The 53,595-nt window shown below is 67.6% G+C and carries 57 protein-coding genes and 2 tRNA genes (2 of these 59 cut by a window edge); 31 read left to right on the top strand and 28 right to left on the bottom strand.

From position 1 onward, the window contains the following. A protein-coding gene (gene acnA / locus GU927_RS16710) for an aconitate hydratase AcnA (protein WP_161763590.1) crosses the window boundary here: on the bottom strand, nt 1–441 show its 5' portion. Its footprint begins 2,247 nt before the window's first position; only the first 441 of its 2,688 coding nucleotides appear in the window; it begins with the start codon at nt 439–441; its stop codon lies beyond the left edge, outside the window. A gap of 266 nt (nt 442–707) precedes the next feature. Here acnA and GU927_RS16705 point away from each other — a divergent pair, with 266 nt between their 5' ends. Beyond that, entirely contained in the window at nt 708–1,439 is a 732-nt protein-coding gene (locus GU927_RS16705) for a DUF1223 domain-containing protein (RefSeq protein ID WP_232489250.1), read from the top strand. On the opposite strand, the gene GU927_RS16700 is transcribed toward GU927_RS16705, so the two are convergent. Further along, nucleotides 1,440–2,312, bottom strand: a complete 873-nt coding sequence (locus GU927_RS16700; RefSeq protein WP_161763588.1) for a DMT family transporter — start codon at nt 2,310–2,312, stop codon at nt 1,440–1,442. Nucleotides 2,313–2,632: 320 nt separating this feature from the next. Here GU927_RS16700 and dddP point away from each other — a divergent pair, with 320 nt between their 5' ends. From dddP to GU927_RS16675, 5 genes are all read left to right on the top strand, one after another. Then, nucleotides 2,633–3,970 carry a dimethylsulfonioproprionate lyase DddP gene (dddP, locus tag GU927_RS16695; RefSeq protein WP_161763587.1) on the top strand — a complete coding sequence of 446 codons (1,338 nt, stop codon included), beginning with the start codon at nt 2,633–2,635 and terminating at the stop codon, nt 3,968–3,970. Nucleotides 3,971–4,152: 182 nt separating this feature from the next. Beyond that, on the top strand, nt 4,153–5,454 hold the full coding sequence (gene purB, locus GU927_RS16690; RefSeq protein ID WP_161763586.1) for an adenylosuccinate lyase: 1,302 nt from the start codon (nt 4,153–4,155) through the stop codon (nt 5,452–5,454). 174 nt (nt 5,455–5,628) lie between these two features. Next, a complete protein-coding gene (locus GU927_RS16685; RefSeq protein WP_161763585.1) occupies nt 5,629–5,799 on the top strand; it encodes an adenylosuccinate lyase in 171 nt (56 codons plus the stop codon). A gap of 65 nt (nt 5,800–5,864) precedes the next feature. Continuing rightward, complete coding sequence (locus GU927_RS16680) at nt 5,865–6,923, top strand: FliG C-terminal domain-containing protein (protein ID WP_232489249.1); 1,059 nt, start codon at nt 5,865–5,867, stop codon at nt 6,921–6,923. 169 nt (nt 6,924–7,092) lie between these two features. Then, the gene (locus tag GU927_RS16675; RefSeq protein WP_232489248.1) at nt 7,093–7,875 is read left to right on the top strand and encodes a heme-dependent oxidative N-demethylase family protein; all 783 of its coding nucleotides are present in this window, start codon (nt 7,093–7,095) and stop codon (nt 7,873–7,875) included. 4 nt (nt 7,876–7,879) lie between these two features. On the opposite strand, the gene GU927_RS16670 is transcribed toward GU927_RS16675, so the two are convergent. The 4 genes from GU927_RS16670 to GU927_RS16655 all read right to left on the bottom strand — a co-directional run bounded on the left by GU927_RS16670 (nt 7,880) and on the right by GU927_RS16655 (nt 11,769). Next, complete coding sequence (locus GU927_RS16670) at nt 7,880–8,782, bottom strand: hypothetical protein (protein WP_161763584.1); 903 nt, start codon at nt 8,780–8,782, stop codon at nt 7,880–7,882. A gap of 182 nt (nt 8,783–8,964) precedes the next feature. Beyond that, nucleotides 8,965–9,747 carry a hypothetical protein gene (locus GU927_RS16665; RefSeq protein WP_161763583.1) on the bottom strand — a complete coding sequence of 261 codons (783 nt, stop codon included), beginning with the start codon at nt 9,745–9,747 and terminating at the stop codon, nt 8,965–8,967. 210 nt (nt 9,748–9,957) lie between these two features. Then, nucleotides 9,958–11,367 carry a type I glutamate--ammonia ligase gene (glnA, locus tag GU927_RS16660; protein ID WP_161763582.1) on the bottom strand — a complete coding sequence of 470 codons (1,410 nt, stop codon included), beginning with the start codon at nt 11,365–11,367 and terminating at the stop codon, nt 9,958–9,960. 63 nt (nt 11,368–11,430) lie between these two features. Next, nucleotides 11,431–11,769 carry a P-II family nitrogen regulator gene (locus GU927_RS16655; RefSeq protein WP_161763581.1) on the bottom strand — a complete coding sequence of 113 codons (339 nt, stop codon included), beginning with the start codon at nt 11,767–11,769 and terminating at the stop codon, nt 11,431–11,433. Between the two features lie 173 nt (nt 11,770–11,942). On the opposite strand from GU927_RS16655, the gene GU927_RS16650 reads away from it, so the two are divergent. From GU927_RS16650 to GU927_RS16635, 4 genes are all read left to right on the top strand, one after another. Further along, complete coding sequence (locus GU927_RS16650; protein WP_161763580.1) at nt 11,943–13,523, top strand: NAD(P)H-hydrate epimerase; 1,581 nt, start codon at nt 11,943–11,945, stop codon at nt 13,521–13,523. A gap of 229 nt (nt 13,524–13,752) precedes the next feature. Beyond that, a tRNA-Leu gene (locus GU927_RS16645) sits at nt 13,753–13,837 on the top strand. A gap of 25 nt (nt 13,838–13,862) precedes the next feature. Continuing rightward, nucleotides 13,863–15,197, top strand: coding sequence for a trigger factor (gene tig / locus GU927_RS16640; RefSeq protein WP_161763579.1), 1,335 nt, complete (start codon nt 13,863–13,865; stop codon nt 15,195–15,197). A 131-nt stretch (nt 15,198–15,328) separates the two neighbouring features. After that, nucleotides 15,329–16,204, top strand: coding sequence for a sulfotransferase family protein (locus GU927_RS16635; protein ID WP_161763578.1), 876 nt, complete (start codon nt 15,329–15,331; stop codon nt 16,202–16,204). Here GU927_RS16635 and GU927_RS16630 read toward each other — a convergent pair. The 7 genes from GU927_RS16630 to GU927_RS16600 all read right to left on the bottom strand — a co-directional run bounded on the left by GU927_RS16630 (nt 16,195) and on the right by GU927_RS16600 (nt 21,802). Beyond that, nucleotides 16,195–17,139 carry a DMT family transporter gene (locus GU927_RS16630; RefSeq protein WP_161763577.1) on the bottom strand — a complete coding sequence of 315 codons (945 nt, stop codon included), beginning with the start codon at nt 17,137–17,139 and terminating at the stop codon, nt 16,195–16,197. The two genes, GU927_RS16635 and GU927_RS16630, sit on opposite strands and share 10 nt — an antisense overlap. A gap of 83 nt (nt 17,140–17,222) precedes the next feature. Next, entirely contained in the window at nt 17,223–18,236 is a 1,014-nt protein-coding gene (locus tag GU927_RS16625) for a nucleotidyltransferase family protein (protein ID WP_161763576.1), read from the bottom strand. 177 nt (nt 18,237–18,413) lie between these two features. Then, nucleotides 18,414–18,986 (bottom strand): 50S ribosomal protein L9, encoded by a 573-nt coding sequence (gene rplI / locus GU927_RS16620; protein WP_161763575.1) that lies wholly within the window; start codon nt 18,984–18,986, stop codon nt 18,414–18,416. Nucleotides 18,987–18,998: 12 nt separating this feature from the next. Beyond that, nucleotides 18,999–19,226: a 30S ribosomal protein S18 gene (gene rpsR / locus GU927_RS16615; protein WP_023666208.1), complete on the bottom strand. Its 228-nt coding sequence runs from the start codon at nt 19,224–19,226 to the stop codon at nt 18,999–19,001. Between the two features lie 26 nt (nt 19,227–19,252). After that, nucleotides 19,253–19,711 (bottom strand): 30S ribosomal protein S6, encoded by a 459-nt coding sequence (gene rpsF / locus GU927_RS16610; protein ID WP_161763574.1) that lies wholly within the window; start codon nt 19,709–19,711, stop codon nt 19,253–19,255. A gap of 193 nt (nt 19,712–19,904) precedes the next feature. Continuing rightward, on the bottom strand, nt 19,905–20,336 hold the full coding sequence (locus GU927_RS16605) for a PACE efflux transporter (protein ID WP_161763573.1): 432 nt from the start codon (nt 20,334–20,336) through the stop codon (nt 19,905–19,907). A gap of 41 nt (nt 20,337–20,377) precedes the next feature. Beyond that, nucleotides 20,378–21,802, bottom strand: a complete 1,425-nt coding sequence (locus GU927_RS16600) for a methyl-accepting chemotaxis protein (RefSeq protein ID WP_161763572.1) — start codon at nt 21,800–21,802, stop codon at nt 20,378–20,380. A gap of 166 nt (nt 21,803–21,968) precedes the next feature. Between GU927_RS16600 and fabD the strand changes: the two genes are divergently transcribed. The 8 genes from fabD (at nt 21,969) to pgi (ending at nt 29,649) form a co-directional block, all read left to right on the top strand. Next, nucleotides 21,969–22,904 (top strand): ACP S-malonyltransferase, encoded by a 936-nt coding sequence (gene fabD / locus GU927_RS16595; RefSeq protein ID WP_161763571.1) that lies wholly within the window; start codon nt 21,969–21,971, stop codon nt 22,902–22,904. Nucleotides 22,905–23,039: 135 nt separating this feature from the next. Further along, nucleotides 23,040–23,513 (top strand): ASCH domain-containing protein, encoded by a 474-nt coding sequence (locus GU927_RS16590; protein WP_161763570.1) that lies wholly within the window; start codon nt 23,040–23,042, stop codon nt 23,511–23,513. A gap of 64 nt (nt 23,514–23,577) precedes the next feature. Continuing rightward, a complete protein-coding gene (fabG, locus tag GU927_RS16585) occupies nt 23,578–24,315 on the top strand; it encodes a 3-oxoacyl-[acyl-carrier-protein] reductase (RefSeq protein WP_161763569.1) in 738 nt (245 codons plus the stop codon). Between the two features lie 179 nt (nt 24,316–24,494). Then, nucleotides 24,495–24,728, top strand: a complete 234-nt coding sequence (locus GU927_RS16580; protein ID WP_023666215.1) for an acyl carrier protein — start codon at nt 24,495–24,497, stop codon at nt 24,726–24,728. Nucleotides 24,729–24,869: 141 nt separating this feature from the next. Then, the gene (locus GU927_RS16575) at nt 24,870–25,808 is read left to right on the top strand and encodes an arginase family protein (protein WP_161763568.1); all 939 of its coding nucleotides are present in this window, start codon (nt 24,870–24,872) and stop codon (nt 25,806–25,808) included. 112 nt (nt 25,809–25,920) lie between these two features. After that, the gene (zwf, locus tag GU927_RS16570; protein ID WP_161763567.1) at nt 25,921–27,375 is read left to right on the top strand and encodes a glucose-6-phosphate dehydrogenase; all 1,455 of its coding nucleotides are present in this window, start codon (nt 25,921–25,923) and stop codon (nt 27,373–27,375) included. Further along, nucleotides 27,372–28,043, top strand: a complete 672-nt coding sequence (gene pgl / locus GU927_RS16565; protein ID WP_161763566.1) for a 6-phosphogluconolactonase — start codon at nt 27,372–27,374, stop codon at nt 28,041–28,043. Before zwf ends, pgl begins: the two co-directional genes overlap by 4 nt. Nucleotides 28,044–28,047: 4 nt before the next feature. Then, a complete protein-coding gene (gene pgi, locus GU927_RS16560) occupies nt 28,048–29,649 on the top strand; it encodes a glucose-6-phosphate isomerase (protein WP_161763565.1) in 1,602 nt (533 codons plus the stop codon). 72 nt (nt 29,650–29,721) lie between these two features. Here the strand turns inward: pgi and GU927_RS16555 are convergent, their stop codons facing one another. Further along, complete coding sequence (locus GU927_RS16555; protein WP_161763564.1) at nt 29,722–30,072, bottom strand: RidA family protein; 351 nt, start codon at nt 30,070–30,072, stop codon at nt 29,722–29,724. Nucleotides 30,073–30,280: 208 nt separating this feature from the next. On the opposite strand from GU927_RS16555, the gene GU927_RS16550 reads away from it, so the two are divergent. Further along, nucleotides 30,281–30,853 carry a CHAP domain-containing protein gene (locus GU927_RS16550; RefSeq protein WP_217765711.1) on the top strand — a complete coding sequence of 191 codons (573 nt, stop codon included), beginning with the start codon at nt 30,281–30,283 and terminating at the stop codon, nt 30,851–30,853. 25 nt (nt 30,854–30,878) lie between these two features. Here the strand turns inward: GU927_RS16550 and GU927_RS16545 are convergent, their stop codons facing one another. The 6 genes from GU927_RS16545 to GU927_RS16520 all read right to left on the bottom strand — a co-directional run bounded on the left by GU927_RS16545 (nt 30,879) and on the right by GU927_RS16520 (nt 34,868). Further along, nucleotides 30,879–31,088, bottom strand: coding sequence for a hypothetical protein (locus GU927_RS16545; protein ID WP_161763563.1), 210 nt, complete (start codon nt 31,086–31,088; stop codon nt 30,879–30,881). Nucleotides 31,089–31,106: 18 nt separating this feature from the next. After that, nucleotides 31,107–31,310 carry a hypothetical protein gene (locus tag GU927_RS16540; RefSeq protein ID WP_161763562.1) on the bottom strand — a complete coding sequence of 68 codons (204 nt, stop codon included), beginning with the start codon at nt 31,308–31,310 and terminating at the stop codon, nt 31,107–31,109. Nucleotides 31,311–31,427: 117 nt separating this feature from the next. Next, a tRNA-Gly gene (locus tag GU927_RS16535) sits at nt 31,428–31,501 on the bottom strand. Between the two features lie 67 nt (nt 31,502–31,568). After that, complete coding sequence (locus GU927_RS16530) at nt 31,569–32,144, bottom strand: retropepsin-like aspartic protease family protein (RefSeq protein WP_161763639.1); 576 nt, start codon at nt 32,142–32,144, stop codon at nt 31,569–31,571. Between the two features lie 63 nt (nt 32,145–32,207). Further along, a complete protein-coding gene (locus GU927_RS16525; RefSeq protein WP_161763561.1) occupies nt 32,208–32,825 on the bottom strand; it encodes a MarC family protein in 618 nt (205 codons plus the stop codon). A gap of 189 nt (nt 32,826–33,014) precedes the next feature. After that, on the bottom strand, nt 33,015–34,868 hold the full coding sequence (locus GU927_RS16520; RefSeq protein WP_161763560.1) for an ABC-F family ATP-binding cassette domain-containing protein: 1,854 nt from the start codon (nt 34,866–34,868) through the stop codon (nt 33,015–33,017). 238 nt (nt 34,869–35,106) lie between these two features. Here GU927_RS16520 and ndk point away from each other — a divergent pair, with 238 nt between their 5' ends. Next, a complete protein-coding gene (ndk, locus tag GU927_RS16515; RefSeq protein ID WP_161763559.1) occupies nt 35,107–35,529 on the top strand; it encodes a nucleoside-diphosphate kinase in 423 nt (140 codons plus the stop codon). A 52-nt stretch (nt 35,530–35,581) separates the two neighbouring features. On the opposite strand, the gene GU927_RS16510 is transcribed toward ndk, so the two are convergent. Continuing rightward, entirely contained in the window at nt 35,582–35,911 is a 330-nt protein-coding gene (locus tag GU927_RS16510; protein WP_161763558.1) for a TfoX/Sxy family protein, read from the bottom strand. Nucleotides 35,912–36,057: 146 nt separating this feature from the next. Here GU927_RS16510 and GU927_RS16505 point away from each other — a divergent pair, with 146 nt between their 5' ends. Next, nucleotides 36,058–36,216 (top strand): hypothetical protein, encoded by a 159-nt coding sequence (locus tag GU927_RS16505; protein WP_161763557.1) that lies wholly within the window; start codon nt 36,058–36,060, stop codon nt 36,214–36,216. A 68-nt stretch (nt 36,217–36,284) separates the two neighbouring features. Here the strand turns inward: GU927_RS16505 and GU927_RS16500 are convergent, their stop codons facing one another. Next, nucleotides 36,285–36,485, bottom strand: coding sequence for a heavy-metal-associated domain-containing protein (locus tag GU927_RS16500; protein WP_161763556.1), 201 nt, complete (start codon nt 36,483–36,485; stop codon nt 36,285–36,287). Nucleotides 36,486–36,725: 240 nt separating this feature from the next. On the opposite strand from GU927_RS16500, the gene GU927_RS16495 reads away from it, so the two are divergent. Genes GU927_RS16495 through GU927_RS16485 form a run of 3 tightly spaced genes read left to right on the top strand, consistent with a single transcriptional unit; the run spans nt 36,726 to nt 40,673 of the window. Further along, the gene (locus tag GU927_RS16495) at nt 36,726–39,155 is read left to right on the top strand and encodes a heavy metal translocating P-type ATPase (protein WP_161763555.1); all 2,430 of its coding nucleotides are present in this window, start codon (nt 36,726–36,728) and stop codon (nt 39,153–39,155) included. After that, nucleotides 39,152–39,547, top strand: a complete 396-nt coding sequence (gene cueR / locus GU927_RS16490) for a Cu(I)-responsive transcriptional regulator (protein WP_161763554.1) — start codon at nt 39,152–39,154, stop codon at nt 39,545–39,547. The genes GU927_RS16495 and cueR overlap by 4 nt, the downstream gene beginning before the upstream one ends. A gap of 58 nt (nt 39,548–39,605) precedes the next feature. Further along, entirely contained in the window at nt 39,606–40,673 is a 1,068-nt protein-coding gene (locus GU927_RS16485) for a dipeptidase (RefSeq protein WP_161763553.1), read from the top strand. A 200-nt stretch (nt 40,674–40,873) separates the two neighbouring features. On the opposite strand, the gene GU927_RS16480 is transcribed toward GU927_RS16485, so the two are convergent. From GU927_RS16480 to GU927_RS16465, 4 genes are read right to left on the bottom strand one after another with little or no spacing between them, the layout of a single operon-like run. Next, nucleotides 40,874–41,101 carry an N-(5'-phosphoribosyl)anthranilate isomerase gene (locus tag GU927_RS16480; protein ID WP_161763552.1) on the bottom strand — a complete coding sequence of 76 codons (228 nt, stop codon included), beginning with the start codon at nt 41,099–41,101 and terminating at the stop codon, nt 40,874–40,876. A 41-nt stretch (nt 41,102–41,142) separates the two neighbouring features. Beyond that, the gene (locus GU927_RS16475; RefSeq protein ID WP_161763551.1) at nt 41,143–42,123 is read right to left on the bottom strand and encodes a methyltetrahydrofolate cobalamin methyltransferase; all 981 of its coding nucleotides are present in this window, start codon (nt 42,121–42,123) and stop codon (nt 41,143–41,145) included. Nucleotides 42,124–42,138: 15 nt separating this feature from the next. Next, the gene (locus GU927_RS16470; protein WP_161763638.1) at nt 42,139–43,062 is read right to left on the bottom strand and encodes a methylenetetrahydrofolate reductase; all 924 of its coding nucleotides are present in this window, start codon (nt 43,060–43,062) and stop codon (nt 42,139–42,141) included. Between the two features lie 25 nt (nt 43,063–43,087). Beyond that, on the bottom strand, nt 43,088–43,390 hold the full coding sequence (locus GU927_RS16465; RefSeq protein WP_161763550.1) for a virulence factor: 303 nt from the start codon (nt 43,388–43,390) through the stop codon (nt 43,088–43,090). A gap of 291 nt (nt 43,391–43,681) precedes the next feature. Here GU927_RS16465 and GU927_RS16460 point away from each other — a divergent pair, with 291 nt between their 5' ends. Then, on the top strand, nt 43,682–44,821 hold the full coding sequence (locus GU927_RS16460; RefSeq protein ID WP_161763549.1) for a Ppx/GppA phosphatase family protein: 1,140 nt from the start codon (nt 43,682–43,684) through the stop codon (nt 44,819–44,821). Further along, on the top strand, nt 44,818–45,558 hold the full coding sequence (locus GU927_RS16455) for an RlmE family RNA methyltransferase (RefSeq protein ID WP_161763548.1): 741 nt from the start codon (nt 44,818–44,820) through the stop codon (nt 45,556–45,558). Before GU927_RS16460 ends, GU927_RS16455 begins: the two co-directional genes overlap by 4 nt. A gap of 144 nt (nt 45,559–45,702) precedes the next feature. Here the strand turns inward: GU927_RS16455 and GU927_RS16450 are convergent, their stop codons facing one another. Then, nucleotides 45,703–46,272 (bottom strand): YcbK family protein, encoded by a 570-nt coding sequence (locus tag GU927_RS16450; RefSeq protein WP_161763547.1) that lies wholly within the window; start codon nt 46,270–46,272, stop codon nt 45,703–45,705. Nucleotides 46,273–46,646: 374 nt separating this feature from the next. Between GU927_RS16450 and GU927_RS16445 the strand changes: the two genes are divergently transcribed. The 4 genes from GU927_RS16445 to GU927_RS16430 are packed head-to-tail and all read left to right on the top strand — an operon-like array spanning nt 46,647 to nt 50,825. After that, nucleotides 46,647–48,221, top strand: coding sequence for a L,D-transpeptidase family protein (locus GU927_RS16445; RefSeq protein WP_161763637.1), 1,575 nt, complete (start codon nt 46,647–46,649; stop codon nt 48,219–48,221). A gap of 34 nt (nt 48,222–48,255) precedes the next feature. Beyond that, complete coding sequence (locus tag GU927_RS16440; protein ID WP_161763546.1) at nt 48,256–49,350, top strand: UDP-3-O-(3-hydroxymyristoyl)glucosamine N-acyltransferase; 1,095 nt, start codon at nt 48,256–48,258, stop codon at nt 49,348–49,350. A gap of 21 nt (nt 49,351–49,371) precedes the next feature. Beyond that, the gene (locus GU927_RS16435) at nt 49,372–49,632 is read left to right on the top strand and encodes an acyl carrier protein (RefSeq protein WP_161763545.1); all 261 of its coding nucleotides are present in this window, start codon (nt 49,372–49,374) and stop codon (nt 49,630–49,632) included. After that, a complete protein-coding gene (locus tag GU927_RS16430; RefSeq protein ID WP_161763544.1) occupies nt 49,629–50,825 on the top strand; it encodes a beta-ketoacyl-[acyl-carrier-protein] synthase family protein in 1,197 nt (398 codons plus the stop codon). The genes GU927_RS16435 and GU927_RS16430 overlap by 4 nt, the downstream gene beginning before the upstream one ends. Before the next feature lie 55 nt (nt 50,826–50,880). On the opposite strand, the gene GU927_RS16425 is transcribed toward GU927_RS16430, so the two are convergent. Beyond that, nucleotides 50,881–51,543, bottom strand: a complete 663-nt coding sequence (locus tag GU927_RS16425) for an invasion associated locus B family protein (protein WP_161763543.1) — start codon at nt 51,541–51,543, stop codon at nt 50,881–50,883. 507 nt (nt 51,544–52,050) lie between these two features. Between GU927_RS16425 and GU927_RS16420 the strand changes: the two genes are divergently transcribed. Next, a protein-coding gene (locus GU927_RS16420) for a helicase HerA-like domain-containing protein (protein ID WP_161763542.1) crosses the window boundary here: on the top strand, nt 52,051–53,595 show its 5' portion. 63 nt of this gene lie beyond the right edge of the window; only the first 1,545 of its 1,608 coding nucleotides appear in the window; its start codon is at nt 52,051–52,053; its stop codon lies beyond the right edge, outside the window.

The following is a 53,595-nucleotide window of genomic DNA, read 5'->3' as shown; positions in this document are numbered from 1 at the left end:
GAAGGCGCGGGGGGTGCCGAATTCGTCGATCATCACCGAGTGGTCGATGACGAGGTCGACAGGCACCAGCGGGTTGATCTTGGCGGCCGAGCCTTTCAGCCCGAGGATGCCGTCGCGCATCGCGGCGAGGTCCACCACGGCGGGAACGCCGGTGAAATCCTGCATCAGCACGCGGGCGGGGCGATAGGCGATTTCGCGCGGGTTCTTGCCGCCCTGTTTGGCCCAGTCGCCGAAGGCGCGGATGTCGTCGACCGAGACGGTCTTGCCATCCTCGAAGCGCAGCATGTTTTCCAGCACCACCTTCAGCGCGGCGGGCAGGCGGGCGAAATCGCCAAGCCCTGCGGCCTGTGCGGCGGGGATGGAATAATAGGCGACGGTCTTGCCGCCTGCGGTAAGGGTCTGGCGGGTCTTTGCGCTGTCATGTCCGACGGTGACGGTCATGGGGGCCTCCTGCAAATCGCTGGCGTGACGGGCCCGCGAAGGGGCCGCTGCATGGTTCCGATGCCGGAAAGAATCCTTGCTGGCAAGGGAGTCCGGCACCTTGTATGCAATTGTATGCCGAAAATAAAGCCCCCAGTTCGGTCCGGTTCCGCGGGAAGGCCCGTTGCCGCGCGGGCGGAACGGGGGGAAAAGGGGGGTGCGAAGCCTCGCAAATGCTTGATTGGCGCGGGACGCGCTGGTTTTGTAACAGGGTGGGGTGACTGCCAATGACCGGGAAGGATGAGATGCGACATATCGTCAGCGCGCTCTGCGCTGTGACGCTTCTTGCGCCGGTGGCGGCATTTTCCGAGGAGGCCGGTCCCGCACGGTCCGGTGTCGTGGTGGAGCTTTACACCTCGCAGGGCTGTTCGTCCTGTCCGCCTGCGGATGAATTCATGGCAGAGCTTGCGGGGCATGAGGATGTCATCGCGCTGGCGCTGCATGTCGACTACTGGGACTATATCGGCTGGAGCGATAGCTTTGCGCGGCCCGAGTTCACGGGGCGGCAGAAGGACTATGCCCGCGCGGCGGGAAGCCGGATGATCTATACGCCGCAGATGGTGATCGGCGGCGTGGACCGGGTCGAGGGCAACACGCCCGAGGCGGTGGTCAAGCTGATCGGCAAGCATCTGGCGGCGGGAAGCCCCGTCACGCTGACGCTGGAGCGGCAGGGGGATGTGCTGGCGATCCGTGCCGTGGCCGAACCGCCGCTGGCGCGCGGGGTGGAGGTGCAGGTGGTGCGCTATATCCCCTCGGCCACGGTGGAGATCGCGCGGGGCGAGAATGCGGGGCGGGTGGTGACCTATCGCAACATCGTCACGGAGTGGGCCAAGGTGGGCGACTGGGCCGGAACCGCGCCGCTGGAGATGCAGGTGACGGCGGCGGGGGATGCGCCGGTGGCGGTGATCTTGCAGGAGACCGGACCGGCGGCTGTCGTGGCGGCGGCGCGGGTGGAGTGATCAGCCCCGCCGCGCGCGCGTCTCGCGGTGCCAGATGTAGAGGCCCGAGGCGGTGATGATCGCCGCGCCGAGAAGGGTGTAGGCGTCGGGCCATTCGTCATAGAGCACGATCCCCCATATCGTGGCGAGCAGGATGCCCGCATAGCCGAAGGGGGCGAGGATCGAGGCCTCGGTCATGGAGAAGGCGCGGATGAGGCAGATCTGCGCGGCGGTGCCGAGGCAGCCCACGGTGACGAAAAGCCAGATGTCCGAGGGCGCGACCGGCTGCCAGACGCCCGGCAGCAGCGCCGTCGTGACGAGCGAGCCGAAGAGCGCGCCGTAGAGCATGGAGGTCCACGGGCTTTCGCTCATCCCCACCTTGCGGGTCAGCAGCGCCGAGGCGGCGTAGGAGACGGCGCAGCCCAGCGGCAGCAGGGCCGCGGGGGTGAAGACATCGGCGCCGGGGCGGATGATGATCATGGCGCCGGTCATGGCGGCGATGACGCCCGCGATGCGGCGCAGGCCCAGCTTTTCCCCAAGGAAGAGGGCGGCGCCCAGCGTGATGAGGACGGGGTTGATGTCGGCCAGCGCCGTCGCCTCGGCCAGTCCGATATGGGCGAGCGAGGCGAAGAAGAACCCTGTCGCCCCCATCTGCGTGGCCGAGCGCAGGACATGCAGCGCGGGATGGCGGGTGCGGGCGATGACCGGCAGGGCGCGGTTGACGATCACGAGGACCAGAGCCACCTGCCCGATGAAGCGCGCCCAGATCACCTGCGTGGTGGGATAGACCTGCACCAGCCCCTTGGCCAGCGCATCCATCGCGGTGAAGAGGACGAGGGCCGCGAGCATCAGGAGAATGCCCTTGCGGGTGCTGGCTTCGGTCTGGATCTGCATGGGCGCGACCCTAGGGGGCGGCGCGGCGGGCTTCAAGGTGGCATCGCGGGGGCGCGCGCGCGGCGGTGCCGTCGCGCCTGTGGCCGGGCAAGCCGGGGGCCAGCCCCCGGACCCCCGGGATATTTGGGGACGGAAAATGGGGAGTGGGCATTTTCCGTCCTGAAATATCCTCGGGGGGTGAATTGGCCGCAGGCCAAGAGGGGGGCCGAGGCCCCCCTGTCTGCGGCAGGGAAGGAAAGCGACGGGACGTGTCGGGGATGGGCGATCCTTTGGCGCGGGCTTGGCGGAGCCTTGCGGGCACAGGGCGGGAGGGATGCGCGATGAACCAGCATTATGCCGAGCGGCGGAAGATCGATCCGGGCAAGGGGGCCGTGCTGGGGGATGGCACGCCCAATGACAATGACCGGGTGGAGATCGGGCCCACGCAACTGGCCTTTGCCGAATGGGAGGCGGCGGGGGTGGAGTTGCCGCAGCTGGACCGGATGCGGGAATACCGGTGGCGGCGGCTGGTCGAGGCGCTGGTGGCGCGGGATATAGGGGGGCTTTTGCTCTTTGATCCGCTGAACATCCGCTATGCGACCGATACGACGAACATGCAGCTGTGGAACAGCCACAACCCGTTCCGCGCCTGTCTGATCTGCGCCGACGGGCATATGGTGATGTGGGAATACAAGAATTCCCCCTTCCTCGTGACCTTCAACCCGCTGGTGAAGGAGCTGCGGACGGGGGCGTCGTTCTTCTACAACGTCTGCGGGGATGCGACGGCGTCGGATGCGCGGGCCTTTGCGGCCCAGGTGGAGGAGGTGATGCGCGCCCATGCGGGCACGAACCGGCGGCTGGCGGTGGACAAGATCATGATCCACGGTCTGCGCGCGCTGGAGCGGGCGGGGTTCGAGGTGCTGGAGGGCGAGGTCGTCACCGAGCGCGTGCGGGCGGTGAAGGGGCCGGATGACATCCTGGCGATGCGGGCGGCGCATCGGGCCTGTGAGGCGGCGATTGCGGAGATGGAGGCGTTTACGCGGGAGACCGTGCCGAAGGGGGGCGTGAGCGAGGACGATATCTGGGCGGAGCTGCACAAGGGGAACATCCGGCGCGGGGGGGAGTGGATCGAGACGCGGTTGCTGGCGTCGGGGCCGCGGACGAATCCGTGGTTTCAGGAATGCGGGCCGCGGATCGTGCAGAACAACGAGATCGTGGCCTTCGATACTGACCTGATCGGTTGCTATGGCATCTGCATCGACATCAGCCGCACCTGGTGGGTGGGGGACGGGCGGCCGACCAATGCGATGGTCAGCGCCATGCATCACGCGATGGACCATATCGCCACCAATATGGCGATGCTGAAGCCCGGGGTCACGATCCGCGAATTGACGCATGGGGGGCATCAGCTGGCCCCCGAATACTGGGCGCAGAAATATTCCTGCAAGATGCACGGGGTGGGGCTGTGCGACGAGTGGCCCTTTGTTCCCTATCCCGACGGTTGGGTGGAAGGGGCCTTCGATGTGGCGCTGGAGCCGGGGAACGTGCTGTGCGTCGAGGCGCTGGTCAGTCCGGAGGGCGGGGATTTTTCCATCAAGCTGGAAGAACAGGTACTGATCACCGAGACGGGGCATGAGAACCTGACGCGCTATCCCTTCGACGCGCGGCTTCTGGGGTGAGGGGCAGGGGGCGCACGCGCCCCCTCTGGGTCTGCGACCCATTCACCCCCTGTGGGTATTTGGGCCGAGATGAAGGGGCGGGGTGGCGGGGGGCTGACCTTTGCCTGTGTCGTGTTGCCTTGTCACGGGGCGGATCAGGGCGTAAGGGGGCCGCGACCTGCCCATCCTGACACGAGGCCGCGATGATCCCCCGCTATTCCCGTCCCGATATGGTTGCCATCTGGGAGCCGCAGACCCGTTTTCGCATCTGGTTCGAGATCGAGGCCCATGCCTGCGACGCGCAGGCCGCGCTGGGGGTGATCCCCAAGGCCAATGCCGAGGCCGTGTGGAAGGCGAAGGATGTGACGTTTGACGTGGCGCGGATCGACGAGATCGAGGCCGTGACGAAGCATGACGTGATCGCGTTCCTGACGCATCTGGCCGAGATCATCGGGAATGACGAGGCGCGTTTCGTGCATCAGGGGATGACGTCGTCGGATGTGCTGGACACGACGCTGAACGTGCAGCTGGTGCGGGCGGCGGACCTGCTGCTGAAGGGCGTGGACCGGGTGCTGGCGGCGCTGAAGGCGCGGGCCTATGAGCACAAGGATACGGTGCGGATCGGGCGCAGCCACGGCATCCACGCCGAACCCACGACCATGGGTCTGACCTTCGCGCGGTTCTATGCGGAGATGGCGCGCAACCGCAAGCGGCTGGAGGCGGCGCGGGCCGAGGTGGCGACGGGGGCGATTTCGGGCGCGGTGGGGACATTCGCCAATATCGATCCGCGCGTCGAGGAACATGTCTGCAAGATGATGGGGCTGGAGCCCGAGCCGATCTCGACCCAGGTGATCCCGCGCGACCGGCATGCGATGTTCTTTGCCACGCTGGGGGTGATTGCGTCGTCGATCGAGAATATCGCCATCGAGATCCGGCACATGCAGCGGACCGAAGTGCTTGAGGCGGAGGAGTATTTCTCGCCCGGGCAGAAGGGGTCGAGCGCGATGCCGCACAAGCGCAATCCGGTGCTGACCGAGAACCTGACGGGGCTGGCGCGGCTGGTGCGGATGTCGGTCATTCCGGCGCTGGAGAATGTGGCGCTGTGGCATGAGCGGGACATTTCCCATTCGTCGGTGGAACGCGCCATCGGGCCGGATACGACCGTCACGCTGGATTTCGCGCTGCACCGTCTGGCCGGGGTGGTGGAGAAGCTGGTGGTCTACCCCGAGAACATGTTGAAGAACATGAACAAGTTCAAAGGGCTGGTCATGTCGCAGCGGGTGCTGCTGGCCCTGACGCAGGCCGGCGTCAGCCGCGAGGATGCCTATCGTCTGGTGCAGCGCAACGCGATGAAGGTCTGGGAGAAGGGCGCGGATTTCAAGACCGAGCTTCTGGCCGATGCCGAGGTGACGGCGGCGCTGAGCCCTGCCGAGATCGAGGAGAAGTTCGATCTGGGCTATCACACCAAGCATGTCGACACGATCTTTGCCCGCGTCTTCGGCTGACCTGCCGCGATAACGCAGGGTTGAGCGGGTTCGCGCAGGGGATCGCGCAGGGGCGGATTTTTCCGCCCTTGTCTTTTGCGATTCCATGTTAGGCTTTTCGATACGCACCGGATGCGGATTTTCCGACGGCCGGTCGCCCTGACGAAAGCCATTTGCGAAAGAAAGGACGACCCCATGAAGATCAAGACGACGCTCATCGCCCTTGTGCTGGCTGCGGCACCGGGGCTTGCCCTTGCCGGGGGTGGGTGCAACAGCGAAAAGACCAATATCTCGGCGTCGAGCTGTGTCGAAGGCACGGTCTATGACGCGGCGACGGGCACCTGCGTGCCGCAGACCACTTCGTGAGTTGGTAAGGGCCGGTTAATCCGGCCCTTTTACCCTGTCCGTAACGCATCCAACCGGACGGGGGCATGATGAAGGATGATACCGGCGTGGCGCTGGCCCGCCCTGTGGCGCTGGGCGATCTGGTGCCGCGACCCACCACCCCTGTCGAAAAGGCGGCGATCATCGTGCGGCTTCTGCTGTCCGAGGGCGCGTCGCTGCCGCTGAGCGCGCTGCCCGAGGGGCATCAGGCGCGGCTGGCCGAGCAGATGGCACGGATGGGGCTGGTGGACCGCGCCACGATGGCGGCGGTGGTGGAGGAGTTTCTGGCCGCGCTGGATGCGGCGGGGCTGAGCTTTCCCGAGGGGCTGGACGGGGCGCTGTCGCTGATCGACGGGCATATCTCGGCCAATGTGGCGAGCAGGCTGCGGCGGATGGCCGACAGCACCGCGCGGGCCGATCCCTGGGAGCGGATCGGGGCGCTGTCGGCGGAGGAGTTGCTGCCGCTGCTGGCCGAGGAGGCGGCAGAGACGGCGGCGGTGGCGCTGTCGACGCTGCCCGTGGGGCGGGCGGCGGAGGTGCTGGCGCTGATGCCGGGGGACCGGGCGCGGCGGGTGGCGCTGGCCATGGCGCGGACGGGGGGGATCGCGCCCGACACGCTGCGCCGGATCGGGCGGTCGCTGGTGGCGCAACTGGAGGCGCGGCCGGAGCGGGCCTTTGCCGCGGGGCCGGTGGACCGGATGGGGGCAATCCTGAACGTCTCTCCCAGCGCCACGCGCGAGGAGGTGCTGGCGGGGCTGGAGGAGGAGGACAGGGGTTTTGCCGAGCAGGTGAGGAAGGCCATCTTCACCTTTGCCCATATCCCCGCGCGGGTGGCCCCGCGCGACCTGCCGCGTGTGCTGCGCGCGGTGGAGCCGGGGGTACTGGTGACGGCCCTTGTCGCGGCGCAGGCGGACGAGGCGCTGGCGGGGGTGGTGGAGGCGATCTTTGCCGCGCTGTCGCCGCGCATGGTGCAGCAGTTCCGCGACGAGATGGAGGGGCGGGCCGTGCCGCCTGCGAAAGACGCGGATGCGGCCTTTGCGGCGGTGGTGTCGGCGGTGCGGCAGCTGGAGGCGGCGGGGGAGATCGCGATGAAGCGGGAAGAGTAGGGACTGTCGGTGGCTCGGGGGGCGATTTTTCTGCGAAAAATCGGGCGCGGGTGGTGATGTGGGGTTTCGGGATTATCCGCTATATCAGGTGGTTGGATGGGTATTCTGAGGTTCTGCGTGAGGCTGCGGCGGGCTTGTCTGGCGTGGTGCGGGGGGATAGGCATGGGGCATGGAGAACCCCGTCTTGCAGGACAGATTGCCGCTGGCGCCGTGGATGGTGCCTGCCCTGGCGCGGCTGCCCGGGATGCGGCCCTGCGGGGCGGAGGACTGGCTGCGGCGGGACGAGGCCTTTGCGGGCCAGATGGCGCGGCGCGACTGGCTGATCGCGACGCGGCAACCGCTGGTCCATGCGCTGTTGCCCGAGGGGCGGGCGGCGGCGGAGGAGCTTTACCGGCGGGTGCTGGCGCGGCTGGCGGAGGACGGGGATTACGAGATCGGGGCGGATCGCGTGCGGCGGCCGGACGGGGTGGTGGTGCCGCTGGATCCGCGCTGGCCGCTGGTGACGCTGGGGCGGCTGGTGCAGGAGGATCTGTGCCTGCTGGCCGAGGGGCCGGAGGGGCATGTGCTGACAGGCGCGGTGCTGTGCTTTCCGGCAAGCTGGATGCTTTCGCAGAAGATGGGCAGGCCGCTTCTGGGCATCCACCGGCCCGTGACGCATTACGCGGGCGATCTGGAGCGGCGGGTGCAGCGGCTGTTCGACGGGTTGCGGGCGGGGCAGGTGCTGGAGCGGTACAACGCGCTGGTCTATGACGATGCGGAACTGCACCAGCCGCGGATGGAGCATGAGACGCGCCCGCGCCCGCAGCGGCGGGACTATCTGCGGTCCGAGCGGCAATGCCTGATGCGGCTGCCGGAGACGGGGGCGGTGCTGTTTTCCATCCACACCTATCTGGTGCGGATGGAGAGCCTGTCGGAGGCGGAGCGCGACGGGCTGGAAGCGGCGGGGCTGTGAGCGGTCAGAGCAGCGAGAGCGTGGGCGGGAGGCCGAGCCCGAAGGCGTGGCCGAGGCCGAGCGCGGTGCAGGCCAGCGCCATCATGCGGGCGGATTGGGTGACATTGCCGCCGCGCAGGAGCGAGCAGGTGAGCATCGCCGCGCCCATGGGCAGGTAGACGATCAGCATGGTCACGTCGAGCGTGGTCGCCGCGAGGCGCATGCGGACATTTTCGGCCGGCGTCTCTTCGTCCTGCGGGTAGAGGGCGGTGCGGACGCGGTCGAGTTCGGGGGCGGCGCGGCGCGGCAGGTCGGGCTGGCTGTTGGCCGGTTCGGGGGCGCGGCTGCGCGCGGGCTGTGCCGCGGTGGCGCGGGCGCGTTCGGCCTTGGCGGCGCGTATGGCCATGGCCTTTTCGACGAAGCTGGCGGGCATGTCGGCCTCGGGGAAGGCGCGGATGGCGTCGGACCGGAGGGCGCGGCGGACGATGGGGGGGGCGGGGATGTCGCCCGAAAGGTCGGGCAGGCGGTCGAAGAGGTCGTCCACGAGATCGGCGGTGACGGGGCCTGCGACCTGATGCCAGAGGGTTTCGCGCGGGGCGAAGCGGGCGCGCAGGCGGTCTGCGATCAGGTGGCAGAGTTCGTGATAATGGCGCGGATCGGGGGGCAGGCCGCGCAGGGCGGGCGTGGGGCCGACCGAGAGCATCAGGCTGCTGGGCAGTCCGGGCGCGGTCTCGCCGGTATAGGAAAGGGTGAAGCGCGCGCCGTCCAGATCGAGGAAGGCGAGGTCGTCGCCATCCCATGTGACGCTGCGCCGCCCTGCGCCGGACCGTTCGAGGGCGGCGTCCAGCTCGGACACCAGCAGGCCGAGATTGAGCGCGGGGTCGCGGTCAAAGACGAACTGGGCGATCGTGCTGTCATCGAAGGCCATGGCGCCCTCTCCCGTTGCGGTCTGCTCAACCCCAAGATGATGGTTAATTGTGCCGATATTCGGATCAGTTTGTGGAATTCGCCGCGGGTTTTTGCGGGTTCTGCCCCATTCATGCCCGAATTGGTGCCGGATGCGCCGTTTTCCGCCGAAGCGGTGCGGGGTTGTTCGCGCCGTGGCAACGGTCAGAGCGGGATCGTGACGAGGCCGTGCCAGAGGGAGGAGACGATGCCGACCACGGTCACGGCCTGTGCCGAAAGGCGCAGGTCCGGCCCGCGGAAGAGCGACAGGATGCCGAGCGCGAGACCGACGGGCAGGGCGGCGACCAGCAAGACCAGCGTGAGGACCATGGCGGTGAGCCGTTCGGGAAGGGGCGCGCGCGTGCGGGGCGCGGGCATGTCATCGTCCCGGCTGTAGAGCACGCAGCGCAGGTCGCGCAGGCGGTCGCGCAGGGGGTCGGTGATCGCCTCGTGCGCCTGTGGCGCGGGGGCGTTGCGCCGTGCCCTGTCGCGGGCAAGATCGGCGGCGGTCAGGTGGCGGATGCGGCGGCGGCCGGTTTCTGCGGGCGGGGCTGCCGCGGGGGCGTCGGGCAGGGCGGATGTGGCGGCGGTTCCGGCCGTGTCGTCCTCTTGCCCGTCGTCGTGCCAGAGATTGCGGGCGGCGGGGTCGAGCGCTGCCTCGCGCGCGTCGAGAAGGGCGCGGGCGCGGGCGCGGCTGCGGCGGATGCGGTCGTCCCCGGCGTCGCGGTCGGGGCTGTCGAAGACCCCTTCGAACAGGTCGGGCAAAGGCAGCGGCAGGGCGGGGCTGTCATCGACGGTGCGGGCGAAGGTGAAGCGGAGCGGCCGGCGGGGCGTGACGCCCGCTGCGGGAAGCTGCGCCGGTGCCGGAGCAGGCAGGCGCAGCGGCCCCGCCGCCGCGGCGGTTCCGGCATCGGGATCGGGCAGGAAGGGTGTTTCACTGTCGAGCATGATGGCTGCCCCCTGGCTTCGTGGCCAAGGAAGCATCGAATCGTGACCAGATTTTGTCCTTTCCGTGGAAGGGCCCGCGGGAAACCCTGCAATTAAAGGTAGGTCACGTTCCGAAGGATGGGGCGGGCCGCCCCGTGGCTGTGGAAAGACTGTGTCGGAATGGAGAAGGGCCGCCCGAAGGCGGCCCTTTCCTGTCCCTGTCCCGCCGGATCAGCAGGAGTAGTACATCTGGTACTCGATCGGGTGCGGCGTGTGTTCGAAGGCGTAGACCTCTTCCCACTTCAGCGCGATGTAGCCTTCGATCTGGTCCTTGGTGAACACGTCGCCTGCAAGCAGGAAGTCCATGTCCTTTTCCAGTTCCTCCAGCGCCTCGCGGAGCGAGCCGCAGACGGTGGGGATGGCGGCCAGTTCTTCCGGCGGCAGATCGTACAGGTCCTTGTCCGAAGCCGGGCCCGGGTCGATCTTGTTCTTGATGCCGTCAAGACCGGCCATCAGGAGTGCTGCGAAGGCCAGATAGGGGTTGGCCGACGGATCGGGGAAGCGGGCCTCGACGCGCTTGGCCTTCGGGCTTTCGGTCCACGGAATACGGACGCAGCCCGACCGGTTGCGGGCGGAGTAGGCGCGCAGGACCGGTGCCTCGAAGCCCGGGATCAGGCGCTTGTAGGAGTTGGTCGACGGGTTGGTGATCGCGTTCAGCGCCTTGGCATGCTTCAGGATGCCGCCGATGAACCACAGCGCCTCCTGGCTGAGGTCGGCGTATTTGTCGCCCGCGAAGAGCGGCTTGCCGTCCTTCCAGATCGACATGTTCACGTGCATCCCCGAGCCGTTGTCGCCCTTGATGGGCTTGGGCATGAAGGTCACGGTCTTGCCGTAGGCGTGGGCCACGTTGTGGATCACGTATTTGTATTTCTGGATGTTGTCGGCCTGTTCGGTGAGGCCACCGAAGATCATGCCCAGTTCGTGCTGGCAGGTCGCCACTTCATGGTGGTGCTTGTCGACCTTGATGCCCATGCGCTTCATGGTCGAGAGCATCTCGCCGCGGATGTCCTGCGCCTCGTCGATCGGGTTGACGGGGAAGTAGCCGCCCTTGTAGCCCGCGCGATGGGCGAGGTTGCCGCCTTCCATCACGGTGTCGGTGTTCCAGGCCGCCGCTTCGGCGTCGAGCTGGTAGGAGACCTTGTTCGGGCTGACCTGATAGCGGACGTCGTCGAAGATGAAGAATTCGGCTTCGGGGCCGCAGTAGAAGGCGTCGCCGATGCCCGAGGATTTCAGGTAGGCTTCGGCCTTCATCGCCGTGCCGCGCGGGTCGCGGCTATAGGCTTCGCCCGTGTCGGGTTCGACGACATTGCAATGCACGCACATCGTCTTTTCGGCGTAGAACGGGTCGATATAGACCGAGGAAGCATCGGGGATCAGCTTCATGTCGGACTGGTCGATCGACTTCCAGCCGGCGATGGAGGAGCCGTCGAACATGAAGCCTTCCTCGAAGAAGTCCTCATCCACGAGGTCGGCCACGAGGGTGACGTGCTGAAGCTTGCCCTTGGGGTCGGTGAAGCGGATGTCGACATATTCGACTTCCTCGTCCTTCATCAGCTTCAGAGCATTCTTTACTGCGCTCATCATGATGCCTTTCGGTTTGGGTGTTTCAGGTTCCGTTCCGCCTTGCGGGGCGGTCGGTGTTCATCAGACCGCGTCGTCGCCGGTTTCGCCGGTGCGGATGCGGATGGCCTGTTCGACGGGCGAGACGAAGATCTTGCCGTCGCCGATCTTGTCGGTGCGGGCGGCGGCGATGATCGCCTCGATCGCGGTGTCGACCATGTCGTCGGTGAGGACGACTTCGATCTTCACCTTCGGCAGGAAGTCGACGACATATTCGGCGCCGCGGTAGAGTTCGGTATGGCCCTTCTGGCGGCCGAAGCCTTTGACTTCGGTGACGGAAAGGCCCTGGATGCCGGCTTCCTGAAGGGCTTCCTTCACCTCGTCCAGCTTGAACGGTTTGATGATCGCCTCGATCTTCTTCATGGCCGACTCTCCCCCGGGAACCTTGTCTCTGTCGGTATGATCATTTCTGCTGGGGAGGGACAATTGCACTTCCGACCTGTGTCGCCGTTATGGGGCGGTTTCGGAGGGGTGTGATTAAATTTTGTGCAAAGCGTCTTTTTGATGGGCGGTTTGCGAACGGATTGGGCGGTGGGATGGCCGAGCTTCTGACTTCTGCACAAATGCGCGCCATCGAGGCGGCGGCGATTGCGAGCGGCGCGGTGACCGGGCTGGAGCTGATGGAGCGGGCCGGGCGGGGGGTCGTGGAGGCGATCTTTGAGGAATGGCCGGAGCTTGCGGCGGGGTCGTTCCGGGCGGTGGTGCTGTGCGGGCCGGGGAACAATGGCGGCGACGGGTTCGTGGTGGCGCGGCTGCTGAAGGAGTGGGGGTGGGAGGTGACCTGCTACGCGTGGGACGATCTGGCACGTCAGGGGCCGGATGCGCGGGCGATGCGGGCGCAGTGGGAAGCGGCGGGCGGGGTGATCACGCCCTTCGTGACGTTTCATCCGGCGCGTGACGGGTTCGACGTCATGGTTGATGCTCTGTTCGGCATCGGCATGACGCGCGGGCTGGAAGTCAGTGCGCTGAATGAGGAGTTTCTGGGCTGTGCGCCGCGGCGGGTGGCGGTGGATGTTCCATCCGGTCTGATGGCGGACACGGGGCAGAGCGTGGAGCCGAGATATGTTGCGGAGCTGACGGTTACGTTTCACGCACCGAAGCTGGGGCATTTCCTCGGGGTTGGGCCGGAGTGCTGCGGCAAGCTGGTGGTGGCGGATATCGGGCTTAAGGGCGGGGGAGGGGTGCCGTTGGTGGGTCCGCCCGAAGGGCTGCGGCTGGGGAAGCGGCAGGGGGCGCACAAATTCGGCAACGGGGCGGCGCTTGTGCTGGGCGGGCCCGTGGGGCGCGGGGGCGCGGCGCGGCTGGCGGCGCGGGGCGCTTTGCGGATGGGTGCGGGGCTTGTGACGGTGGGTTGTCCGGGCGAGGCGCTGGGGGAGAACGCGGCGCGGTTGGATGCGGTGATGCTGCGGGTGGTCGAGGATGGGGCGGGGCTGGCGGTCGTGCTGGAGGATGGGCGGATCGGGGCGGTCTGTCTGGGGCCGGGGTTTGGGACCGGGGCGCGGGAGGCGGGGTTGGTGGCGGCGGCCTTGGGAGCGCCCGTCCCGGGCTGGACCCGGGACCTCTCGGCCAGTGGTCGTGTGGGTGGTGGTGGAGGTCCCGGGTCAAGCCCGGGACGGGGTTTGGTGCTGGATGCCGACGCGCTGACGATCTTGTCGCGGGAGGCGGCGTTGTTCGGGGCGCTGCATGGGGGCTGTGTGCTGACGCCGCATGGCGGGGAGTTCGCGCGGCTGTTTCCGGATATTGCGGAGAAGTTGGCGGCGCCTGCGGTGGCGGGGCCTGCCTATTCCAAGGTGGATGCGACGCGCGAGGCCGCAGTTCGGGCGGGGTGTGTGGTGTTGTTCAAGGGGGCGGATACGGTGATCGCCGCGCCGGATGGGCGCTGTGCGGTGAATTCGGCGCATTACGAGCGGGCGGCGCCTTGGCTCGCGACGGCGGGATCGGGGGATGTGCTGGCGGGGTTCATCGCGGGGCTGATGTCGCGGGGGTTTGCGCCCTTTGATGCGGCCTGCACGGGGGCCTGGCTGCATGTGGAATGCGCGCGGGAGTTCGGGCCGGGGCTGATTGCCGAGGATCTGCCCGAGATGCTGCCTGCGGTGTTCCGGCGGCTGGGGGTGTGAGGGGCGAATTCTGGCGCAGAATTCGCGGCGGAATTTGACGCAAATTCCGCTTTGTGGCGGTCGGTCGGGGGCCGTTTCCTGCGTCAGGAAACGGCGCGAAATCTGCGACAGATTTCGCGGGCATTTTCCTCTCGCATCCCCCTTGGCGCTTTGCTAGAAGGGCGCGGAATTTTCAGGGCGCGTGCGGGCCGGACCCGAGGGGGACGGACGTGCGGGCTTTGGGCAATTTGCGGGTGTGGCGAAACTGGTAGACGCACCAGATTTAGGTTCTGGCGCCGTGAGGCGTGGGGGTTCAAGTCCCTCCACCCGCACCAGGGATGAGATGAGAAGGACGGAACAATGCAGGTCACCGAGACCCTGAACGAAGGTCTGAAGCGCGCCTACACCATCACGGTGACGGCGGCCGAGCTGGACGCGAAGGTTCAGGAAAAGCTGGTCGAGGCGCAGCCCGAGATCGAGATGAAGGGCTTCCGCAAGGGCAAGGTGCCGCTGGCGATCCTGAAAAAGCAGTTCGGCCAGCGCCTGCTGGGCGACGCGATGCAGGACGCCATCGACGGCGCCATGAAGGACCATTTCGACAAGACCGGTGACCGCCCCGCGCTGCAGCCCGAGGTGAAGATGGTCGATGGCGAGACCTGGGCCGAGGGCAAGGATGTCGTCGTCGAGATGTCCTACGAGGCGCTGCCGCCGATCCCGGATGTGGATGCGGGCAAGATCGTGCTGGAAAAGCTGGTCGTGAAGGCTGCCGATGCCGATGTGGAAGAGGCGCTGAAGAATCTGGCCGCCACCGCGCAGTCCTTCGAGGACCGCAAGAAGGGCGCCAAGGCCAAGGACGGCGACCAGATCGTGATCGACTTCAAGGGCTCGGTCGATGGCGAGCTGTTCGAGGGCGGTTCGGCCGAGGATTACCCGCTGGTTCTGGGGTCGAAGTCCTTTATCCCGGGCTTCGAGGACCAGCTGGTCGGTGCCAAGGTCGGTGACGAGGTGTCGGTCAACGTGACCTTCCCGGCCGAGTATGGCGCGGCGCATCTGGCCGGCAAGGCCGCCGTCTTTGCCTGCACGGTCAAGGCCGTGAAGGAGCCGAAGGCGGCCGAGATCGATGACGAGCTGGCCAAGAAGTTCGGGGCCGAGGATCTGGCCGCGCTGAAGGGCCAGATCGCCGAGCGTCTGGAGGCGGAATACAAGGGCGCCTCGCGCGCGGTGCTGAAGCGGGCCCTGCTGGACCAGCTGGACGCGCAGGTGAAGTTCGACCTGCCCGCCCGTCTGGTCGAGGCCGAGGCGTCGCAGATCGCGCACCAGCTGTGGCACGAGGAAAACCCGCACGAGCACGGCCACAACCACGGCAATATCGAGCCGACGGACGAGCACAAGACGCTGGCCGAGCGCCGCGTGCGTCTGGGCCTCTTGCTGGCCGAAGTGGGCCGCAAGGCCGAGGTGACGGTGACCGATGCCGAGATGACGCAGGCCGTGCTGGCGCAGGCCCGCAACTATCCGGGTCAGGAGCGCGCCTATTTCGAGTTCGTCCAGAAGAACCAGCAGGTGCAGCAGCAGCTGCGCGCGCCGATCTTCGAGGACAAGGTCGTCGACCACATCGTGGCGGGTGCCATGGTGACCGAGAAAGAGGTCGCCAAGGACGAGTTGCAAAAAGCAATCGAAGCGCTTGACGAAATGTGATAAATCGGTCGCCGGGACGGTGCGTCCCGGCCCCGTCACAGGCTTTGCGCGGGGTGCGGATCGCATCCCGCGCTTTGTTTTTCCGGCGCGTCCCGCGTAACGAGTGGCAAGGTCGGGTAGTGATGCGAGTGATGACGACGGATATGAAGGCCGCAGAAGCCGTGTCGATCAGGACGGGGATCGAGGGGGTGCTGCCGGCATGGCGCAGCACATCGCGCCCGCAGGGGCGGGGGCGGATCGCGCCTTTCCAGCCCGAAGGCAAGCGGCTGGCGGTATTCTACCTGCACATTCCGCGCTGTGGCGGGGCAAGCGTGACGCGCTTTCTGGAACGGGTCTATGGCCCTGCGGGCGTGACCTGCGAGGCGCAGGCGCGGCTGGATGCGATCCTTGACGGTCAGGCAAAACCCGTGGTGACGGATTGCGTCGTCGCCTCGTTGCCGCTGGTGCGCTGGCTGCATTTCGCGGGGGCGGGGGACTACCAGCGGGTGACGATGCTGCGGAACCCCTGGGCGCGGCTGGTGTCGCAGATCAACCGGCTGGCCGAGATCGGGCCTGAGGGGGCGGCGGTCTATGGCCCGTCGGCACGCACGCTGGCCGAAGAGGTGGTGCGGGCGGATTTCACCTCGCGGTCGGGGCTGGACCGGTTCAGCAACCGGCTGCGGCTGATCGACAGCGGCTTTGACAATCTGCAGGTCCGGATGCTTGTCACCGGTACGATGTCGGCGCTGGTCAAGCATATCACGCCGAAGGATGTGGATGTGGCCTTCCGCGAACTGGAACGGTTTGCGGTGGTGGGGTTCTGCGAGGAGCAGCTTGACCTGCAACGCACAATCGCGCGGCTGACGGGTACGAAGATCGCGGCAAGCGCGGTGTTCGAGGGGGCGTCGAAGTCTTCGGTCCTGTCGGTGCGGAATACGCTGGCGCGGGATGTGCTGCTGCCGCTCTACGAACTGGATCAGGAGCTTTATGCGCGGGCGCGGGCTTTGGTGGCGGCGCGTCAGGTCTGAGGCCGCGCCTCGCGCCAGAGGATGTAGAGCCCCGCGCCGATGATGATGGCGATGCCGGTCCAGTCCGGCAGGCTGGGCCATTGGCGCCAGAACACCCAGCCGTAGATGACCGACCAGAGCAGGCCGGTATATTCCAGCGGCGTGACGACCGATGCCTCGCCGATGCGGTAGGCTTGGGTGAGGAGTGTCAGGCCGGCGGCGGCGATGATGCCGCAGGACATCATCAGCATCAGGTCGAAGGGCGTGGGCGTGACCCAGCCGCGCAAGAGGAAGGCCAGCGCCGGATGGGCCGCGCCACCATCGTCATAGGCGCCGCTGCCCAGAACGGCGGACATGGCAAGGGCGGCGGCCAGAAAGACCGCATTGCCCCAGAAGGCCAGCGCCGAAGCGGTTTCGGTGCTGCCCAGACGGCGGGCGGCGATCATCGAGACGGCATAGGTGAAGCCCGACAGGACGGGCAGGAGGGCGGCCCAATCGAAAAGCTCTCCCCCCGGCCGGACCATGATGAGCACGCCGGCAAAGCCCGCGATCAGTGCGGCCCAGCGGCGGGGGCCGACCCGTTCGGACAGGAAGAAGACCGAGAGGATCGTGATGAAGAGCGGGGCGGAGAAATAGAGCGCGACGGTGGTCGCCATGGGCAGGGCGGCGAGGGCGAGGTAATAGGCGGTATAGGCGGCGAACATGACCACGCCGCGCCCGATCATCGCCCGTGTGCCCTTGGTGAACAGCGAGCCGAGGCCGCCTTCCCAATGGACAAGGAGCAGAAGGAAGGGGATGGCGGTGAGCGAGCGCAGCACCATCGCCTGATGCAGGGGATAGTCGCCCGAAAGCAGTTTCAGGATCAGGTCCTGCACGGAAAACACCGCCACGCCTGCGATCAGGAAGGCGACGCCCTTGGCGTTCTGGGCGGACGGGGGATGTGTGGTGGGGGTCATGCGCTCTCCTCGCCCGTGCAGGCTAGGGGGCGCGGGCGGGGGCGGCTTCGTCGGGTGCGACACGGGGATGTCGCGCTTGGCGGTCAGAGCGCGGCAAGCAGGGCGGCGGTGTCGGGCATCCGTGCGAGCGAGGCGTCGATGCGCGCCTGCCAGCGGGTGCCGCGGGAACGGGCATCCTCCCACGCCTCGCGCAGGTCTTCGGGGCGGTCTTCGGACAGGATCCGGATGAGGAAGGCCGCCTGCGCGCGGTCCTTGCGGGATTTGATCTGGTCGGGTCCGCCACGGCGGCGGTCGGCCACGATGAGCTTGTGGATGGCAAAGCGTTCGGGGCGGGGGATCTGGATCAGCACGCCGGAGCGGTAGAGGGCGGCGGCCTTGATCGGTTCGGCGATCAGGTAGTTGAGGTAATGCAGCGACTGCGCCGAGACGCCGAGGGCGGGCAGGTCGCGGATGTCTTCCTCGGGGCGGAAGGAGGGGGTGAGGAATTCGACAAGGCTGTCGGTGCCGGACTGCTTCCATCGCCAGACGGCGGTTCCGTCCAGCGTGGGGACGGGGGCGAAGGAGAGGTCGCGGAAGGTGTCGGAGAGCGGTTCGTCGACATGGTCGTCGAGGGCGAGCGAGAGGCGTTCGAATTGCGCGATGTCGAGGTCGTCGGTCTGGGCGGCCTGATCGAAGGGGATGGCGATGCCAAGCTCGCCTTCGTAATGGCGGAAGGCGTGGGTGCCGACCAGCGTTCCGCCAAGGCGGAAGACGCCCGTGCGGGCCATGGCATTGAGAAGCGCGCCCGTGGTGCGGTCGGGCGAAAGGAAGCCTTCGGCGCGCAGGATGCGGATCAGGCGGCTGCGATGTGCGGCGCGTTCTGCGCGCGTGGCGGCAAGTTCGCGGGCGCGGGCGACAAGGGCGGCGGTTTCGGCCGTATCCTCGCCGATGTAGCGCTTGCGTACGGTCGTGCCGATACGGAGTGTTTCATACCAATAGGCACGGTTGCCGCGTCTTTCGAGGAAGGGCGCGCCGGTGATCTGTGCCGCATCATCCTCGCGCAACAGGCGGAGGAGGTCTGTGTGGGCTGCGATGGCGGTTGGGCTGTGAGGGCGCATCGTGGACTACGGTTTTATGTTTCGTAGTCCATAGCAAGGTGGACTACAAAAGTCAAAACTGTAGTCCATTTCCCATGTGCAACATCTGGCAGTGTTTGTTGTACAGGGGCGGCCCCGCAAAGAAAAACCGCGCGGGGTGCCCCGCGCGGTTTCTTGTTGTCATGCCGTAGGTCTGGCTTATGCGTCTTCCGACGCCGCGCCGCCGATATCGTCGAAGAGTTCGGCGATTTCGAAATCGGCTGCGGCTTCGGCTTCGGCCGCCAGTTCGCGGATCGACTTGCCCGAGGCCTGCAGTTCGGCCTCTTCCGTCGAGCGCGCCACGTTGAGCGTGATGCGGACGGCGACTTCGGGGTGCAGCACGACCGAGACGGAGTGCAGGCCGAGGTCCTTGATCGGGCGGTCCAGAACGACCTGCGCGCGGTTCACGGTGAAGCCCGCGGCGGTGGCGGCATCGGCGGCGTCACGGGTGGTGACGGAGCCGTAGAGCGCGCCGGCGTCCGAGGCCGAGCGAATCACGACGAAGGCCTGACCGTCGAGCTTGGCTGCGACGGCTTCGGCTTCCTTCTTGGTCTCGAGGTTGTTGGCCTCGAGTTGGGCCTTCTTGGCCTCGAAGGACTTGATGTTGGCTTCCGAGGCGCGGAGCGCCTTGCCTTGCGGCAGCAGGAAGTTGCGGGCGTAGCCGTCCTTGACGTTGACGACTTCACCCATCTGGCCAAGCTTGGCCACGCGCTGGAGCAGGATGACTTGCATATCTGTCTCTCCTTACTTCACGGCGTAGGGCAGCAGGGCGAGGAAGCGGGCGCGCTTGATGGCTTGCGCCAGTTCACGCTGCTTCTTGGCCGAGACCGCGGTGATGCGGGACGGGACGATCTTGCCGCGCTCGGAGATGTAGCGCTGGAGCAGACGGACGTCCTTGTAGTCGATCGCAGGAGCATTGTCGCCCGAGAAGGGGCAGACCTTGCGGCGGCGGAAAAACGGTTTGTTCGCCATGGTTTATGGTCCTTTCCTGGGCCTGATCAACGACGGAAGCCGCCGCGGTCACCACCGCGGTCGCCACCACGGTCGGGACGGTCGCCGAAGCTGCGCTCGCGGCGTTCGCCACCGCCAAAGCCGCCCTCGGGACGGTCGCCACGGTCGCCACGCTCACGCTCGTCGCGCTTTTGCATCTGCACCGACGGGCCTTCGCCGTGCGCGTCGACCTTGATGGTCAGCACGCGCATCACGTCGTCATGCAGGCGCATCAGGCGTTCCATTTCCTGCACGGCAGCCGAGGGGGCGTCCGATTTCAGGAAGGCGTAGTGGCCCTTGCGGTTCTTGTTGATCTTGTAGGCCATCGTCTTGACGCCCCAGTACTCCGACTCGACGACCTTGCCGCCGTTGTCCGCGAGAACCGTGGAGAAATGTTCGATGAGGCCTTCGGCCTGCGCGTTGGAAAGGTCCTGGCGCGCGATGAAGACATGCTCGTAAAGAGCCATGTTCACTCCAGTTCTTCTTCGAGGCGCATTTCATAGGGCGGGCATTCGGCCCTTCCGCGGCCCGTCCACGAGAGGCTGCGCCGGTTCACGTGAATGCGGAAAGGATGGGGCCTTATACAGAAAGGCGGCAGGGATGCAAGCGCGCCCTCCTGTGTCCCCTGCCGCGCGCCCTGCCGCGCGCGGGGGCGGGCGGTCAGCGGGCCGAGGCGGGCAGGCCGAAGAGGCGGTCGAAGGCCCAGGTGAAGGCCCATGTGTAGATCAGGAAGGCCACGATCAGCACGCCTTCATAGGCGAGCGCGGTCAGGACCGGCACGGCGAACCACCATGCGGTGAGCGGCAGGAGGGCAAGGAGGAGACCCGCCTCGAACAGGAGGGCATGGGCGGTGCGGCGGGCGAGGCTGCGGCCACGGGTGGTCTGGCGGGACTCCCACGCCTCGAACAGGGCGTTGAAGGCGAGGTTCCAGAGCATGGCGACGGTGGAGCAGAGGACGGAAAAGACGAGGGAGGAGCCCGCGCTGGTTTCGGCCATGGCGAGCATGAGCGCGGTGGACATGAGCACGCCGCCCGCCTCGAAGGAGGTGGCATAGATCAGGCGGCGGAGTTTCGGGCGGTCATGCAGGGCCATGGGGCGGGTATGGCCCGCCCCATGGCGCGCCGCAAGCCGTGTCAGACCTTGTAGGCAAGGCGCAGGCCGCCCCAGTGGCGGCCCTGCACCACGATCGGGGCCGAGACGTCCTTCATCAGGGCGAATTGCCCGCCGCCCATGTCGCGGCGGTAGGATTGCAGCAGGAAGGGCGTGGTGCTGCGCCCCGCGCCAAGGCCGACGCGGTCGGCAAAGATGCGGCGGTTGCGGCAGTTGGCGGCGTTCCATGCCGGTTGGCCCGGTCGCTGGGGGTGCGAGAAGATGCGGTTATGGGTGGGCAGGTAGCCGTTCACATCCACCGCCGCGCAAAAGACGATGCGGGGCGACAGGCGCAGCATGGGTTCCTGTATCGCCGGAAGGAGCAGGTCGCAGAGCGGGGTGAAGGGGGCCGTGACCTGTTCCGGATCGGTGCCCGGAATGGGCGTGTAGACGTGCCGGAACAGGTCGACCGTGGTGATGCGCCCGTTGGCGATCGCCGTGGCGAAGGCGGTGGCGATCTCGGCTGCGCCCTGCTGGACGGCTTCGATGAAGGGGGTGTCGACGGTTTCGACACCGAGCCGCGCGGTGGCCGAGACGAGGCGTTCGCTGGCGCCGAGCAGTTCGGACAGGCGACCGCGCGCGGCACCAAGGCGCTGTGCGGCCTCGCCCACGCCGGTTTCGATGCCTTCGATGCTGCCGCGCGTGGCGGCGACCTGACGGGCGGCGTCCTCGGTCTTGGCGGTGATCTCGTCCTGACGCTCCGCTATGGCGCGGACGGCGCCGTCGATGTCGTGCATCACCTCGGCGATGCTGCCCGTCTCGCGGCGCAGGCCGGTGGCGCGGGTGGCGGCGGTGCGGCCTTCCTGCGCCAGCGCGGTGATTTCCTTGCCGAGCAGCCCCAGCGTGTCGCCGATGCGGTGGGTGGCTTCCTGCGTGCGGCCCGAAAGCTGTTTTACCTCTTGCGCCACGACCATGAAGCCGCGTCCTGCGGAACCGGCGCGGGCGGCCTCGATCGAGGCGTTGAGGGCGAGGAGGTTGGTGGTGCGGGCGATGGCGTCGATGTCCGAGGCGGCGCGGGCGACGAGGGAGAGGGTGGTTGTCAGCGCCTCGACCCGCGCGCCCAGAAGGGCGGCCTGATCGGCCAGAGTGGTGACATTGGCAAGGGCTGTGGCGATGCGCGCCTCGCCGTCGCCCACGGTCTGGCGCGCGCTGGCGGTGGCGGCAAGGGCGGCGGCGGCGGCGACGCGGACGGCCTCGTTCCCTTGCGCGAGTGCGTCGGAAATGTCGTGGATGGCGGAGAGGGTCGCGACCTGCCGCGCCATCAGGCTGTCCACATCCTCGACCGCGCCGGAGGCATCGGCAAGCGAGACGGAAAGCGTGCCCACTTCGGCGGCGATGACGCGGACGGCGCCATCGGCGGCATGGTCATCTTTCCCTTCGTCGGGCGGGGAGTGGTCGAGGTCTTTCATCGCAAACCTTTCCTGAACTGGCATCACCGTGCACTTGCACGGCGTCGGAAACGGCGGCGGGGTGAAAAATGTGAGAACGGGACGCATGATTGCACGGGGGGGCGGCTTTGGGCTATGCGGGGCGGCAAGGGCGCTGCGGCGCGGGTGACAAGCTGGAGGGTGGGCCATGAGCCGTGCATTCGTATTTCCGGGACAGGGGGCGCAGGCCATCGGGATGGGGCGCGCGCTGGCCGAGGCCTATCCGGCGGCGCGGGCGGTCTTTGACGAGGTGGATGCCGCGCTGGGAGAGAAGCTGTCCGCGCTGATCTGGGAGGGGGATATTGCCGAGCTGACCCTGACCCAGAACGCGCAGCCCGCGCTGATGGCGACATCGCTGGCCGCCGTGCGGGCGCTGGAGGCGGAGGGGATCTCGGTCGCCTCGCATGCGGCCTTTGTCGCGGGGCATTCGCTGGGGGAATATTCGGCGCTGACGGCGGCGGGGGCGATTTCGGTATCGGATGCGGCGCGGCTGTTGCGCGTGCGGGGCCGCGCCATGCAGGAGGCGGTGCCGGTGGGCGTGGGGGCCATGGCCGCGCTGCTGGGGCTGGATTACGAGGCGGCGGTGGCCGTCGCCGCCGAGGCCGCGCAGGGCGAGGTCTGTCAGGCTGCCAATGACAACGACCCCGCGCAGGTGGTGGTGTCGGGCCACAAGGCGGCGGTGGAGCGGGCGGTGGAGATCGCCAAGGCCAAGGGCGCCAAGCGCGCGCTGATCCTGCCTGTCTCCGCGCCCTTCCATTGCGCGCTGATGCAGCCCGCCGCGCGGGTGATGGCCGAGGCGCTGGCCGCCGTGGTGATCGGCAAGCCCGTGGTGCCCGTCGTCGTGAACGTGCGGGCCGAGGCGGTGACGGAGCCCGACCGCATCCGCGACCTGCTGGTCGCGCAGGTGACGGGATCGGTGCGCTGGCGCGAATCCGTGCAGTGGATGGCGGGCGCGGGCGTGACCGAGTTCTGGGAGATCGGCGCGGGCAAGGCGCTGTCGGGGATGGTCAAGCGGATCGTGTCGGGCGAGGTGGTGACGCGGGCAGTCGCGACGCCCGAGGACGTGCTGGCCGCCAAGGGCTGAGGGCGGGTCGAAGCGGAGCGGCGTGCCGCCGCATGGCTTGTGTCGCGCCTCCGCATCCGCTCCGGCTCGGGTCGGGGGGCATTCTGCCCCCGTCGCCGTGCGGCGACTCCCCCTGAGGATATTTGAGGACGGAAAATGGCGGATGATGTCGTGGAGGTGGCGGGGTTCGGGACGCTGCCTTGCTGTTGCTATCGTTCGGATGGGTTGCAGGAGCGGCTGGCGGCGCTGGTGATCGCGGGGCGCAAGCGGGCGACGGTCTGGGACGGGCGGGAGGAGAACCCGACGGTGTCGGGGATGCTCTGGGCTGTCACGGTCGCGGGGCGCGCGGTGGCGGTGATCGAGACGGTGACGGTGGGGCGGCGGCGGTTCTGCGACATCGACGCGGATTTTGCGGCGACCGAGGGCGAGGGGGACGGATCGCTGGCCTTTTGGCGGGCGGCGCATGAGGATTATTTCCGTCGCGCGGGGGGCTTTTCGCCGGATATGTGGCTGTGGTGCGAGGAGTTCCGGCTGGTCGCGGTTCTGGATCCGGTGCTGGAGGCGGCGGCGTCGGGCCATGTGGCGGCGGAAGTGGCAGAGGCGGGCGCCTTTCCGGCAGGGCGGGCCTGACGGGTGGCGCGGGCGGCGGGATGCTGCTAGGACAACGGGCAAAATTCTTGTGAGGGAGCAAGGCATGTTCGATCTGACGGGTAAGGCGGCGCTGGTGACCGGTGCATCGGGCGGGATCGGGGCCGAGATCGCGCGGGCGCTGCACAAGGCGGGCGCGACGGTCGGGCTGTCGGGCACGCGGGTGGAGCCGCTGGAGGCGCTGGCCGCCGAGTTGGGCGGGCGGGCGCATGTGCTGCCCTGCAACCTGTCGGTGGCGGAAGAGGTCGAGGGGCTGGTGAAGCGGGCGGCCGAGGCGATGGGGGCGGTCGACATCCTTGTGAACAATGCGGGCATCACGCGCGACGGGCTGGTCATGCGGATGAGCGACGAGGACTGGCTGTCGGTCATGGACGTGAACCTGACCTCGACCTTCCGGCTGTGCCGTGCCGCGGTGCGGGGCATGATGAAGGCGCGCTGGGGGCGGATCGTGAATATCGGGTCGGTGGTGGGCACCACCGGCAATGGCGGTCAGGTGAACTATTCGGCGTCGAAGGCGGGGCTTCTGGGCCTGTCGAAGTCGCTGGCGGCGGAAGTGGCGAGCCGCGGGATCACGGTGAACGTGGTGGCGCCGGGGTTCATCGCGACGGCCATGACCGACAAGCTGAATGACGAGCAGAAGGGCCGCATCCTGACCGCCGTTCCCGCAGGGCGCATGGGCGAGCCTGCCGAGATCGCGGCGGCGGTGGTCTATCTGGCCTCGCAGGAGGCGGCCTATGTGACGGGGGCCACCTTGCATGTGAATGGCGGGATGGACATGGTCTGATCCTGCGCGCGCCTGTGGCCCAAGGAAAGCGTTTGCCTTGCGGGAACGCCCTTGCTATAGGCGCGGCGAAAGGGCCGGGATGAAACCCGGCCTTCCCGTATCGTGACACGGGAAAGGGGCCTTTCGGGGCAGGGACAAGGGACGGGAATCCTTCCCGCAACGTGGAAAGAGGACAAGACATGAGCGACATCGCCGCACGCGTGAAGAAGATCGTCGTCGAGCATCTGGGCGTCGAAGAGGACAAGGTGACCGAGAACGCCTCGTTCATCGACGATCTGGGCGCGGACTCGCTCGACACCGTGGAACTGGTCATGGCTTTTGAAGAAGAATTCGGGATCGAGATTCCGGATGACGCCGCCGAGACCATCCAGACCTTCGGCGACGCGGTGAAGTTCATCTCGGAAGCCGCCTGATCCGTCACCGGACAGGACAGATAGCTGAACGGGCGCCCCTGCGGGCGCCCGTTTTGCTTTTTGCGCCATGCGCTGCGGAAAAGGGGTGCAGAATCGGCAGGCGGGCGGCGAGGATGGGCCGAAACCTGCGGAGGGATGGCCATGGCGACTTTGGGGGCGATGTTCGGGGCGGGGCGGGTGGAGACCTTCATGGGCCTGCCCGCCTGCCGTGATCTGGCGGCGCTGGAGGCGAAGGTGGCGATCCTCGGGGCTGCGGGCTGCACGCCCTATCCGTCGGTGGGGTTCTATTGCGCGGGGGGGCCTGCGGCGATCCGCGCGGCGGGGGCGGCCTATGCGGCGAATCTGGCGCATGTGGATTTCGATCTGGGCGGGCCGGTGCTGCCCGAGGGGGTGGTCGCGGTCGATGCGGGCGATATCGAGGTCCGCGAGGGCGATGCGGCGGGCAATCGCGCACGGCTGCGGGCGGCGGTCGAGACGGTGCTGGAGCGGGGCGCGGTGCCCGTCCTGATCGGGGGGGATGATTCCGTGCCGATCCCGATGTTGCAGGCGCTGGCCGTCACGGGGCGGAAGGTGACGGTCTTGCAGATCGACGCGCATATCGACTGGCGCGACGAGGTGCAGGGGGAACGCTGGGGCCTTTCGTCCACCATGCGGCGGGCGAGCGAGATGGGCCATGTGGAGCGGATCGTGCAGGTGGGGCAGCGCGGCATCGGGTCGGCGCGGATGTCGGACCTGCGCGACGCCATGGCCTGGGGGGTGGAGTTCGTTCCGGCGGGCGAGGTGGCGCGGGCGGGTGTGTGGCGGGCGGTGGACCTGATCCCCGAGGGGGCGGAGGTGGTGATCTGTCTGGATGTCGATGCGCTGGACCCGTCGGTGATGCCTGCGGCCATCGGGCGGACGGCGGGGGGGCTGAGCTACTGGCAGGTGATGGAACTGGTGGGGGCGGTGGCGGAGAAGGCGCGGATCGCGGCCTTCGACATGGTGGAATTCATGCCCGACCGCGATATCGACGGGATGGGCGCCATGCTGGCCGCGCAGATGCTGGCCGGGGTGACGGGGATCATCGCGCGGCAGTCCTGAGGTTTGCCGCGCGTTGCGGGGGTGCTAGACAGGCGGGGCCTGCGGGGGTAGAAGCGGCTGCGTTAGCGCTAACACAAAGCGCTCTGGTCTGGATGCAACGGGAGTATTGCCCATGGTTTCGCGCGTCATTCCGGTCGATCCCTTCGATCTGGTGATCTTTGGCGGTACGGGCGATCTGGCCCGCCGCAAGATCCTGCCGGGGCTGTACCGCCGCTTTGTCGCGGGGCAGATGCCCGCCGAAAGCCGGATCATCGGTGCGGCGCGGGCCGATCTGGACGATGCGGGGTTCCGCGCGATGGTGGGCGAGGCGATTGCCGAATTCGTGCCGGCCGAGCGGCAGGACAAGGCGCAGGTGGCGGCCTTCCTCGACCGCGTGGGCTATGTCCCGATCGATGCGAAGGGGACGGGCGGCTGGGCCGCGCTGAAGGGGCGGATGCGCGAGAATGTGGTGCGGGCCTTCTACTTCTCGGTCGCGCCGGCGCTGTTCGGGGATATTGCGGAACGGCTGCATGCCCATGGCATCGCGGATGCGTGGTCGCGGATCGTGGTGGAAAAGCCGTTCGGGCGCGACCTTGCCTCTGCCCGCGCGCTGAACGCGGTGCTGGCCGAGCATTTCGACGAACACCAGATTTACCGGATCGACCATTATCTGGGCAAGGAGACGGTGCAGAACCTGATGGCGGTGCGGTTCGCCAACATTCTGTTCGAGCCGCTGTGGAAGGCCGAATACATCGATCATGTGCAGATCACGGTTGCCGAGACCGTGGGGGTCGAGGGGCGGGGCGCCTATTACGACAAGTCGGGCGCGATGCGGGACATGGTGCAGAACCACCTGATGCAACTGCTCTGCCTGATCGCGATGGAGCCGCCCTATCATTTCGACCCCGATGCCGTGCGGGACGAGAAGCTGAAGGTCATCCGCGCGCTGGACCCCGTGCGCCCGGAGGATATCGTGCGGGGCCAATACCTTGCCGGTGGGGGGCAGGGCGGCTATGTCGAGCATAGCGAGAACCCGAATTCGCGCACCGAGAGCTATATCGCGCTGAAATGCCATATCTCGAACTGGCGCTGGAAGGGGACGCCCTTCTATCTGCGGACGGGCAAGCGGATGCGGGCACGGGCGAGTGAGATCGCCATCACCTTCAAGGAACCGCCGCATTCGATCTTTGACGATGCCAAGGGCTGGCGCGAGAACGTGCTGGTCATCCGGTTGCAGCCCAACGAGGGCATGAACCTGATGATGATGATCAAGGAACCCGGGCCGGGGGGTATGCGTCTGATGCAGGTGCCGCTGGACATGTCCTTTGCCGATGCTCTGGGCGCCGAGGCCGAGGATATCCCGGATGCCTATGAACGGCTGATCATGGATGTGATCCGCGGCAACCAGACGCTGTTCATGCGTGGCGACGAGGTGGAGGCGGCCTGGGCCTGGGCCGATCCGATCATCGCGGGATGGGAGGCGCGGGGCGACAGACCGCAGGGCTATGATCCGGGGTCGAGCGGGCCGGAGGATGCGCTGATGCTGATGCACCGCGACGGGCGGCGCTGGCGGGAGATCCGGGGATGAAGTTCGAAACCTATCCCGACCGCGAATTCCTGATGCTGGGGCTTGCGAATGTGATCGCGGGGCAGCTTGCGGATTTCCTGCGGCGGGAGGGGCGGGCCTCTCTCTGCGTTCCCGGCGGCACGACGCCGGGGCCGATCTTCGACACGCTGTCCGGCGTCGATCTGGACTGGCCGAATGTGGCGGTGTTCCTGAACGACGAGCGCTGGGTGGAGGAGGACAGCCCGCGGTCGAACACGCGGCTGCTGCGCGAGAGGCTGTTGCGCGGCAAGGCGGCGGGGGCGCGGCTGGTGCCGCTTTACGCGGCGGCGGAAAGCCCCGAGGAAAAGCTGGAGGAACTGGCCGAGGGGTTGCGCCCGCATCTGCCGATTTCGGTCCTGCTCTTGGGGATGGGGGCGGACATGCATACGGCGAGCCTGTTTCCCGGGGCGGACCGGCTGGCCGAGGGGTTGGCGGCGGATGCGCCGGTCTTGCTGCCGATGCGGGCCGAGGCGGCGGGGGAGCCGCGCATCACCCTGACCGCGCCGGTGCTGCGGGGGGCGATGAACATCCATATCCTGATCACGGGGCAGGAAAAGCGGGACGCGCTGGAGCGCGCGCTGGCCCTGCCCCCCGAGGAGGCGCCGGTGCGCGCCGTCCTCGACAACGCAACCGTGCATTGGGCGGAGTGAGGCGATGAAAGCTGAATGGGACGCGCTGTCCGCGCATCATCAGGCCGTGGCGGGGCGGCGCATCCTTGACCTGTTCGCGGGCGGCGACCGCGCGGCGGCCTTCACGGCGGAAGCGGACGGGATGCGGCTGGACTGGTCCAAGACCAATATCGACGCCGAGGGGCGGCGTCTGCTGGTCGCGCTGGCCGAGGCGGCAAGGGTGGCCGACAAGCGCCGCGCCATGTTCACGGGCGAGCGGATCAACGACACCGAGGGGCGCGCGGTGCTGCACACGGCGCTGCGCAATCTGGATGGCACGGTGATCGTGGACGGCAAGAACGTGGTGCCCTCCGTGGTGGAGACGCTGGAGCGGATGGAGGCCTTTGCCCGCGACGTGCGCGCGGGGCGGTTCACGGGGCAGGGCGGGCGGATCACCGATGTGGTCAATATCGGGATCGGCGGGTCGGACCTTGGCCCTGCGATGGCGACGCTGGCGCTGGCGCCATACCATGACGGGCCGCGCTGCCATTACGTGTCGAACGTGGACGGGGCGCATATCGCCGACACGCTGCGGGGGTTGAACCCCGAGACGACGCTGGTGATCGTGGCGTCCAAGACCTTCACCACCATCGAGACGATGACCAACGCGCAGACGGCGCGGGACTGGATGGCGGGCAAGGTGGCCAATCCGGCGGCGCAATTCGCCGCGGTGTCCACCGCCGCCGACAGGACCGCCGCCTTCGGCATCGACCCCGCGCGGGTCTTCGGGTTCGAGGATTGGGTGGGCGGGCGCTATTCGATGTGGGGGCCGATCGGGCTTGCCCTGATGCTGGCCGTGGGGCCGGAGGATTTTCGCGCCTTCCTTGCGGGGGGGCGGGCGATGGACGACCATTTCCGGCAGGCGCCGTTTGAGGCGAACCTGCCCGTGCTGCTGGCGCTGGTGGGGGTCTGGCACAATCAGATATGCGGCCATACCACGCGGGCGGTGCTGCCCTATGACCAGCGGCTGAGCCGTCTGCCTGCCTATCTTCAGCAGTTGGAGATGGAGAGCAACGGCAAGCGGGTGGCGATGGACGGGTCGGATCTGGAGATCCATTCGGGGCCCGTGGTCTGGGGCGAGCCGGGGACCAACGGGCAGCACGCCTTTTACCAGCTGATCCATCAGGGCACGCGGGTGGTGCCTTGCGAGTTCCTGATCGCTAAGGCGGGGCACGAGGCGCATCTGGCGCATCAGCATGTGCTTCTGGTGTCGAACTGTCTGGCCCAGTCCGAGGCGCTGTTGCGCGGGCGGTCGCTGGAGGAGGCGCGGGCGATCATGGCCGCGAAGGGGCTGACGGGCGCGGAGCTGGACCGGCAGGCGCGGCATCGGGTGTTCCCCGGCAATCGGCCCAGCGTGACGATCGCCTATGAGAAGCTGACGCCCTTCGTTCTGGGCCAGATCATCGCGCTCTATGAACATCGGGTGTTCGTGGAGGGGGTGATCCTCGGCATCAATTCCTATGACCAGTGGGGGGTGGAACTGGGCAAGGAACTGGCGCTGGCGCTGCAACCCGTGCTGGAGGGGCGGCAGGGGACTGAGGGCAAGGACGGATCGACGGCGGCATTGGCGGCGTGGTTCCGGAAATGAGAAACCCCGGCGCATCGCGCCGGGGTTCAAAAATCTTCGAAGATTCTTGCAAATTTCTTCGAAGAAATTTGATTACTTCAGCGCCGCCGTTACGATGACCTCGACCAGATAATCCGGCGTGGCAAGCTTCGCCTCGCCCGTGGCGCGGGCGGGGGTGTGGCCCTGCGGCACCCACTGGTCCCAGACCGAATTCATCTCGGCGAAGGTCGAGATGTCGGCCAGCCAGATCTGCGCCGACAGGATGCGCGTCTTGTCGGTGCCGGCGTCGGCGAGGATGCGGTCGACCTCGGCAAGGCAGGTGCGGGTCTGGTCCGCGACGGAATCGCCGGGATTGCCGACCTGACCTGCGACCCAGACGATGCCGTTGTAGCAGACGGCTTCGGACATGCGGGGACCGGTGCCGATGCGTTTGATCTCTGACATGGGATGTCCTTCCTGATTGACTGTCGGCTGGTTACCGCACAGGCCCCGGAAAGGAAAGCGGCGGAGCCTTGCCGAAGCGGGGCCACGGGGTCGGCGGGGATCGGCCAGAGGGGGGCGGGGCGGGGTTGGTGGATGCGGCGGGGCGTGGCAGGGGAAAGGGCCTGAAGCCAGCCCCCCGACCCCCCCGAACCGTCCGAGGTGCCGAGAGATGAGACCTGCCGCCCTTTGCCTGACCGCCCTGCTGGTCACCTGCCTTGCCGCGCCGGTGGTGCGGGCCGAGGGGCAGCCCCGCGACCTGCCGCGCAAGGCGGCGGTGGAACTGGCCCAGCCCGTGACGCTGCGCCTTGACAGGGCGGATCGTGCGGCCCGCGAGGAGGTGAAGGCGGCGGTGCGAAAGGCGGCGGAGAACCGGCCAAGGGGTCGGCTCTGGTGCGTGCCCTTCGCGCGGGCGGTGAGCGGGGTGGACATCCGCGGCAATGCCCGGACGTGGTGGGATCAGGCCAAAGGGCGCTACCAGCGCAGCAAGGCGCCGAAGGTGGGCGCGGTGATGGCCTTCGCGGCCTCTGGCGCGATGCCGAAGGGGCATGTGGCGGTGGTGTCGGGCGTGGTGGACAGCCGCCGCATCCTGATCGATCAGGCAAACTGGGTGCGCGACAGGATCACCGTCGACACCTTGGTCGTCGACGTGTCGCCGCAGAACGACTGGTCGCAGGTGCGGGTGGCGAATGGCGCGGGGGGCCTTGGCCGGATCAATCCGGTCAAGGGGTTCATCTGGAACTGACCCGTCCTGCTGCCGCGACCCGTCGTCATGTCGGCGGCGGAAGCGCTGCGCCCGAACTGCCCGAAATCGCGGCGAGCAGGACCAGAAGGGCCAGAAGCGGAACGATGATCCCGGCATCGGCGGAGCTTGCCACCTGTTCTTCGACCACGGCCGGGTCCATGGTTGGTGCCGTCTGGGCCAGCGCCGGAAGGGCGGCGGCGGAAAGGGCCAGCGAAAGGGTCAATGCGCGATACATGCGGTGGCCCTTTTCCCGTCAGATCGGTGCCGGAGCCGCGGAGCCGCCGCCGGAAAGGGCGGCGATCAGCACCAGAAGGGCCAGAAGCGGCACGATGATCCCCGCATCGGCCGAGCTTGCCACCTGTTCTTCGACCACCGCCGGATCCATTTCCGGCGCGCTCTGTGCCGCCGCGCCGCCTGCCATGGCTGCCAGAACTGCCGCCATCACCAGTCTTTTCATGGTCTGTCCCCCGTTTCCGCAGCCCGCCCCGGCGGAGTTGCCGAACGGGCGCGTTAAAAAAGGTTAAACGCGCGGACTGCACGGGGTCAATGACTGCGATCACTGCTTGGGGGAGGATGGAGCGGGTGAAGGGAATCGAACCCTCGTATTCAGCTTGGGAAGCTGCTGCTCTACCATTGAGCTACACCCGCGTCTGGGCTGTGAGGTAAGCGATGGGTCGGGCGGCGTCAAGCGGGTAGCGGGCGGGAAATCGTCCGGTCAGCGGCGAAGGATCATCCGGTCGCCTGCCAGTTCGACATGGTAGAGCGAGAGGTAATCCATCCCGAGGAGCGATCCGTCCATCTCGCCGCGGTTGACCCATGCGGAGAAGCCTTCGTCCAGATGGGGGCCGAGCGCGACCTGATCGAGCCGGACGCGGGCGGTCTGGACCGTGCCGTTGGCGGTCTGGGCCGTGCCGATATAGACCAGCGCGTCAGGGTCGATCCCCAGTCGCCGCGCATCGGCCAGCGACAGGACCATGTTGGTGGCCCCCGTATCGGCAAGGAAGCGGACGGGCGTGCCGCCGATGTCGAGCGTCAGGTAATAGTGCCCGTCGGCGGCGCGGGGCACCTCGATCCGGCCGGTTTCGGACAGGATCTGTTGCGGCAGCACGTCGCGGCGCAGGTCGTTCCACAGCCCGTAGCCCGCGATGACCCCGATGAAGATGAGGCCCCATGCGGCGGCGGTCCGCAGCGCCTCGCCCATGCGTTTGCGGTATTCGACCAGCACCCAGCCGCCCACCGACGCGAGCAGCAGCAGCAGATAGATCAGCCGTCCGGTCATTTCGGAATCCATCGCGGTCCTCATGTGCTTGCCGTTCCAGCCGATATGGGGGGTGCGGCGGGGCGGGGAAAGTGCCTAGCCGATCAATCCCGTGCCGCGGACGCCGTCGATCACGAATTGCACCGACAGGGCGGCCAGAAGCATCCCGAGCAGGCGGGTGATGACGACCACCCCCGTCCGGCCAAGCAGCCGTTCGAGCGGGGGAGAGGCAAGAAGGAACAGGAAGGTCGCGACGAGCACGAGCGCCATGAGGCCCAGCATCGCGGCCATCCCCGACCAGCCCGGCGCCTGACCCATCAGCAGGATCATGGTGGCAATCGCCCCCGGCCCCGCAATGAGTGGCGTGGCGAGGGGGAAGACCGACGGGTCGTGGTCGTGGTCGGCCTTCTGCCCCTCGCGCCGCTGGGTGCGGCGTTCGAAGAGCATGTCGAGCGCGGTGAGGAAGAGCAGGATCCCGCCCGCGATGCGGAAGGCGGGCATGGAGATGCCGATGAAGCCGAGGATCGATTCCCCCGCCAGCCCGAAGAGCGTGAGCAGCGCCCCTGCGATCAGGCAGGCCCGCAGGGCGAGGCGGCGGCGGTGGTCGGCATCCATCCCCTGCGTCAGGGCGATGAAGAGCGGGACCAGACCGGGCGGGTCGATCACCACGAAGAGCGTGGCGAAGGCGGTGATCAGGACGGCGGTTTCGGGCACGGGTGCTCTCGCTGCGGGGATGGGTCAGCTTAGGGGGATGCGGGCCGCATGGCGAGGGGCGGGGGCAAAATTCTTCTGGCGAAGAATTTTGCGGGCGATTTTTCTGGCGAAAAATCGGGGGGTGGGTGGGGGCGGAAGACCCTTCGCAGAAGGGTCGTGCGGATAGATTTTCGAAGGAAATCCAGATGCTTAGCCCGCCTCGGCCTGATCCAGACGTTCCTGCGCCTCGATCCAGAGGGCCTCGGCACGGCCCATCGCCTCTTCGCATTCGGCGAATTTGCGGTTCCAGCTTTCCAATTCGTGAATCTTCGCGTCGTCATAGAGGGCAGGGTCGGCCAGTTTGGCGGAAAGCTTGCCGTGCATCTCTTCCAGCTTGGCGATGCGGTCTTCGCATTTGCGGACTTCGGCCCGCAGGGCAAGGATTTCGTCGCGGCTGGATTTCTTTGTTTTTTCAACGGGTTTTGCGGCGATCTTCATGTCATCATCGCCCGAGAGCAGCATCTTGCGATAGGCTTCGAGGTCATCGGTAAAGGGGGTGACCGCGCCGCCCTTGACCAGCCAGAGACGGTCAGCGACCAGCGACAGGAGGTGCATGTCGTGGCTGACGAGGACGACCGCGCCGGAATATTCGGTCAACGCCTCGACCAGCGCCTCGCGGCTTTCGATGTCGAGGTGGTTGGTGGGTTCGTCGAGGATCAGGAGATGCGGCGCGTCGATGGTGGCGAGCAGCAGCGACAGCCGCGCCTTCTGCCCGCCCGAGAGGCGCCCCACCACGGTTTCGGCCTGTTCGGCCATCAGGCCGAAGCCCGCCAGACGCGCGCGCAGTTTCGGCTGCCCCTCGCCGGGGCGGAGGCGCTGGAGGTGCTGTAGCGGTGTCTCGTCGATGTGCAGCTCGTCCACCTGATGCTGGGCGAAATAGCCGATCCGCAGCTTGGACGAGCGGGTCACGCGACCCTCGCCCGCGTCGAGCTTGCCTGCGAGGAGTTTCGACAGGGTCGACTTCCCCTCGCCATTGCGGCCCAGAAGGGCGATGCGGTCGTCCTGGTCGATGCGGAGCGACAGTTTGCGCAGGACGGGCGGGCCGCCATAGCCGACGGCGGCACCTTCGATATTGACGATGGGGGGCGAGAGTTCCTCGGGTTCGGGGAAGGTGAAGACCACGCGCTTGGCGTCTTCGGGCGCGGTGATGGGCGTCATCTTTTCCAGCATCTTCACACGACTTTGTGCCTGCGTGGCCTTCGAGGCTTTTGCCTTGAAGCGGTCAACGAAGGATTGAAGATGCGCGCGGCGGGCCTCCTGCTTTTTCGCCTCGGCGGCGAGGACGGCGCGGCGCTCGGCCATCTGGCGGGCGAATTGGTCGTAAGGGCCTGACCAATAGGTGAGTTTGCGGTTGTCCAGATGCAGGATGCCCTGGACGGCGCGGTTCAGGAGGCCGCGGTCGTGGCTGATGATGAGGACGGTGTGGGGGTATTTCGCGAGGTAGGATTCGAGCCAGAGCGCCCCTTCGAGGTCGAGGTAGTTGGTCGGTTCGTCCAGAAGCAGGAGGTCGGGCTGCGAGAAGAGCACGCCGGCCAGTGCGACCCGCATCCGCCAGCCGCCCGAGAAGGCCGAGCAGGGCATGCGCTGCTGATCGGTGTCGAAGCCTAACCCCTTGAGAATGCTGGAGGCGCGGGCTTCGGCGGACCAGGCGTCGATATCGGTCAGGCGGGACTGGATTTCCGCGATGCGGGCGGGGTCGGTGGCGGTGTGGGATTCGGCCAGAAGGGCGCTGCGTTCCTCGTCGGCCTGAAGGACGGTGTCGAGGAGCGAGGTTTCCGACGAGGGCACCTCTTGCGCGACACCGCCGATGCGGGCGCGGGAGGGGAGCGAGATGGTGCCGCCCTCCAGCGCCAGTTCGCCGCGTATCAGTCTGAAAAGCGTGGTCTTTCCGGCGCCGTTGCGGCCCACGAGACCCACCTTGTGGCCGGTGGGGATGGTGGCGCTGGCCCCTTCGAACAGGGGGCGGCCTTCGACGGAATAGGTGATGTCTTCGATCTTCAGCATGATGGGGAAGGGCTTGCCCGATGGGGGGCGGGGCGTCAACGGGGCTGTGCAGAAAGCAGTGCCGCGCGCTGTGCCGCAAACTGTCAGCACGCAGCGCACGGTCGCAACGGGCGCGGGGGGCGCGGGACGCGACAGGGCGGGGGCGGCTTTCCTTTGGCCAAGGCCCGTGCTAGGAGCGCGGCGCATGAATTCCGGCGCGGCGGACGGCTGCCGTGCCCCTGATATGGAGACGCCCAAGATGGCCATCGAACGCACCCTGTCGATCATCAAGCCCGACGCCACCAAGCGCAACCTGACCGGCAAGATCGTTGCCAAGTTCGAGGAGGCCGGCCTGCGCGTCGTCGCCTCCAAGCGCATCCACCTGACGCCCGCGCAGGCCGGTGCCTTCTATGCCGAGCACAAGGAGCGCGGCTTCTATGGCGAGCTGTGCGCGTTCATGGCGTCCGAGCCGGTCGTGGTGCAGGTTCTGGAAGGCGAGAGCGCCATCGCGAAGAACCGCGAAGTGATGGGCGCGACCGATCCGGCCGCCGCCGCCGAAGGCACGATCCGCAAGGAATTCGCGCTGTCGAAGGGCGAGAATTCGGTGCACGGGTCGGATTCGGAGGCTTCGGCCGCGCGCGAGATCGCCTTCTTCTTCTCGGGCCTCGAGCTGGTCGGCTGAAGAAAGGCAAAAATCTTCGAAGATTTTTGCAAATTTCTTCGAAGAAATTTGTCTAGCGGCGTTCGATGACGCCGAAGAAATCGAGGGCCGCTTCCAGTTCGGAGCGGCCCTTTTGCGTGGTCGTGGCCTTGATCGCGTCGAAGCGGGCGCGGAGGGCCTTCTTCTCGTCCCCCTGACAGTCGTTCCACGGGCGGCCTTGCAGGCCCATGACGAGGACGTAATAGCCGATGAAATGCGGCTGGGTGCCCGACTGGATCAGGCGGCGGTAGGATTCGTCGGGGCCGAGGGCGCGGAGTTCCTCGGCCGAATGGATGCCTGCCTTGGCGAAGGCGGCTTCGGTGGCGGGGCCGAGGTTCTTGATCGAGGAGACGGGGGTGGGCATGGGGGTGCGGGCCTGAAACGGAACAGGGCCAGCCTAGCGGCTGGCCCTGTTGCGGAAAAGCGGGCTTTCGATCTGCCTCTGCTTCAGATCGAAGCCCAGTCCCGGAATACGGGGGTGGACCCTTGCTGCTGGCTGGACCCTTGGGATTGGCCCTGCTGCTGGGCGGGCGTGTTGGTGCCGCCTTGCTGCTGCGTGGTCGGTTTCTTGGCCATCTTCGCTGCTCTCTCTGGTTCAGGCTCTGGTTCGGCGATCCGTCTGTCTTCTATCTGGGCGCGAAACCGGGCCGCGGCAAGAAAGTTCCATGACGAATTTGCGACGCCGTATAGTCCCTGTGCGACAGATGCAACAGTGCCTTTCGTATAGAATGGGCGGGTCAGGCGATCACGGTTGCGGGAAATCCGACCTCGTCCAGCGCCTTTAGGAGCCGCGCGGGGGCGGCGGGGCCGGTGGTGGTGGCGGTTTTCGCGGCGAGGTCCACGGTGATGTCGCCCGCGTCGGCAAGGGATTTCAGGGCGGACTCGACGGAGGCCTTGCAGTGGCCGCAGGTCATGTCGGGGATGGAGAGGGTGGTCATGGGGGACTCCTTCGGACGTGTCAGGGTTATGTGGGGGTTCCAGTTGGGGGAAGGTCAAGGGGGGGAGTGCATTGGCGCGACGGTCGAGTTTCACCCGGGGCCAATGCCCCGGGTGGCGGCCGCACCGCCCCGACGGGGCGGCCGCCACCCTTGCGTTGTTCTGTTTAAGGAAAATGGATTTGCGGGCTTGACCTTCTCGTGACTGGAAGGATTACGTCACATGGCGGAAGGAGAATTCCCATGACCGATACCGCATTTGCCCCCGCCGCCCCCGCCACGCGTGACACGAAATCCGCCCGCTTCCGGCTGGAGGGGATGACCTGCGCGTCCTGCGTGCTGCGGGCCGAGCGGGTGCTGACCGCCCAGCCGGGGGTGGAGCGCGCGGTGGTCAACCTGTCGACCGAGACGGCGGATGTGTCCTATCACGCGCCTGCCGATCCTGCGGCGATGGCGGCCGCGCTGGCCAAGGCGGGCTATCCCGCGCGCGAGATCACCGTGGTTCTGGGGGTGGAGGGGATGACCTGCGCCGCCTGCACGGGGCGGGTGGAGCGGGTGCTGAAGGCCCAGCCGGGGGTGAAGGATGCGGTGGCGAACCTTGCCCTGCGCCGTGCGACGGTGACGCTGTTCGAGGGGGGCGCCGCGCCGGAGGTTCTGGCGGCGGCGGTCAGCAAGGCGGGCTATGCGGCGGTGCCGCTGGAAGAGGCAGCCCCCCATGATCCGGCGGCCGAGGTGCGGCGTCTGGCACGGGAGACGGCGGTGGCGGGGGTGCTGACCCTGCCCGTTTTCGGGGTGGAGATGGGGGGGCATCTGGTGCCGGCCTTCCATCACTGGCTGATGGGGGTGGTGCCGGTGGCGCAGCTGTGGCTGGCGCAGTTCGTGCTGGTTACGCTGGTGCTGGTCGGGCCGGGGCGGCGGTTCTTTGCCAAGGGCATCCCCGCGCTGCTGCGGGGCAGTCCGGACATGAATTCGCTGGTCGCGGTCGGGACGGGGGCGGCCTGGGCCTATTCCACGGTCGTGACCTTTGCGCCTGCGCTGGTGCCCGAAGGATCGCGCGCGGTCTATTTCGAGGCGGCGGCGGTGATCGTCGTCCTCATCCTGCTGGGCCGCACGCTGGAGGCGCGGGCGCGCGGGCGGGCGGGGGCAGCCATCGCGCGGCTGGTGGGGATGCAGCCCAAGGTGGCGCGGCTGGAGGACGGGTCGGACGTGCCGGTGGCGTCGCTGGTGCCGGGGATGCGGGTTCTGGTGCGGCCCGGTGAACGGGTGGCGGTGGATGGGGTCGTGGTGGCGGGGGCCTCGGCGGTGGACGAATCCATGCTGACGGGGGAGCCGGTGCCTGTGTCCAAACATGCGGGCGATGCGGTGACAGGGGGCACGGTGAACGGGACCGGCGCGATCACGGTCGAGGTGCGGCAGGTGGGCGCGGCGACGGTTCTGGCGCGGATCGTGGCGATGGTCGAGGAGGCGCAGGGGACCAAGCTGCCGGTGCAGGCGCTGGTGGACCGCGTGACGCTGTGGTTCGTGCCGGTGGTGATGGGGATTGCGGTGCTGGCCGCGGCGGGGTGGCTGCTGGCGGGGCAGGGGATCGCGGCGGCGCTGGTGGCGGGGGTGTCGGTGCTGATCATCGCCTGCCCCTGCGCGATGGGTCTGGCGACGCCGGTGTCCATTCTGGTCGGCACGGGGCGGGCGGCGGAACTGGGCGTGCTGTTCCGGAAGGGCGAGGCGTTGCAGCGGCTGGCCGAGGTGGGCGTGGTGGGGTTCGACAAGACCGGCACGCTGACCGAGGGGCGGCCGGTGGTGACGGATATGGTCGGCGCCGATGTGCTGGCCGAGGCGGCGGCGGTGGAGGCGGGGTCGGAGCATCCGCTGGCCGGTGCCGTGCTGGCCGAGGCGGCGGCGCGCGGGCTGGCGCTGCCCTTGGCCGAGGGGTTTCGGGCCGTGCCGGGCTATGGCGCGCGGGCCGTGGTCGGGGGCGCGGAGGTCTGTGTCGGGTCGCAGCGGATGTTTGCCGAGGTGCCGGAGGCGTTGCGCGCGGCGGCAGAGCGGTTGGCGGCGGAGGGGAAGGGGCTGCTTTTCGTGGGCGACGACCGCACGGCGCGGGGGTTGATCGCGGTGGCCGATCCTGTGAAGCCGCGCGCGAAGGCGGCGCTGGAGGCATTGCGCGGGATGGGTCTGCGCGTGGCGATGGTGACGGGGGACAATGCGGTGACGGCGGCGGCCATCGCGGCGCGGCTGGGGATGGATGACGTGAAGGCGGGGGTGCTGCCCGAGGGCAAGGGGGATGCGGTGCGCGCGATGGGTGGCGGCGTGGCCTTCGTGGGCGACGGGATCAACGACGCGCCCGCGCTGGCGGCGGCAGAGGTCGGGCTGGCCATGGGGACGGGGACGGATGTGGCGATCGAGGCGGGGGATGTGGTGCTGATGTCGGGCGATCCCTTGGGCGTGGCCGATGCCGTCACCATCAGCCGCGCGACGATGCGCAACATCCGGCAGAACCTGATCTGGGCCTTCGGCTATAACGCCGCGCTGATCCCCGTGGCGGCGGGGCTGCTGGTGCCCTTTGGCGGGCCGCAGCTTTCGCCCATGCTGGCGGCGGGGGCGATGGGGTTGTCGTCGGTCTTCGTGCTGAGCAATGCGCTGCGGCTGAAGACGGTAAGGGGGGCACGGGGATGAATATCAAGGATGTGGCCGAACGGTCGGGGCTGCCTGCCAAGACCATCCGGTATTATGAGGAGATCGGGCTGATCCGGCCCCTGCGCGGCGCGAACGGATACCGCGCCTTTCGCGAGAGCGACCTGCACAAGCTGGCCTTCCTTGGCCGCGCGCGGGGCTTGGGCTTTACCATTGAGGAATGCCGCCGCCTGCTGGCGCTCTATGAGGATCGCGAGAGGGCGAGCGCGGATGTGAAGGCGCTGGCCGAGAAGCATCTGGCGGATATGGAGGTCAAGATCGCGGAGTTGCGCGCCATGCAGGCCACCTTGTGCGAGCTGGTGGCCAGTTGCGCGGGCGACCACCGGCCCGACTGCCCGATCCTGACGGGGCTGGCGGGGGCGGGCTGCTGCTGAGGGGTTCCGCCGCGCAGCGGCCCGTGCAAGGGTGGGCCGGACCCAGCCGGAGGCACAGATGACCGACTCGATCTCCGTTTTCGATGGCCATAACGACATCCTGTACCGCCTGCTCATGGCACCGGAACGGCGCGAGGCGATCTGGCTGACGGGCGAGGGGGCGGGGCATCTGGACCTGCCGCGGATGGAGGCGGGGGGCTTTGCGGGCGGGCTTTTTGCCATCTACATCCCGTCCCCCGCCAATCCGGCCGATGCGGGGATCGAGGAGCTGATGGATCGGCCCCCCTATGCGCTGGACCTGCCCGAGCCGCTGGCTCTGGGCCCGTCGCAGGCGGTGGCGCTGGAACTGGCGGGGCAGCTGATGTGGATGGCGCGCGCCTCGGACGGGCGGTTCCGGCTGTGCCGCACGGTGGCAGAGATCGAGGCGGCGCGGGCGGCGGGGGCCATCGCGGGCGTCATGCATATGGAGGGGGCGGAGGCGATCGACGCGGGCTGCGAGGCGCTGCATGTGTTCCACGCGATGGGGCTGCGGTCGCTGGGCCCGGTCTGGAGCAGGCCCACGGTCTTTGGCCACGGGGTGCCCTTTGCCTTTCCGGCGGGGCCTGACACGGGGCCGGGGCTGACCGAGGCGGGCAAGCGGCTGGTGCGCGAGTGCAATGCGCTGCGCGTGATGATCGACCTGAGCCATCTGAACGAGAAGGGCTTTGACGATGTGGCGCGGCTGTCGGATGCGCCGCTGGTCGCCACCCATTCCAACGCCCATGCGGTGACGCCGTCGACGCGCAACCTGACCGACCGGCAGCTTGACGCGATCCGCGAGAGCGGGGGGATGGTGGGGCTGAACTTTGCCACGGTCTTCCTGCGGCCCGACGGGCGGCGCGATCCGGCGATGGGATGGGAGCCGGTGCTGCGCCATCTGGACCACCTGATCGGGCGGCTGGGCGAGGATCATGTGGGCTTCGGGTCGGATTTCGACGGGGCGACGGTGCCCGAGGGGATCACCGACGTGGCGGGTCTGCCGCGCCTGTTGGCGGCCCTGCGGGCGCATGGGTATGACGAGGCGCTGCTGGGCAAGCTGGCCTGGGGGAACTGGATGGGCGTGCTGCGCCGGACCTGGGGGGAATAGGCGGGCAAAATTCTTCTGGCGAAGAATTTTGGGGGCGATTTTTCTGGCGAAAAATCGGGTGGGGTGAAGGGCAACTGGATGGCTGCTCTTCAGCGGATTTGGAGGGCTTGGGGGCGATCCTCGTGCCGAAAAATCGGGTGGGGGTGAACTTTCGCCAGAAAGTTCGTGGTGAAGGTTTTTCGCGAGAAAAACCTTCGGCGTCAGAAGAGGAACTGCACGGGTTCGCTGGCGCAGAGGATGATGTACTGGTTGCCTGCGCGCATCAGGTGAAAGCCGCGACGGCGCACCTCGGACATGAAGCGGTCATGGCCGATCTCGCGTTCCACCCAGTCGACATGACGACGGATCACGCCGCCTGTCGCTGCCGCGCGGGCGGCGAAGATCTGGTCGATCCACTGGTCGGGGCGGGCCTTGCGAAGCGGTGTCATGGGGCGATCCTCACCGCCCCATGATTGCGATTCGGTTAACGTCAGCCGCGGCCGCGACGTCCGCCGCGACGGCCACCGGCGGCCTGGCTTGCGGCGGCGGAGGCTTCGGCAAAGCTCATGCCGCCCTCGACGGCCTCGAGCACCTTGGCGAAGCGGATCCATTCGCCGCCATTGGCGTCATGGTTCATCAGGAAGTTGGCGGCGCGGATCGCCTCCATCTCTTGCTGGCGGACGGGGTTCATGATGGCCGAGGTCATGCCGGCGGTGATCGCCATGGGCAGGAAGGCGCCGTTGATGCCGTGGCGGTGGGGCAGGCCGAAGCTGATGTTTGACGCGCCGCAGGTGGTGTTCACGCCCAGCTCGTCACGCAGGCGGCGGACGAGGGCGAAGACCTGCTGGCCCGCGCTGGCCATGGCGCCCACGGGCATGACCAGCGGGTCGACCACGATGTCATGCGCGGGGATGCCGAAATCGGCGGCGCGTTCCACGATCTTCTTCGCCACGGCAAAGCGGACATCGGGATCGGGCGAGATGCCGGTGTCGTCGTTCGAGATGGCGACGACGGGGACGTTGTATTTCTTGACCAGCGGCAGGACGAGTTCCAGACGCTCTTCCTCGCCCGTGACGGAGTTGAGCAGGGGGCGGCCTTCGCAGGCGGCAAGGCCCGCCTCGAGTGCGGCGGGGACGGACGAGTCGATGCAGAGCGGCACGTCGACCGTCTGCTGCACGATTTCGATCAGCGCCTTCATCAGGGGCGGTTCGACGAAGTTGTTGTCGGCATAGCGCGGGTCTTGGGCCATCTTGTTGGTGAAGACGGCGCCGGAGTTCACGTCCAGAACGGTCGCGCCACAGGCGACCTGTTCCAGCGCGTCCTTGATGACGGTTTCGAAATTGCCGGCCTCGAGTTCGGCGGCAAGCTTCTTGCGGCCGGTGGGGTTGATGCGTTCGCCGATCACGCAGAAGGGTTCGTCAAAGCCGATGACGACGGTTTTAGTCTTGGATTCCAGTACGGTGCGGGTCATCGTTGAACCTTTTTCTCAGGCGTTGGCCGGACGGCCCGAAGCGCCGCCGTTTTCGGTTGTCCAGGTGGCATTGGTCTTGATGCCGCCGAGGGGGAAGAAATGGACGGCTTCGATCCCGAAGTCGGGGTTCTTGGCCTTGTGCGCTGCCAGTGCGCCCACGAATTCGGTGGGTTCATAGGGCAGCAGGAGCTTGGTCACGTCCATCGCGCGCTTTTGCAGCACGCGGAGCGAGGGGCCGACGCCGCAGGCGATGGCGAATTTGATGAGGGTCTGGAGTTTCGCGGGGCCTGCGACGCCGATATGGACGGGCAGGTTGATGCCTTCGGCGCGCAGGCGGTCGACCCATGCGATCACGGGGTCGGCCTCGAAGCAGAACTGGGTGGCCATGGCCATCTTTGCGTCGGTGCGTTCGGCAAAGGCGGATTTCCAGCGGGCGGCCTCCATCACCATGCGGTCGGAGCCGTCGGGGTCGATGTCCTTGTTGCCTTCGGGGTGGCCTGCCACGTGGAGCCGTTCAAAGCCGTCGAAGGCGCCGGATTCCAGCAGTTGCATGGAGGTGTGGAAGTCACCCACCGGCTGCGGCACGCCCCCGGCAAGGATGAGGCCCTGTTTCACATCGGCCTCGCCCTTGTAGCGGGCGACCCAATCTTGAAGCGTGGCCTTGTCCTTGATGATGCGCGCGGGGAAGTGCGGCATCACGGGGAAGCCTTCGGCGTTCAGGCGTTTCGCCGTTGCCACCATATCCTCGATCGGGGTGCCGTCGATATGGGCGATGTAGACGCGGGTGCCTACGGGCAGGATGTCGCGGAAGCTTTCGACCTTTTCGGCGGTGCGCGGCATCACCTCGATGGAAAAGCCCTTGAGGAAGGCCTCCATCGCGGCGGTGTCGTTGGTGGTGGCGGGGGCGGCGGTGTCGCGGCGGAAGTTGAACAGGGCCATCAGGGTCTCTCTCAGGGTCATCGGGTCAGGCTTTCGCCCAGCCCTCGGCGTCGATCAGCGCCTTGAGGCGCGCGGTGTCGAATTCGGCTTCGAGGCGGGCGGCCTCGGATTTGGCGATCTCGTCGGGGTCGCCCTCGACCTCGTAGGGGGCGGCCTTGCGCCATTCGGCGAGATAGCTGTCGGTGTCGCGGGCGCCCACCTTCATGGCGCAGCGGTCGATGGCCTGTTCGAAGCGTTCGGTCAGCTGGACCTTGGAGCCGCGGCGGCCCTTGCCCACGATGACCTGGGCGGGGATGTCGCGCCAATAGACGATGGTGACTTCGGGCATTCGATTCCCCTCGGGTTGCTTGTCCCTGTTGATAGCGCCGAAGTCCGACCGCCGATGTCGGTTTTCGACATGGTGCGCGAGGGAAGCGACCCTGATTGCGACACTTCCCCGTGCGGGGCGAGAGGTAGCGCAAAAGCGGGCGCGGCGCGACGGGCAAGGGAAAGAAGCTATCGGAAAAATCTTCAACCTTATGATGAGCGCGGTCGAAAGCATGGCGGGCGGGGCAGGCCATGCTTGCGCTGGGGGCGCAAAGGGCGCTACCATCGGGTTAACCACAGATGGAGGGCGGTCATGACGCCCGAGCGTCCCCGGGGGGCGGACGCGATCCCGCAGCGGAAGGCTGCGCCCGAGGGCGTGCCGTCTGCGGTCGAACCGTCAGCTTCCCATCCGCCGGGGGCGGGCTCGCTTTATGCGGCGCTCGACCTTGGCACGAACAGTTGCCGGATGCTGATTGCCCAGCCGAAGGGCAGCCAGTTTCAGGTCGTGGACAGTTTTTCCAAGACTGTCCAGCTTGGCGCGGGGCTTGAAGCCTCGGGCCGGTTGTCGCGTGCGTCCATGGGGCGGACGGTGCAGGCGCTGCGGATCTGCCAGAAGAAGATCGAGAAGCATGGCGTGACGCGGATGCGTCTGGTGGCGACGGAAGCCTGCCGCCGCGCGCGCAACGCCAAGGATTTCATCCGGCAGGTGCGCCGCGAGACGGGGCTGAGCCTTGAGATCATCGCGCCGGAGGAAGAGGCGCGGCTGGCGGTGATTTCCTGCGCGCCGCTGGTGGGGGCGCGGACCGAGCAGTTGCTGGTCGTGGATATCGGCGGCGGGTCGACCGAGCTGGTCTGGATCGACCTGTCGGCAGTGCCGCCCGAGGACCGCCCGCGCGCCATCATGCGGCTGCATCGGGGCTTTGCCGCGCAGGGCGAGCAGGCGGCGCGGGTGGTGGACTGGATTTCGGTGCCGCTGGGTGTGGCGACGCTGAAGGACCAGTTCGGGGATGTGGAGGATGACGCGGCGCGATTTGCGCTGATGTCGTGGTTCTTCGAGGAGAATCTGGCGAGTTTCTCGCCCTATAACGCGCAGCAGGCGCGCGAGGGGTTCCAGATCATCGGCACCAGCGGGACGGTGACGACGGTCGCGGCGAGCTATCTGAACCTGCGCCGCTATGACCGGACCAAGGTGGACGGGTTGCAGATGACCTCGGACCAGATCGACCATGTGATCCGCGAATACCTGACGCTGGGCCCCGAGGGGCGGCGGACCGATCCGCGTATCGGGCGGGACCGCCATGCGCTGATCATGTCCGGCGCGGCTATCCTTCAGGCGCTGATGCGGATATGGCCGACGGATCGCCTGAGCGTGGCCGATCGTGGCCTGCGCGAGGGGCTGCTATATGCACAGATGAGCGCCGATGGCGTTCTGGAGGACGGGCCTTACGCATGACGGACGGTAAAGGGACATCGGGACGCGGGCAGCGCGAGCTGCGGGTGCGGGTCAAGACGGCGAAGGGGCGCAAGCTTTCGTCGACGCTGTGGCTGGAGCGGCAGTTGAACGACCCTTACGTGCAGCGCGCCAAGAAAGAGGGCTATCGCGGGCGGGCGGCCTACAAGATTCTGGAGCTGGACGACAAATACGGTTTCCTGAAGCCGGGCTGTCGTGTGGTGGACCTTGGCTGCGCGCCGGGCGGGTGGTGCCAGGTCGCGGTGGTGCGGGTCAATGCGCTGGGGCAGAACCCGAAGAAGCCGGTGGGCACGGTGCTGGGCGTCGATCTGCAGGAGGTGGAGCCGATCCCGGGGGCGGAGCTGCACCAGCTGGACTTTCTGGCCGATGATGCGGACGAGAAGGTGAAGGGCTGGCTGGGCGGGCGCGCCGATGTGGTGATGAGCGACATGGCGGCGGCGGCGTCAGGCCATAAGGCGACCGATCACCTGCGGATCGTCGCGCTGGTCGAGGCGGCGCTGGCCTTTGCCTTTGACGTGCTGGAGGATGGCGGGACCTTTGTCGCCAAGGTGCTGGCAGGGGGCGCCGAGAACGAGATGCAGGCGATGCTGAAGCGGAATTTCCGCAAGGTCGCCAATGTGAAGCCACCGGCGAGCCGGTCTGACAGTTCCGAGAAATTCGTGGTGGCGCAGGGATTCCGCGGGCGGGAGCTGGCGGGGGGAGAGTCCGGCGAGGACTGAGGCCGAAGATTTTTCTGGCGAAAAATCTTCGGGGCGAAATTTCTGCGAAATTTCGGGGTCACGGGTGTCGGGTGGGGGGCGGTTCTTCGCCAGAAGAACCGTAGGCAAAAGTTTTCGCAGAAAACTTTTGCGCCTTGGCGGGGATCAGCCGCCCCAGTGGCGGACGGGTCCGCAATCCATGTGCACGAAGTTCGAGCGCGAATAGCGGCCGACGCCGCCGGAGGCGCAGGCCTCGGCCGCCTTGGCCATCTGGCCCACGGAGCGGGATTTCAGGCGCAGGTCGGCGGCCTGACCCTTCATGTGCAGCGAGTTGCGTGCGACGCCCGAGGATTGCGAGCGCAGCATCGCGTTGGTCTTGGGGCTGCGATAGCCCGAGAGCAGCATATAGGGTTCGGACACATCCATCAGGCTGTGCGCGGCGGCCATGATGTCGATGGTCCGCAGGTCCATCTTGGTCTTGTCGTCGGTGCGCCAGTCGCGCATGAAGTTGTTGATTTCCTTGACGACTTCGGGGATGTACTCGCCCTCGATCCAGTAGATGGTATCGACGCTCTCGCCGGTGCGGCCGGAATACATGCGGATGCGGCGGACATCGCCCGCGCCGCGCAGGAGGCCGAATGCGTTGGAATAGGTCGGGGCCGCGGCCACCATCGTTGCGGCGAACACGCCCAGCACACCGCGCCGCGTGACCGCAAGTTTGTTCTGATCCGTCATTCTGACCGCTGTCCCCGTTCTTGTCGCCGCCTCTGAGAGCAGCTTCCGTGCCACTTATCCCCAAGTGCGCCATCGTTATGGCACAGGATGATTCGTGGCCCAAGTGCTGTTTGGGCGGCAGGAGGGAGGGAAGCGCGCATCGGCAAATTTTTGCTGAATGCCCGTGCGGGCGGTGCGGATTGTTGCTGCTGTGGCGGATCGGTCGCGAATGGATAGCTTGACCGCGTGGCGCGGCGGGGCGGGGCGGTTGTGCCATGGACTCGGTGGCGGGAATCACCCAATTATCCATGATGAAGAGATATTTGCGGGATTTTGAGGGGCACATGGTGTTCGGGGCGGGTTGGGGCGGTTTCTGTGGCCGCTGGATCGCGGTGATGCTGCTGGGAACGGCGCTGGTCTGTCCGGTCCTGCCGGCCCGCGCGGCAGAGGGCGCGGGGTCTGCCCCCTTTGCCGCTGCGGTGGCGGTCGCGGCTGCCGATGATCCTGTGCTTGCCGAATGGTATGGCGCGCGGGAGTACCGGCCGCTGTGGACCGGACCTGCGGATGCGGAGCGGCGGGCGGCGCTGCTGGCGGCGCTGGACGGGGCTGCGCTGCACGGGTTGCCGGTGGCGCGCTATGACGCGGGGGCGCTGAGGGCGGCCTTTGCGGCGGCGGTGACCGAGGGGGATCGCGGGCGGCTGGAGCTGCGGATGACTCGGGCCTTCCTCGATTTTGCGCGGGATCTGAAATCGGGGGTGCTGGAGCCGGAACAGGCGGATGCGGGCATCCACCGCGTGGTGAACCGGCCCGATCCGCTGCACCTGCTGGCAGGGATCGAGGGGGCGGCGCCGGAGCGGGTGTTGCGCGATCTGCCGCCGGATGCGCCGGAATATGCGCGGCTGGTCAAGGAGAAGCTGTCGCTGGAGGCGGTGATCGCGGCGGGCGGCTGGGGCGCACCCGTGGGGGCCGAGGCGCTGGAGCCCGGCGAGAGCGGCGCGGCGGTGGTGCGGCTGCGCGACCGGCTGGTGGCGATGGGCTATCTGAACCGGTCGGCCACGGCGGTTTATGACCGTGCGATCCAGTCGGCGGTGCAGCGGTTCCAGATCGACCACGGGCTGAATGCGGATGGCGTGGCGGGGCCGTCGACCATCGCGGAGATCGACGTGGCGCCGGAAGAGCGGGTGAAGTCGGTCGTCGTCGCGATGGAGCGGCTGCGCTGGATGCATGACACGGTGCGGGGTGCGCGGCATATCTGGGTGAACCAGCCGGATTTCACCGCGCGCATCGTGGACCACGGCAAGGTGACGTTCCAGACGCGGGCGGTGATCGGCAAGAACGTGCCCGACCAGCGCAGCCCCGAATTCTCGGACGAGATGGACCATATGGTCATCAACCCGTCCTGGGGCGTGCCGCGGTCGATCATCGTGAAGGAATACCTGCCGCTGTTGCAGCAGAATCCAAATGCGGTCAGCCACTTGCAGGTGATCGACCGGAACGGGAGGGTGGTGCCGCGCGGGGCGGTGAATTTCGCGTCCTATTCGGCGCGGAGCTTTCCCTTCGGCCTGCGGCAGCCGCCGTCGGATGGCAATGCGCTGGGGAAGGTGAAGTTCATGTTCCCCAACCCCTACAACATCTATCTGCATGACACGCCCGCGAAGGAGCTGTTCGACCACGAGGTGCGCGCCTATAGCCATGGCTGCATCCGGCTGGCCGATCCCTTCGACTTTGCCTATGCGTTGCTGGCGGCGCAGTCGGCGGATCCCAAGGGGCTGTTCCAGACCCATCTGGACAGCGACCGCGAGACGGTGGTGAAATTCGACGAGAAGCTTCCGGTGCATCTGGTCTATTTCACCGCATGGCCCACGGCGAAGGGCGAGATGACCTATCGCCGCGACATCTATGGCCGCGACGCGCGCATCTTCGAGGCGCTGGTCGAGGCCGGGGTGGCCTTGCGGGGCGTTCAGGGGTAAGCGGGGGCGGAGTTCTGCCTGACCGGAGTCTGCGATGGCCCATACGATCCGCGAGATTGCCGTGGCCCTTGGGGCCGAGGCGGAGGGGGACCTCGATATCCGCGTGAGCCGCGCGTCGGAGCCGCAGAGCGCGGGGCCGGAGGCGCTGGCGCTGGCCATGGACCCGAAATATGCGGGCGGGATCGCGCAGGGGCGGGCGGTGGCGGCGCTGCTGTGGCCCGGGGCGGACTGGCGGGGGATGGGGCTGCGCGCCGCGATCTTTGCGCCGCGCGGGCGGCTGGCGATGGCGGGTCTGACAGTGCTGATGGACCCGGGACCGGAGATCGCGGCGGGTGTGCATCCGATGGCGATTGTCGATCCGTCGGCGGACCTGGGCGCGGGGGCGGCGGTCGGGCCGTTCGTGACCATCGGGCGGGGTGTGCGGATCGGAGCGCGGGCGCGGATTGCAAGCCATGTGTCCATCGCGGAAGGCGCAGTGATCGGGGAGGATGCGCTGATCCTGCAGGGCGCGCGGATCGGGGCGCGGGTCACCATCGGGGACCGCTTCATCTGCCAGCCGGGCGCGGTGATCGGGGCGGATGGCTTTTCCTTTGTGACGCCCGAGAAGTCGGGGGTCGAGGAAATCCGCGAAACCCTTGGAGAACGCAGCGAAATCCGGCGGCAGAGCTGGACGCGCATCCATTCGCTGGGGGCGGTCACTCTGGGCGATGATGTGGAGGTGGGGGCGAATGTCTGCATCGACCGCGGCACCATCCGCGACACGGTGATCGGGTCGGGGACGAAGCTGGATAACCTTGTCCATATCGGCCACAACGTGCAGGTCGGGCGCGACTGTCTGCTCTGCGGGCAGGTGGGCATTGCCGGATCGGCGCGGATCGGGGATCGCGTGGTCATGGGCGGGCAATGCGGGGTGAACGACAACATCTTCGTGGGGGACGATGTCATCGCGGGGGGGGCGACCAAGATCTTTACCAACGCGCCTGCGGGGCGGGTGCTGCTGGGCTATCCGGCGGTGAAGATGGAGACGCATGTCGAGATGCAGAAAGCGCTGCGCCGCCTGCCGCGGCTGGCGGCGAAAGTGGCCGAGATCGAGCGTGCCGTCCTGCCCAAGACTTCGGCGGATGAGTGACGGGTGGGGGGCTGGTCTGTGATGGATGTTCGGGAAAAGGTCATTGAAATCATAGCGCAACAGGCGCTTCTTCAGGTTTCGGATGTGACGCCGGACAGCCGCCCCGAGGAGTTGGGGCTGGATTCGCTGGGGCTGGTCGAGGCGATCTTCGCCATCGAGGAGGCCTTCGACATCTCGGTCCCGTTCAATGCGAATGATCCGGCGCAGTCGGGCTTCGACATCTCGACCGTGGGGGCCATCGTTGCGGCGGTCGAGGGGCTGGTCGCGCAGAAGGCGGCATGAGGCGGGTCGTCATCACCGGCGCGGGGACGGTCAATGCGCTGGCCCATGATGTGGCCGGAACCTGGGCGGCGATGCGCGAGGGGCGCTCGGGGATCGGGCCGCTGGAGGTGGCGGGGGCCGAGCGGTTGATGGTCGGCATCGGCGCGCAGGTGCGCGGCTGGGACGCCGGCGCGCATCTGGAGCGGGGCGTGGTCGCACAGGCGGACCGTTTCGCGCAATTCGCGCTGGTGGCGGCGGCGCAGGCCATGGCGCAATCGGGGCTGGTCGTGGGCGAGGGTGCGGATTGCGGCGTGATCCTTGGCACGGCAGGCGGCGGTCTGCAGACGCAGGAAGAAAGCTATCGCGCGGTCTTTGCCGAGGGGAAGAACCGTGTCCATCCGCTGACCGTGCCGAGGCTGATGGCCAATGCGGGGGCGAGCCATGTGTCCATGGCGCATGGCATCCGCGGGCCGGTCTTTACCGTCTCGACGGCCTGTGCCAGTTCGAACCACGCGATGGGGCTGGCGTTCCAGATGGTGCGGTCGGGGGCCTGTCGCGCCGTGCTGACGGGCGGGTCCGAGGCGATGCTGACCTTTGGCGGGATGAAGGCGTGGGAGGGGTTGCGGGTGATGTCGCCCGGTGGATGCCGCCCCTTCTGCCGCAGCCGCGACGGGATGGTGCAGGGAGAGGGCGCGGCGGTCTTTGTCTTTGAAGAGCGCGAGGCGGCGCTGGCACGGGGGGCCGAGATTCTGGCCGAGGTGGCGGGGTTCGCCATGACATCGGATGCGGGCGATCTGGTGGCGCCGTCGGTCGACGGCGCGGCGCGGGCCATCGGCGGGGCGTTGCGCGATGCGGGGATCGCGCCCGCGGCGGTGGATTACGTCAATGCCCATGGCACGGGGACGGCGGCGAATGACCGGACCGAGGCGGCGGCGCTGCGGCAGGTCTTTGGCGGGCAGGTGCCGCCGGTCAGTGCGACCAAGGCGATGCACGGGCATGTGATCGGCGGGACGGGGGCGGTGGAGCTGCTGGCCTGTCTCATGGCGCTGCGCGACGGGGTGATCGCGCCCACCATCGGGTTTCGCGAGGCCGATCCCGATTGCGCGCTGGATGTCGTGCCGAACGTGGCGCGCGAGGCGCGGGTGGAGGTGGCGCTGTCCAACGCCTTTGCCTTTGGCGGATTGAACGCGGTGCTGGCGCTGCGGCGGGCATGAGAAAGGCCGCAGCCTGTGCGGCTGCGGCCTGTCGGAGGTCGGGACCGGTGGCCGGTTATTCCTGCGGTTCTTCCGCGGCGCCTTCGGCGGGGGCGGCGGCCGCGGCAGCGGCGGCGGCGGCCACTTGCGACTCGGCCACGGCGTCATAGCCCGCGGTGAAGCCCTTGAGCGAGATTTCCAGCGCCACGGTCTTGTCCGGTGCGACGGCGGGGACGATGGTCAGCGTGGCCTTGTTGCCGGCCTTGAAGGCCGCGACCTCTTCGGCGGTGAAGCCGACGCGGGCCACGCAGCCCACCTGCGAGCAGAAGGTGAAGGGGTAGATCTTCGGCTCGGCCTCGTCGATGCCGATGCGGACGCCGCCGGTCAGCAGGGTTTCGAGGGGGGCGATGATCGTGGCACCGGCAGCGGCCTGACCGCCTTCGGGCAGCGAGAACATCCCGATTTCCGCGACCGAATTGCCGCTGGCATCCTTGAGCAGCTGGTAGAGCTGGCAGGGATCGGCATCGGTGCCGGATTTGACGCAGCGCTGTTCCCAGGATTCGAAGCTGGCCTTCACATAGGTGGAGCCCACGCCATCCGCCGGTGCCTGACCCATCGACAGATCGCTTCCGGCGGCGGTGCCTTCGGCGGGGGCTTCCTGTGCGGCGGCGGGCAGGGCGAGGCCGAGACCCAGTGTCAGGGCAATGGCAAGGGGGCGGTTCAGGGAAGTGAGAAACATACTCGATCGTCCTCGGTTGGTTTGGCTGCGGCTTATCACGCGGGGCGGGCACTGTCAGGTGCGAAAAAACCGCATCGGCGGAGCCTGTCGCAGGGGTGGGGCGGTGATCCGCAGGGCCTGCGAGGGGCGCGACGGGGCACAAAAGAAAAAGGGCCGACAGGCGGCCCCTTTTCGTATCATTATTTGCTCCCTGTCGGACTGGCCGACTTCATGGGTTGGGACGCTAAGCGGGAAAGGCGCGTCCGTCAACAGGGAATCTGGCGGCTTCGGGTGCCGTAAAACAAGGGAATTCTGTCCGTCTGGTCAAAAATATCGTGCCGTGCGGCGTGTCGGGCGAGGGCGGGGGCGGGCGTGCAACCGGACGTTGGCAGGGCGCTGGAAAGCCAGACGAAAGCATGTAATCTGGTGACCTTGCCGCGCCGTCGGACGGGTGTTTGCGTCCGGTGGCGGGCAGAGTGACTTGGGGTATGGCCGCGCGATCTGCGGGCCGGTGACGGGAGATGCGGCGTGGCGGATGAGGGCGTGATCTTTGTGGGAGGCGGCGGCGAGGGCTATGGTCTGCCGCAGACCCTGCTGCTGAAATACGGCAACCGCCACGGGCTGATTGCGGGGGCGACGGGGACGGGCAAGACGGTGACGCTGCAGGTGCTGGCGGAGGGGTTCTCGGCCGCGGGCGTGCCGGTCTTCCTGTCGGATGTGAAGGGCGATCTGTCGGGGCTGGGGGCGTCGGGATCGGCGGCGCACAAGCTGCACGCGCCCTTCATGGAGCGGGCGGCGAAGATCGGGCTGGACCTGCAATACCGCGCCTTTCCGGTGACCTTCTGGGACATGTTCGGCGAGCAGGGCCATCCGGTGCGGGCGACCGTGGCCGAGATGGGGCCTTTGCTGCTGTCGCGGTTGCTGGAATTGACCGAGCCGCAGGAGGGCGTGCTGAACGTGGCCTTCCGTCTGGCGGACGAGGAGGGGTTGCCGCTTCTGGACATGAAGGACCTGCAGGCGCTGCTGGTCTTTATCGGCGAGAACGCCGAGGCCATATCGACGCGCTATGGCCTTGTGGCGACGGCATCCATCGGGGCGATCCAGCGGCGGCTCCTGGTGCTGGAGAACGAGGGGGGGGCCAAGCTGTTCGGGGAACCGGCGCTGGATCTGGCGGATCTGATGCTGGTCGACGGGGCGGGGATGGGGCGGATCAACATCCTTGCCGCGGACAGGCTGATGCAGTCGCCGCGGCTTTATGCGACCTTCCTTCTTTGGCTGTTGTCGGAACTGTTCGAGACGCTGCCCGAGGTGGGCGATCCGGACAAGCCGAAGCTGGTCTTCTTCTTCGACGAGGCGCATCTGCTGTTTGCGGATGCGCCCAAGGCGCTTGTGGCCAAGGTGGAGCAGGTGGCGCGGCTGATCCGGTCCAAGGGCGTGGGGGTCTATTTCATCACGCAGAATCCGGCGGATGTGCCGGAGAACATCCTTGGCCAGCTGGGAAACCGCGTGCAGCACGCGCTGCGGGCCTTTACGGCCAAGGACCAGAAGGACCTGCGGATGGCGGCGGAAACCTATCGGCCCAATCCGCGCTTTGCCACCGAGGAGGCGATCCGCGAGGTGGGTACGGGCGAGGCGGTGACGTCCTTTCTGGAGAACAAGGGGATCCCCGGGATGGTGGAGCGGACGCTGGTGCGCCCGCCCTTCAGCCAGCTTGGCCCGATCGACCCCGCGCTGCGGGCGCAACTGGTGGTGCAATCGCCGGTGAAGGGGAAATACGACACGCCCGTCGATCGCGAGAGCGCCTATGAAAAGCTGCGCGCGCGGGCCGAACAGGCCGCGCGCGAGGCCGATGCGGAACAGGGCAGGGCATCCGCGCCGCAGGGTGGCGGGTCCGGGCCATGGGGCGGAAGCGAGGATGACGGGCTGACCCGCGCGCGGCGCTATGACGGCGGGCGGAGCGGCGGGGGCGGGGCCGAGACGGAGCGCCCGAGCCGCAGCGGCACGGCGCGGAGCAGCACGGGGCGCAGCGATTCCATCGGGACGGCCTTTGCCAAGAGCTTTGCGCGGCAACTT

It is taken from the genome of Paragemmobacter amnigenus (genome assembly GCF_009908265.2).
GTDB classification, from domain to species: domain Bacteria; phylum Pseudomonadota; class Alphaproteobacteria; order Rhodobacterales; family Rhodobacteraceae; genus Paragemmobacter; species Paragemmobacter amnigenus.
Note: the sequence above shows the minus strand (reverse complement) of the source record. Positions and strands in the feature narration are given on the sequence as shown.

Bases quoted from the DNA above. Each gene is read 5' to 3' on its own strand.
- GU927_RS16705 (WP_232489250.1), top strand. From the start codon at position 708: ATGACCGGGAAGGATGAGATGCGACATATCGTCAGCGCGCTCTGCGCT.
- GU927_RS16430 (WP_161763544.1), top strand. From the start codon at position 49,629: ATGAGGCGGGTCGTCATCACCGGCGCGGGGACGGTCAATGCGCTGGCC.
- GU927_RS16475 (WP_161763551.1), bottom strand. From the start codon at position 42,123: ATGACCCGCACCGTACTGGAATCCAAGACTAAAACCGTCGTCATCGGC.
- GU927_RS16545 (WP_161763563.1), bottom strand. From the start codon at position 31,088: ATGTATCGCGCATTGACCCTTTCGCTGGCCCTTTCCGCCGCCGCCCTT.
- rpsF (WP_161763574.1), bottom strand. From the start codon at position 19,711: ATGGCTCTTTACGAGCATGTCTTCATCGCGCGCCAGGACCTTTCCAAC.
- GU927_RS16530 (WP_161763639.1), bottom strand. From the start codon at position 32,144: ATGGATTCCGAAATGACCGGACGGCTGATCTATCTGCTGCTGCTGCTC.
- GU927_RS16440 (WP_161763546.1), top strand. From the start codon at position 48,256: ATGGCCCATACGATCCGCGAGATTGCCGTGGCCCTTGGGGCCGAGGCG.
- GU927_RS16670 (WP_161763584.1), bottom strand. From the start codon at position 8,782: ATGGCCTTCGATGACAGCACGATCGCCCAGTTCGTCTTTGACCGCGAC.
- glnA (WP_161763582.1), bottom strand. From the start codon at position 11,367: ATGAGCGCAGTAAAGAATGCTCTGAAGCTGATGAAGGACGAGGAAGTC.
- GU927_RS16655 (WP_161763581.1), bottom strand. From the start codon at position 11,769: ATGAAGAAGATCGAGGCGATCATCAAACCGTTCAAGCTGGACGAGGTG.
- GU927_RS16600 (WP_161763572.1), bottom strand. From the start codon at position 21,802: ATGAAAGACCTCGACCACTCCCCGCCCGACGAAGGGAAAGATGACCAT.
- cueR (WP_161763554.1), top strand. From the start codon at position 39,152: ATGAATATCAAGGATGTGGCCGAACGGTCGGGGCTGCCTGCCAAGACC.
- GU927_RS16675 (WP_232489248.1), top strand. From the start codon at position 7,093: ATGGAGAACCCCGTCTTGCAGGACAGATTGCCGCTGGCGCCGTGGATG.
- GU927_RS16465 (WP_161763550.1), bottom strand. From the start codon at position 43,390: ATGCCCGAAGTCACCATCGTCTATTGGCGCGACATCCCCGCCCAGGTC.
- GU927_RS16460 (WP_161763549.1), top strand. From the start codon at position 43,682: ATGACGCCCGAGCGTCCCCGGGGGGCGGACGCGATCCCGCAGCGGAAG.
- tig (WP_161763579.1), top strand. From the start codon at position 13,863: ATGCAGGTCACCGAGACCCTGAACGAAGGTCTGAAGCGCGCCTACACC.
- GU927_RS16555 (WP_161763564.1), bottom strand. From the start codon at position 30,072: ATGTCAGAGATCAAACGCATCGGCACCGGTCCCCGCATGTCCGAAGCC.
- GU927_RS16425 (WP_161763543.1), bottom strand. From the start codon at position 51,543: ATGTTTCTCACTTCCCTGAACCGCCCCCTTGCCATTGCCCTGACACTG.
- GU927_RS16435 (WP_161763545.1), top strand. From the start codon at position 49,372: ATGGATGTTCGGGAAAAGGTCATTGAAATCATAGCGCAACAGGCGCTT.
- GU927_RS16575 (WP_161763568.1), top strand. From the start codon at position 24,870: ATGGCGACTTTGGGGGCGATGTTCGGGGCGGGGCGGGTGGAGACCTTC.
- GU927_RS16680 (WP_232489249.1), top strand. From the start codon at position 5,865: ATGATGAAGGATGATACCGGCGTGGCGCTGGCCCGCCCTGTGGCGCTG.
- GU927_RS16630 (WP_161763577.1), bottom strand. From the start codon at position 17,139: ATGACCCCCACCACACATCCCCCGTCCGCCCAGAACGCCAAGGGCGTC.
- GU927_RS16480 (WP_161763552.1), bottom strand. From the start codon at position 41,101: ATGACACCGCTTCGCAAGGCCCGCCCCGACCAGTGGATCGACCAGATC.
- GU927_RS16520 (WP_161763560.1), bottom strand. From the start codon at position 34,868: ATGCTGAAGATCGAAGACATCACCTATTCCGTCGAAGGCCGCCCCCTG.
- GU927_RS16510 (WP_161763558.1), bottom strand. From the start codon at position 35,911: ATGCCCACCCCCGTCTCCTCGATCAAGAACCTCGGCCCCGCCACCGAA.
- pgi (WP_161763565.1), top strand. From the start codon at position 28,048: ATGAAAGCTGAATGGGACGCGCTGTCCGCGCATCATCAGGCCGTGGCG.
- GU927_RS16700 (WP_161763588.1), bottom strand. From the start codon at position 2,312: ATGCAGATCCAGACCGAAGCCAGCACCCGCAAGGGCATTCTCCTGATG.
- ndk (WP_161763559.1), top strand. From the start codon at position 35,107: ATGGCCATCGAACGCACCCTGTCGATCATCAAGCCCGACGCCACCAAG.
- GU927_RS16455 (WP_161763548.1), top strand. From the start codon at position 44,818: ATGACGGACGGTAAAGGGACATCGGGACGCGGGCAGCGCGAGCTGCGG.
- pgl (WP_161763566.1), top strand. From the start codon at position 27,372: ATGAAGTTCGAAACCTATCCCGACCGCGAATTCCTGATGCTGGGGCTT.
- fabG (WP_161763569.1), top strand. From the start codon at position 23,578: ATGTTCGATCTGACGGGTAAGGCGGCGCTGGTGACCGGTGCATCGGGC.
- fabD (WP_161763571.1), top strand. From the start codon at position 21,969: ATGAGCCGTGCATTCGTATTTCCGGGACAGGGGGCGCAGGCCATCGGG.
- GU927_RS16450 (WP_161763547.1), bottom strand. From the start codon at position 46,272: ATGACGGATCAGAACAAACTTGCGGTCACGCGGCGCGGTGTGCTGGGC.
- rplI (WP_161763575.1), bottom strand. From the start codon at position 18,986: ATGCAAGTCATCCTGCTCCAGCGCGTGGCCAAGCTTGGCCAGATGGGT.
- GU927_RS16650 (WP_161763580.1), top strand. From the start codon at position 11,943: ATGGCCGAGCTTCTGACTTCTGCACAAATGCGCGCCATCGAGGCGGCG.
- GU927_RS16635 (WP_161763578.1), top strand. From the start codon at position 15,329: ATGACGACGGATATGAAGGCCGCAGAAGCCGTGTCGATCAGGACGGGG.
- GU927_RS16445 (WP_161763637.1), top strand. From the start codon at position 46,647: ATGCTGCTGGGAACGGCGCTGGTCTGTCCGGTCCTGCCGGCCCGCGCG.
- zwf (WP_161763567.1), top strand. From the start codon at position 25,921: ATGGTTTCGCGCGTCATTCCGGTCGATCCCTTCGATCTGGTGATCTTT.
- GU927_RS16685 (WP_161763585.1), top strand. From the start codon at position 5,629: ATGAAGATCAAGACGACGCTCATCGCCCTTGTGCTGGCTGCGGCACCG.
- dddP (WP_161763587.1), top strand. From the start codon at position 2,633: ATGAACCAGCATTATGCCGAGCGGCGGAAGATCGATCCGGGCAAGGGG.
- GU927_RS16605 (WP_161763573.1), bottom strand. From the start codon at position 20,336: ATGGCCCTGCATGACCGCCCGAAACTCCGCCGCCTGATCTATGCCACC.
- GU927_RS16500 (WP_161763556.1), bottom strand. From the start codon at position 36,485: ATGACCACCCTCTCCATCCCCGACATGACCTGCGGCCACTGCAAGGCC.
- rpsR (WP_023666208.1), bottom strand. From the start codon at position 19,226: ATGGCGAACAAACCGTTTTTCCGCCGCCGCAAGGTCTGCCCCTTCTCG.
- GU927_RS16590 (WP_161763570.1), top strand. From the start codon at position 23,040: ATGGCGGATGATGTCGTGGAGGTGGCGGGGTTCGGGACGCTGCCTTGC.
- GU927_RS16550 (WP_217765711.1), top strand. From the start codon at position 30,281: ATGAGACCTGCCGCCCTTTGCCTGACCGCCCTGCTGGTCACCTGCCTT.
- purB (WP_161763586.1), top strand. From the start codon at position 4,153: ATGATCCCCCGCTATTCCCGTCCCGATATGGTTGCCATCTGGGAGCCG.
- GU927_RS16580 (WP_023666215.1), top strand. From the start codon at position 24,495: ATGAGCGACATCGCCGCACGCGTGAAGAAGATCGTCGTCGAGCATCTG.
- GU927_RS16470 (WP_161763638.1), bottom strand. From the start codon at position 43,062: ATGGCCCTGTTCAACTTCCGCCGCGACACCGCCGCCCCCGCCACCACC.
- GU927_RS16485 (WP_161763553.1), top strand. From the start codon at position 39,606: ATGACCGACTCGATCTCCGTTTTCGATGGCCATAACGACATCCTGTAC.
- GU927_RS16625 (WP_161763576.1), bottom strand. From the start codon at position 18,236: ATGCGCCCTCACAGCCCAACCGCCATCGCAGCCCACACAGACCTCCTC.
- GU927_RS16495 (WP_161763555.1), top strand. From the start codon at position 36,726: ATGACCGATACCGCATTTGCCCCCGCCGCCCCCGCCACGCGTGACACG.
- GU927_RS16540 (WP_161763562.1), bottom strand. From the start codon at position 31,310: ATGAAAAGACTGGTGATGGCGGCAGTTCTGGCAGCCATGGCAGGCGGC.
- GU927_RS16665 (WP_161763583.1), bottom strand. From the start codon at position 9,747: ATGCTCGACAGTGAAACACCCTTCCTGCCCGATCCCGATGCCGGAACC.